Annotated in this window: 52 protein-coding genes and 1 tRNA gene (2 of these 53 cut by a window edge); 26 read left to right on the top strand and 27 right to left on the bottom strand. The window is 53.9% G+C overall.

The window, feature by feature from the left end; all coding sequences use genetic code 11:
• On the bottom strand, positions 1-508 hold the 5' portion of the coding sequence (gene yjgA / locus OGW17_RS02385; protein WP_012134373.1) for a ribosome biogenesis factor YjgA. The gene continues 44 nt to the left of window position 1, outside the view; 508 of the gene's 552 nt are visible here — the first part of the coding sequence; it begins with the start codon at positions 506-508; the stop codon falls past the left edge of the window.
• Positions 509-603: 95 nt separating this feature from the next.
• On the opposite strand from yjgA, the gene pmbA reads away from it, so the two are divergent.
• The 10 genes from pmbA (at position 604) to OGW17_RS02335 (ending at position 9767) form a co-directional block, all read left to right on the top strand.
• The gene (gene pmbA / locus OGW17_RS02380; protein ID WP_071257364.1) at positions 604-1956 is read left to right on the top strand and encodes a metalloprotease PmbA; all 1353 of its coding nucleotides are present in this window, start codon (positions 604-606) and stop codon (positions 1954-1956) included.
• 393 nt (positions 1957-2349) lie between these two features.
• Positions 2350-2670, top strand: a complete 321-nt coding sequence (locus tag OGW17_RS02375) for a glycine dehydrogenase (RefSeq protein ID WP_012134369.1) — start codon at positions 2350-2352, stop codon at positions 2668-2670.
• A gap of 10 nt (positions 2671-2680) precedes the next feature.
• A complete protein-coding gene (locus tag OGW17_RS02370) occupies positions 2681-3043 on the top strand; it encodes an SFCGS family glycine-rich protein (protein WP_012134368.1) in 363 nt (120 codons plus the stop codon).
• Between the two features lie 2 nt (positions 3044-3045).
• The gene (locus tag OGW17_RS02365; RefSeq protein WP_012134367.1) at positions 3046-3345 is read left to right on the top strand and encodes a DUF4312 family protein; all 300 of its coding nucleotides are present in this window, start codon (positions 3046-3048) and stop codon (positions 3343-3345) included.
• 22 nt (positions 3346-3367) lie between these two features.
• The gene (locus tag OGW17_RS02360; protein ID WP_012134366.1) at positions 3368-4144 is read left to right on the top strand and encodes a DUF4311 domain-containing protein; all 777 of its coding nucleotides are present in this window, start codon (positions 3368-3370) and stop codon (positions 4142-4144) included.
• A gap of 14 nt (positions 4145-4158) precedes the next feature.
• Positions 4159-4803 (top strand): DUF4310 family protein, encoded by a 645-nt coding sequence (locus OGW17_RS02355; protein WP_012134365.1) that lies wholly within the window; start codon positions 4159-4161, stop codon positions 4801-4803.
• 58 nt (positions 4804-4861) lie between these two features.
• The gene (locus tag OGW17_RS02350; protein ID WP_071257367.1) at positions 4862-5995 is read left to right on the top strand and encodes an amidohydrolase/deacetylase family metallohydrolase; all 1134 of its coding nucleotides are present in this window, start codon (positions 4862-4864) and stop codon (positions 5993-5995) included.
• Complete coding sequence (locus OGW17_RS02345; RefSeq protein WP_071257369.1) at positions 5979-7097, top strand: DgaE family pyridoxal phosphate-dependent ammonia lyase; 1119 nt, start codon at positions 5979-5981, stop codon at positions 7095-7097. Before OGW17_RS02350 ends, OGW17_RS02345 begins: the two co-directional genes overlap by 17 nt.
• A complete protein-coding gene (gene dagF, locus OGW17_RS02340; RefSeq protein WP_047459393.1) occupies positions 7094-7834 on the top strand; it encodes a 2-dehydro-3-deoxy-phosphogluconate aldolase in 741 nt (246 codons plus the stop codon). The genes OGW17_RS02345 and dagF overlap by 4 nt, the downstream gene beginning before the upstream one ends.
• Positions 7835-7856: 22 nt before the next feature.
• The gene (locus OGW17_RS02335) at positions 7857-9767 is read left to right on the top strand and encodes a BglG family transcription antiterminator (RefSeq protein WP_058668474.1); all 1911 of its coding nucleotides are present in this window, start codon (positions 7857-7859) and stop codon (positions 9765-9767) included.
• Positions 9768-9864: 97 nt separating this feature from the next.
• Here OGW17_RS02335 and nrdG read toward each other — a convergent pair whose 3' ends face one another.
• The 6 genes from nrdG to OGW17_RS02305 all read right to left on the bottom strand — a co-directional run bounded on the left by nrdG (position 9865) and on the right by OGW17_RS02305 (position 19301).
• Positions 9865-10329 (bottom strand): anaerobic ribonucleoside-triphosphate reductase-activating protein, encoded by a 465-nt coding sequence (gene nrdG / locus OGW17_RS02330; protein ID WP_071257371.1) that lies wholly within the window; start codon positions 10327-10329, stop codon positions 9865-9867.
• Positions 10330-10435: 106 nt separating this feature from the next.
• The gene (nrdD, locus tag OGW17_RS02325; protein ID WP_047459384.1) at positions 10436-12574 is read right to left on the bottom strand and encodes an anaerobic ribonucleoside-triphosphate reductase; all 2139 of its coding nucleotides are present in this window, start codon (positions 12572-12574) and stop codon (positions 10436-10438) included.
• Between the two features lie 404 nt (positions 12575-12978).
• Positions 12979-13563: a fructose PTS transporter subunit IIA gene (locus OGW17_RS02320; RefSeq protein WP_071257373.1), complete on the bottom strand. Its 585-nt coding sequence runs from the start codon at positions 13561-13563 to the stop codon at positions 12979-12981.
• Between the two features lies 1 nt (position 13564).
• Positions 13565-15274, bottom strand: a complete 1710-nt coding sequence (locus tag OGW17_RS02315) for a sugar phosphorylase (protein WP_071257376.1) — start codon at positions 15272-15274, stop codon at positions 13565-13567.
• Positions 15271-17889: a glycoside hydrolase family 38 N-terminal domain-containing protein gene (locus tag OGW17_RS02310; RefSeq protein ID WP_286452138.1), complete on the bottom strand. Its 2619-nt coding sequence runs from the start codon at positions 17887-17889 to the stop codon at positions 15271-15273. The genes OGW17_RS02315 and OGW17_RS02310 overlap by 4 nt, the downstream gene beginning before the upstream one ends.
• A 14-nt stretch (positions 17890-17903) precedes the next feature.
• Entirely contained in the window at positions 17904-19301 is a 1398-nt protein-coding gene (locus tag OGW17_RS02305) for a PTS fructose transporter subunit IIC (RefSeq protein ID WP_012134354.1), read from the bottom strand.
• Between the two features lie 180 nt (positions 19302-19481).
• On the opposite strand from OGW17_RS02305, the gene OGW17_RS02300 reads away from it, so the two are divergent.
• Positions 19482-20141, top strand: coding sequence for a MurR/RpiR family transcriptional regulator (locus OGW17_RS02300; RefSeq protein ID WP_012134352.1), 660 nt, complete (start codon positions 19482-19484; stop codon positions 20139-20141).
• Positions 20142-20145: 4 nt separating this feature from the next.
• Here the strand turns inward: OGW17_RS02300 and OGW17_RS02295 are convergent, their stop codons facing one another.
• The 4 genes from OGW17_RS02295 to treR form a co-directional block, all read right to left on the bottom strand.
• Positions 20146-20892, bottom strand: coding sequence for an oligogalacturonate-specific porin KdgM family protein (locus OGW17_RS02295; RefSeq protein ID WP_047459367.1), 747 nt, complete (start codon positions 20890-20892; stop codon positions 20146-20148).
• 197 nt (positions 20893-21089) lie between these two features.
• Positions 21090-22745, bottom strand: coding sequence for an alpha,alpha-phosphotrehalase (gene treC / locus OGW17_RS02290; protein ID WP_071257380.1), 1656 nt, complete (start codon positions 22743-22745; stop codon positions 21090-21092).
• A gap of 49 nt (positions 22746-22794) precedes the next feature.
• Positions 22795-24213, bottom strand: coding sequence for a PTS trehalose transporter subunit IIBC (gene treB / locus OGW17_RS02285; protein ID WP_024130770.1), 1419 nt, complete (start codon positions 24211-24213; stop codon positions 22795-22797).
• 176 nt (positions 24214-24389) lie between these two features.
• Complete coding sequence (gene treR / locus OGW17_RS02280) at positions 24390-25337, bottom strand: trehalose operon repressor TreR (RefSeq protein ID WP_012134348.1); 948 nt, start codon at positions 25335-25337, stop codon at positions 24390-24392.
• On the opposite strand from treR, the gene mgtL reads away from it, so the two are divergent.
• The 4 genes from mgtL to OGW17_RS02265 all read left to right on the top strand — a co-directional run bounded on the left by mgtL (position 25309) and on the right by OGW17_RS02265 (position 30770).
• Positions 25309-25617 (top strand): mgtA regulatory leader peptide MgtL, encoded by a 309-nt coding sequence (mgtL, locus tag OGW17_RS21575; protein ID WP_071818874.1) that lies wholly within the window; start codon positions 25309-25311, stop codon positions 25615-25617. The genes treR and mgtL overlap by 29 nt on opposite strands.
• Before the next feature lie 143 nt (positions 25618-25760).
• Entirely contained in the window at positions 25761-28469 is a 2709-nt protein-coding gene (gene mgtA, locus OGW17_RS02275) for a magnesium-translocating P-type ATPase (protein ID WP_071257637.1), read from the top strand.
• A 474-nt stretch (positions 28470-28943) separates the two neighbouring features.
• Positions 28944-29453: a TRAP transporter small permease gene (locus OGW17_RS02270; protein WP_012134344.1), complete on the top strand. Its 510-nt coding sequence runs from the start codon at positions 28944-28946 to the stop codon at positions 29451-29453.
• 30 nt (positions 29454-29483) lie between these two features.
• Entirely contained in the window at positions 29484-30770 is a 1287-nt protein-coding gene (locus OGW17_RS02265; protein ID WP_047459361.1) for a TRAP transporter large permease, read from the top strand.
• 267 nt (positions 30771-31037) lie between these two features.
• Here the strand turns inward: OGW17_RS02265 and ridA are convergent, their stop codons facing one another.
• The 4 genes from ridA to pyrL all read right to left on the bottom strand — a co-directional run bounded on the left by ridA (position 31038) and on the right by pyrL (position 33044).
• A complete protein-coding gene (ridA, locus tag OGW17_RS02260; protein ID WP_071257382.1) occupies positions 31038-31424 on the bottom strand; it encodes a 2-iminobutanoate/2-iminopropanoate deaminase in 387 nt (128 codons plus the stop codon).
• A 74-nt stretch (positions 31425-31498) separates the two neighbouring features.
• Positions 31499-31960, bottom strand: a complete 462-nt coding sequence (gene pyrI, locus OGW17_RS02255; protein ID WP_012134341.1) for an aspartate carbamoyltransferase regulatory subunit — start codon at positions 31958-31960, stop codon at positions 31499-31501.
• A gap of 11 nt (positions 31961-31971) precedes the next feature.
• Positions 31972-32907 carry an aspartate carbamoyltransferase gene (pyrB, locus tag OGW17_RS02250; protein WP_012134340.1) on the bottom strand — a complete coding sequence of 312 codons (936 nt, stop codon included), beginning with the start codon at positions 32905-32907 and terminating at the stop codon, positions 31972-31974.
• Positions 32908-32909: 2 nt separating this feature from the next.
• Positions 32910-33044, bottom strand: a complete 135-nt coding sequence (gene pyrL, locus OGW17_RS02245) for a pyr operon leader peptide (RefSeq protein WP_024130768.1) — start codon at positions 33042-33044, stop codon at positions 32910-32912.
• Between pyrL and OGW17_RS02240 the strand changes: the two genes are divergently transcribed.
• On the top strand, positions 33024-33143 hold the full coding sequence (locus tag OGW17_RS02240; protein ID WP_077956855.1) for a hypothetical protein: 120 nt from the start codon (positions 33024-33026) through the stop codon (positions 33141-33143). The two genes, pyrL and OGW17_RS02240, sit on opposite strands and share 21 nt — an antisense overlap.
• Here the strand turns inward: OGW17_RS02240 and OGW17_RS02235 are convergent.
• From OGW17_RS02235 to arcA, 5 genes are all read right to left on the bottom strand, one after another.
• Positions 33134-33622 (bottom strand): arginine repressor, encoded by a 489-nt coding sequence (locus OGW17_RS02235; protein ID WP_024130767.1) that lies wholly within the window; start codon positions 33620-33622, stop codon positions 33134-33136. The two genes, OGW17_RS02240 and OGW17_RS02235, sit on opposite strands and share 10 nt — an antisense overlap.
• Positions 33623-33910: 288 nt before the next feature.
• On the bottom strand, positions 33911-35314 hold the full coding sequence (locus tag OGW17_RS02230) for a YfcC family protein (protein ID WP_071257386.1): 1404 nt from the start codon (positions 35312-35314) through the stop codon (positions 33911-33913).
• A 57-nt stretch (positions 35315-35371) separates the two neighbouring features.
• Positions 35372-36376, bottom strand: a complete 1005-nt coding sequence (argF, locus tag OGW17_RS02225) for an ornithine carbamoyltransferase (protein WP_012134335.1) — start codon at positions 36374-36376, stop codon at positions 35372-35374.
• Positions 36377-36488: 112 nt separating this feature from the next.
• The gene (arcC, locus tag OGW17_RS02220) at positions 36489-37421 is read right to left on the bottom strand and encodes a carbamate kinase (RefSeq protein ID WP_012134334.1); all 933 of its coding nucleotides are present in this window, start codon (positions 37419-37421) and stop codon (positions 36489-36491) included.
• Between the two features lie 10 nt (positions 37422-37431).
• Positions 37432-38652: an arginine deiminase gene (gene arcA, locus OGW17_RS02215; RefSeq protein WP_071257389.1), complete on the bottom strand. Its 1221-nt coding sequence runs from the start codon at positions 38650-38652 to the stop codon at positions 37432-37434.
• A 676-nt stretch (positions 38653-39328) separates the two neighbouring features.
• On the opposite strand from arcA, the gene OGW17_RS02210 reads away from it, so the two are divergent.
• Positions 39329-39781, top strand: a complete 453-nt coding sequence (locus OGW17_RS02210; RefSeq protein ID WP_071257390.1) for a YhcH/YjgK/YiaL family protein — start codon at positions 39329-39331, stop codon at positions 39779-39781.
• 80 nt (positions 39782-39861) lie between these two features.
• On the opposite strand, the gene argF (OGW17_RS02205) is transcribed toward OGW17_RS02210, so the two are convergent.
• Positions 39862-40866 carry an ornithine carbamoyltransferase gene (gene argF, locus OGW17_RS02205; protein ID WP_071257392.1) on the bottom strand — a complete coding sequence of 335 codons (1005 nt, stop codon included), beginning with the start codon at positions 40864-40866 and terminating at the stop codon, positions 39862-39864.
• Positions 40867-41030: 164 nt separating this feature from the next.
• On the opposite strand from argF (OGW17_RS02205), the gene rraB reads away from it, so the two are divergent.
• Entirely contained in the window at positions 41031-41456 is a 426-nt protein-coding gene (gene rraB / locus OGW17_RS02200) for a ribonuclease E inhibitor RraB (RefSeq protein WP_047459344.1), read from the top strand.
• A 65-nt stretch (positions 41457-41521) separates the two neighbouring features.
• Here the strand turns inward: rraB and OGW17_RS02195 are convergent, their stop codons facing one another.
• The 4 genes from OGW17_RS02195 to pepA form a co-directional block, all read right to left on the bottom strand.
• The gene (locus tag OGW17_RS02195) at positions 41522-42025 is read right to left on the bottom strand and encodes a GNAT family N-acetyltransferase (RefSeq protein ID WP_071257395.1); all 504 of its coding nucleotides are present in this window, start codon (positions 42023-42025) and stop codon (positions 41522-41524) included.
• A gap of 198 nt (positions 42026-42223) precedes the next feature.
• On the bottom strand, positions 42224-45079 hold the full coding sequence (locus OGW17_RS02190; protein WP_071257397.1) for a valine--tRNA ligase: 2856 nt from the start codon (positions 45077-45079) through the stop codon (positions 42224-42226).
• A complete protein-coding gene (gene holC / locus OGW17_RS02185; RefSeq protein WP_071257400.1) occupies positions 45079-45522 on the bottom strand; it encodes a DNA polymerase III subunit chi in 444 nt (147 codons plus the stop codon). Before holC ends, OGW17_RS02190 begins: the two co-directional genes overlap by 1 nt.
• Before the next feature lie 128 nt (positions 45523-45650).
• Positions 45651-47162 (bottom strand): leucyl aminopeptidase, encoded by a 1512-nt coding sequence (gene pepA / locus OGW17_RS02180; protein ID WP_047459338.1) that lies wholly within the window; start codon positions 47160-47162, stop codon positions 45651-45653.
• Between the two features lie 153 nt (positions 47163-47315).
• Here pepA and ytgA point away from each other — a divergent pair, with 153 nt between their 5' ends.
• The 3 genes from ytgA to lptG all read left to right on the top strand — a co-directional run bounded on the left by ytgA (position 47316) and on the right by lptG (position 49611).
• A complete protein-coding gene (gene ytgA / locus OGW17_RS02175) occupies positions 47316-47366 on the top strand; it encodes a protein YtgA (RefSeq protein WP_211180521.1) in 51 nt (16 codons plus the stop codon).
• A gap of 62 nt (positions 47367-47428) precedes the next feature.
• On the top strand, positions 47429-48529 hold the full coding sequence (gene lptF, locus OGW17_RS02170; protein ID WP_012134315.1) for an LPS export ABC transporter permease LptF: 1101 nt from the start codon (positions 47429-47431) through the stop codon (positions 48527-48529).
• Entirely contained in the window at positions 48529-49611 is a 1083-nt protein-coding gene (lptG, locus tag OGW17_RS02165) for an LPS export ABC transporter permease LptG (RefSeq protein WP_012134314.1), read from the top strand. The genes lptF and lptG overlap by 1 nt, the downstream gene beginning before the upstream one ends.
• Before the next feature lie 107 nt (positions 49612-49718).
• On the opposite strand, the gene OGW17_RS02160 is transcribed toward lptG, so the two are convergent.
• Entirely contained in the window at positions 49719-51221 is a 1503-nt protein-coding gene (locus OGW17_RS02160) for a helicase HerA-like C-terminal domain-containing protein (protein WP_071257402.1), read from the bottom strand.
• Between the two features lie 135 nt (positions 51222-51356).
• Positions 51357-52376: an NADPH-dependent aldehyde reductase Ahr gene (ahr, locus tag OGW17_RS02155; protein ID WP_071257404.1), complete on the bottom strand. Its 1020-nt coding sequence runs from the start codon at positions 52374-52376 to the stop codon at positions 51357-51359.
• Positions 52377-52577: 201 nt separating this feature from the next.
• On the opposite strand from ahr, the gene OGW17_RS02150 reads away from it, so the two are divergent.
• From OGW17_RS02150 to dbpB, 5 genes are all read left to right on the top strand, one after another.
• A tRNA-Leu gene (locus OGW17_RS02150) sits at positions 52578-52662 on the top strand.
• Between the two features lie 186 nt (positions 52663-52848).
• The gene (locus OGW17_RS02145) at positions 52849-54093 is read left to right on the top strand and encodes a tyrosine-type recombinase/integrase (protein WP_049128085.1); all 1245 of its coding nucleotides are present in this window, start codon (positions 52849-52851) and stop codon (positions 54091-54093) included.
• Positions 54094-54632: 539 nt separating this feature from the next.
• Positions 54633-55484 (top strand): hypothetical protein, encoded by an 852-nt coding sequence (locus OGW17_RS02140; protein WP_165746557.1) that lies wholly within the window; start codon positions 54633-54635, stop codon positions 55482-55484.
• Between the two features lie 73 nt (positions 55485-55557).
• On the top strand, positions 55558-56808 hold the full coding sequence (dpdA, locus tag OGW17_RS02135) for a tRNA-guanine transglycosylase DpdA (RefSeq protein WP_071257406.1): 1251 nt from the start codon (positions 55558-55560) through the stop codon (positions 56806-56808).
• Positions 56805-57671 carry the 5' portion of a DGQHR domain-containing protein DpdB gene (gene dbpB, locus OGW17_RS02130; RefSeq protein ID WP_047063873.1) on the top strand. 261 nt of this gene lie beyond the right edge of the window, so 867 of the gene's 1128 nt are visible here — the first part of the coding sequence; it begins with the start codon at positions 56805-56807; its stop codon lies off the right edge, out of view. The genes dpdA and dbpB overlap by 4 nt, the downstream gene beginning before the upstream one ends.

The raw sequence follows: 57671 nt of genomic DNA, 5'->3' as shown, positions 1-57671 counted from the left end.
GCCGCGCCGACTTCGGCGGCTTATTGCCTTCTTTCTCTTTCTTCGCGTTGCGGATCAGCGAGCGAAGCTGTTGACGGTCGGCATTCGGCCACAGGCTCAGCACTTCTTCCACCGCATCATCACCTTCAACGATCAGGCGATCGCGCAGTTGCTCAAGCTTATGGAACAGCACCACCTGCTGGTTGTGGCGGTTTTTCAGCTTATCCAGCGCCTGACGAATAGGTTCAACGTCGCGTTGACGCAGCATCTTACCGATCAGCTGCAACTGACGGCGGCGGCCTTCCATCTTAATACGCTGGGCCAGCTCAATGGCGGCGCGCAGATCCGCATCAAGCGGGATCTTATCCAGCGCGTTTTTCCCCAGATCCACAATTTCCGCGCCCAGGCGTTTTAACTCCTCGGCATCGCGTTTAATTTCACTTTTGCTGACCCAGATAATTTCATCGTCTTCGTCTTCGATGTCATCACCGGGAACGTCGTCGAGCCAGTCTTCGGGCTGCTTTGTCATGTCAGGCTCCTTAAAAAAAGAGGCTAATGTTACCAGTTAAGATGCGCACTGAAAAACGGTTCTCTGTTAGACTTCAGAGAAACTCTCTCTACAGTATGGCATTTGCGATGAAAGTAATCTCACAAGTTGAAGCGCAGCGTAAGATTCTGGAAGAAGCGGTCTCGACAGCCCTGGAGCTCGCCTCAGGCAAATCAGACGGCGCGGAAGTCTCTGTCAGCAAGACCACCGGCATCAGCGTCAGCACCCGTTATGGTGAAGTGGAGAACGTAGAATTTAATAGTGACGGCGCGCTGGGGATCACCGTTTATCACCAGAACCGTAAAGGCAGCGCGTCATCCACCGATTTAAGCCCGCAGGCGATTGCCCGTACCGTACAGGCGGCGCTGGATATTGCTCGCTATACCTCGCCGGACCCGTGCGCGGGCGTGGCAGATAAAGATCTGCTGGCCTTTGAGGCGCCGGATCTCGATCTGTTCCACCCGGCGGAAGTAACCCCGGATGAAGCCATTGATCTGGCTGCTCGCGCGGAACAGGCGTCGTTACAGGCGGATAAACGTATCACCAACACCGAAGGCGGCAGCTTTAACAGCCATTACGGCATCAAAGTGTTCGGCAACAGCCACGGCATGTTGCAGGGGTATTGCTCCACGCGCCATTCGCTCTCAAGCTGTGTCATCGCCGAAGAAAAGGGCGACATGGAGCGTGATTACGCCTACACCATTGGCCGTGCGTTAGGCGATCTGCAAACGCCGGAATGGGTGGGCGCCGAGTGCGCGCGCCGTACGTTATCTCGCCTGGCACCGCGCAAACTCTCGACCATGAAAGCGCCGGTGATTTTCGCGAATGAAGTGGCGACCGGGTTGTTTGGTCATCTGGTCGGCGCGATTGCGGGCGGCTCGGTATACCGTAAATCGACCTTCCTGCTCGACTCGCTGGGCAAACAAATTCTGCCGGAATGGCTGACCATCGAAGAACACCCGCATCTGCTGAAAGGGCTGGCCTCTTCGCCATTCGACAGCGAAGGTGTGCGCACAGAGCGTCGCGACATTGTGAAAGACGGCGTGCTGACCCAGTGGCTGCTGACCAACTATTCCGCGCGCAAACTGGGGCTGAAAAGCACCGGGCACGCGGGCGGCATCCATAACTGGCGCATTGCCGGGCAGGGGCTGAGCTTTGAACAACTGCTCAAAGAGATGGGCACCGGTCTGGTCGTCACCGAACTCATGGGTCAGGGAGTGAGCGGCATTACTGGCGACTACTCCCGTGGCGCGGCCGGTTTCTGGGTTGAGAACGGCGAGATCCAGTATCCGGTCAGCGAAATTACCATCGCCGGTAACCTAAAAGAGATGTGGCGCGATATCGTGACCGTCGGTAACGATATTGAAACGCGTAGCAATATACAGTGTGGTTCCGTGCTGTTACCGGAGATGAAAATCGCCGGGCAGTAACACTCGTTTGTTTTCAGGTTGCAGGACGAGCGCGTCTTTGTCGTTCTTGCCCTGTAACTTGAATTAGCGATGTAGGCCGGATAAGACGCATCGCGTCGTCATCCGGCATTTCCCTTGGGCCATAAGTAATCCCTATTCCCGTCACACTTTTTCACATTCGGCGATCGCGCGAATGTGCTTTTTCTCATCGGTTTTTCCGCCTTTCCTTGCGACGTATGTCACAGTTTTTCAGCGATAAATCGCCAAATCCCCCTTTTCTGTGGAACAGATCACTGTCGCCACTCGCCTTTCCACTTCGAAGTGGAAAACAACTCGCTACAAACTTTTAACCCCTGCCGTTAGTTTTAACCCAGAGCCATTAACGGGGTAAGACGAGTGAATAACGGAGCAGTAATGAACGACATGGGGGAGCAGGTGACGGAGATCGGTGAACTGGCCGATCGCATGCTGGCGCAGGTGTATGCCTTACTCAGCGAACATCACATCATTCCCAACGCCGTACAGGAACAAATGCTGACGTCTCATGTTCGCGCCATGGCGCACCGGTCAGTGACCGGCGAGCCTTTGCCGGAAGTGGATGCCAGTTTATTTGATGAAATTTCAGCCGAATCAATGGCACTTGCCCGCGACATCGTGGCGGCGTTTGGCAACCTTCCAGAGGAAGAAGCCTGGCTGCTGTCAGTACATTTCGAAGTCGCGAAAGACAACCTTTAAGGAGCAAAAAATGGAACAGATTACAGTCGTAATTGGCGATCGTCTGGGTAAGGGCCAGAAAGTGGCGGCAGGTGTGGAAAAAGCCGGTGGTCGTGCGGTGGTGGTGCCGGGCGTGGCGGCGGATATGAAGCTGGGCGACGTGATGAAAGCGGAAAACGCTACCTTTGGCATCTCTTTTTGCGGTAGCGGCGGCGCGGGCGCCATCACGGCGCAAAACAAGTATGGCTACAAAGCCAAATACGGGATGCGCTCTGTGGATGAAGGCGTCACGGCTATCAACGAAGGCTGCAACGTGCTGGGGTTCGGCTTTATGGATAAAGAAGAACTTGGCGAGCGTCTGGTTCAGGCGTGGCAGAAGAAATACGGCGCTTAAGTATGAAAGAACAATTCACCACTACGGTGAGAGTCACTGGTAAAGGCGAAGCCAAAGCGCGCGCCTTTGCTGATGCCCTGAACCACGTTCAGGGCGCGGTGATGAAAGCATCGCCGCATATTTTATTGCGTATTGAGCCACAGGATGTGCAGGTTGTTCAAGCGCGTGAAACGGTGCGCAAAGAAGCGTTTTTATTTGTCTTTTTGCGCCGGGAAAGACGCACCTACAGCGTGGAGCTGGAAGTGACCGTCAACGTGACTGCCATCAATCTCGACAAGGTGGACTTCGTCGCGCAACGCTGATTCTTTATTAAAAGGCATAAATATGTTCCTGATAATATTAATAAAATCGCTCATCATTGGTGGCCTGGTCGGCGTCGGTGTGGGCGCCGGGGCTGCACGCATGTTTCATGCGCCGACTACACAGGGTATGGGCGCGTTTCGTACATTGGGGGAACTGAACTCCTGTGAAGGGGACCCGGCTTCTCACTTCTCCTTCGGTCTGGGCTTCTTCTTCAACGCCTGGGCTTCATCCGTTGCGGCGGGTTCGTTCACGCAGGATGTCGATCACCGCATCATCCCGAACTGGGGCGCGGCAGCGCTGATGATCAAAAACCGCAATGTCGGCGAGACGCTGCACGATCCGAAGAAAATGGCGATTGCCTGCGGCATCATCGGCATGATTGTCGTGACCTTCCTCAACCTTACCGCCTCTTCCGTACCGGAAGCGTTGCAGGTCACCGCCGTTAAGGTATTGGTGCCTGCGGCTAACCTGCTGGTGAATACCGTGATGCCGGTTATTTTCTGGCTGGCGGCGATCGACGCCGGGAAAAAATCAGGCTTCTGGGCCACCGTGTTTGGCGGCGCGGCGCAGCTGATCATGGGTAACGCCGTTCCGGGTCTGGTGCTGGGTATTCTGATCGGCAAAGGCGTTGAAGAGAGCGGCTGGAACCACGTCACCAAAGTGATGATGGTCGCCATTGTGGCGCTGTTTGTCCTGAGCGGCTTCTTCCGCGGCTTCGACATGAAGATGATCGAATCCTTCAATATGACCGTGCCGAACTGGCTCGAACTGATCCACGGCTCGCTCAGCGGCAAATAACGGAGGCCATCATAATGGAACAGAATAAAGGTTTTTGGTATGCCGACTGGTCGTTCCCGATCTTTGTAGGCTTGCTCTCATCCGGCGTTTTTGCCGGGACGCATATGTACTACCTGTACGGTATCGGCGCGTTTAACGAAGTGGCCTTTGTGGCAATGCTGAAAGCGGGGATGGACACCGGCGTTTACGGTGCGGTGGCCGCGTTTGGCGCAAGCTTCCTGTTTGCCCGCATTATCGAAGGGTCGCTGGTGGGGATTCTGGACATCGGCGGGGCGATCCAGACCGGCGTCGGTCTTGGGGTTCCGGCGCTGCTGCTGGGCGCAGGGATCGTTTTCCCGGTCGCTAACTTTGTCGCCTCGTTAATCACCGGTCTGGTGATTGGTCTGGCAATTGGCTACGTCATCATTCTGGCGCGTAAGTTCACCATCAATCAGAGCGACTCCACCTACGGGGCGGACGTGATGATGGGGGCGGGTAATGCGTCAGGCCGCTTCCTGGGGCCGCTGATCATCCTCAGCGCGATGACCGCCTCGATTCCAATCGGCGTGGGTTCTTTGCTGGGGGCGTTGCTGTTCTATCTCTGGCAGAAGCCGATCACCGGCGGCGCGATCCTCGGCGCCATGATTTTAGGTTCGATCTTCCCGATTGCCATTAGCTAACTGTTGATTTGTAGGCCGGATAAGGCGGTTACGCCGCCATCCGGCAAAGGAGAGAGCGATGTATGATTTACTCCTGCGCCGTGCGCGTCTGGTTGACGATACGGTGAGTGATATCGCCCTGAAGGACGGCAAAATTGCCGCGCTGGGCAATATCCAGCAACCGGCGGCGAAAACCGTCGATCTGCGCGGCGAGTATTACGTTAGCGCAGGGTGGATTGATTCCCACGTCCACTGCTATCCGAAATCCCCGATTTATCACGATGAGCCGGACAGCGTCGGTATTGCGACAGGCGTCACCACCGTTGTTGATGCGGGCAGTACCGGCGCAGACGACATTGATGATTTCTACACGCTGACCCGTGAAGCGGCCACTGAAGTTTATGCGTTGCTGAATATCTCCCGCGTAGGACTGATCGCACAAAACGAACTGGCGAATATGGCCAATGTCGATGCGGACGCCGTGAAACAGGCGGTGAAACGCCATCCGAATTTCATTGTGGGCCTGAAGGCGCGAATGAGCAGCAGCGTGGTGGGTGAAAACGGCATTACGCCGCTGGAATGCGCCAAAGCGATGCAGAAAGAGAACGGCGATCTGCCGTTGATGGTACACATCGGCAACAACCCGCCGGATCTGGATGAGATCGCTGAGCGTCTGACGGCGGGCGATATCATCACTCACTGCTATAACGGCAAACCTAATCGCATTCTGACGCCGGACGGTGAGCTGCGCGCGTCAATCACCCGGGCGCTACAGCGCGGCGTGCGCCTGGACGTTGGTCACGGCACTGCCAGCCTGAGCTTTGCGGTCGCGCAGCGCGCGATTAGCTTAGGCATTTTGCCGCACACCATCAGCTCGGATATCTACTGTCGTAACCGCATCAATGGCCCGGTTTATTCGCTTGCCAACGTGATGTCGAAATTCCTCGCCATCGGCATGACGCTGTCGCAGGTCATCGACTGTGTGACGGCAAATGCTGCTGATGGCCTGAACCTGAAAAGCAAAGGCCGCCTTGAGCCAGGTCTGGACGCCGACTTGACCCTCTTTACGCTCAGGCGCCAGCCAACCGTGCTGGTGGACGCTGAAAACGACAGCTTACAGGCTGAAAAATTGCTGGTGCCGCTTGCCGCCATCCGTGCGGGTAAGGGCTATGTAACCGAACAAGGGAGTGCTGAACGTGACTTCGATTTATGAAAAATACAATCTGAAACAAGTGATTAATACATCAGGGCGCATGACCGCGCTCGGTGTTTCCACCCCGCGCCCGGAAGTGGTGCAGGCGGCAATGGATGGCATGAACCAGTACTTTGAGATGAAAGATCTGGTCAATAAAACCGGGGAGTACATTGCAAAACTGCTGGATGTGGAAGGGGCGACGGTCGTCTCCTGCGCCTCGGCGGGGATTGCCCAGTCGGTAGCGGCGGTACTGGTTCAGGACAGCGACTGGCTGCTGGAAAACCTGCATGTTACTCCAATCGAGAATAACGAAATTGTATTGCCGAAAGGGCACAACGTTAACTTTGGCGCGCCGGTTGGCACGATGGTGGCGCTGGGCGGCGGTAAGCTGGTCGAAGCCGGTTATGCCAACGAATGTTCCGCAGCGCAGCTTGCGGCGGCGATCACTCCGCGCACGGCGGCGATCCTCTATATCAAATCTCACCACTGCGTGCAGAAAAGCATGCTCAGCGTAGAGCAGGCGGCGGTAGTCGCGCGTACGCACAATTTACCGTTGATTGTGGATGCGGCGGCAGAAGAGGATTTGCAGTGTTACTACCGCGTCGGCGCGGATCTGGTGATCTACAGCGGCGCGAAAGCGATTGAAGGGCCGACCAGCGGTCTGGTGATCGGTAAAACTCAGTACGTCGAGTGGGTGAAACGCCAGACGGCGGGCATTGGCCGCGCCATGAAAGTCGGCAAAGAGGGCATCCTCGGGCTGACCTGCGCCATCGAACTCTACCTGAACGCGCAGAAAGAGAGCGGCGCGGAGATGGTCGAAAAAATGACGCCGTTTATTGATGCGCTGAATGCGCTTAATGGCGTGAGCGCCCGCGTGGTGTGGGACAGCGCCGGACGCGATATCGCGCGAACGGAAATTAAATTCGATGAGGCCGTGACCGGCATTGCCACCGGCGATCTGGTGGAAGCCCTCAAACAGGGTGAGTACGCCATCTATTTCCGTGGCTACAAAGCTAACGAAGGCATTATTGAGGCGGATGTCCGCAGCGTAAATCAGGTGCAACTGGAGATTGTGGCACGCCGCATTCGCGACGTGATTAATCAGGAGAAAAAAGCATGAAACTGACCCCTAACTTTTACCGTGACCGCGTTTGTCTGAACGTTCTGGCGGGTTCCAAAGAGAACGCCCGTGAGATTTATGCGGCGGCGGAAGGCCATGTGCTGGTCGGCGTGCTCTCCAAAAATTACCCGGATGTCGACAGCGCGGTGGCGGATATGCGCGAATATGCGGCGCTTATCGACAATGCCCTCTCTGTTGGCCTGGGGGCTGGCGATCCGAACCAGTCGGCGATGGTGAGCGAAATCTCTCGTCAGGTGCAGCCGCAGCACGTTAATCAGGTCTTTACCGGCGTGGCGACCAGCCGCGCGCTGCTGGGGCAGAGTGAAACGGTCGTTAACGGTCTGGTCTCCCCGACGGGGACGCCGGGCAGAGTGAAAATTTCTACCGGCCCGCTGAGCAGCAAAACGCCGGACGGCATTGTTCCCGTTGAGACGGCGATTGCCCTGCTGAAAGACATGGGCGGCAGCTCGATTAAATACTTCCCGATGGGCGGCCTGAAATGCCGTGATGAGTACAAAGCGGTAGCGGAAGCCTGCGCCCGTCACGACTTCTGGCTGGAGCCGACTGGCGGTATCGATCTGGAAAACTTTGGCGAGATTTTGCAGATTGCGCTTGATGCCGGCGTCAGCAAAATCATTCCTCACATTTATAGTTCGATTATTGATAAGGTGAGTGGCAACACCCGTCCAGACGATGTACGCCAGCTGTTGGCCATTACCCGGACGTGCGTAGGTTAATAGCAAGAGTGAGGTAAGTGACGTGCGATTCCCCAACCAACGTTTGGCACAGCTGTTTGATATGTTGCAAAACGAGACGCTGCCGCAGGATGAGCTGGCGCAGCGGTTGTCGGTTTCCACGCGCACCGTGCGGGCGGACATTACTGCGTTGAATGCGTTGCTGACGCAGTATGGCGCGCAGTTTGTTCTGAGCCGGGGCAACGGTTATCAGCTCCGAATTGACGATCCGACCCGCTATCAAACCCTGCGGGAGCAGCAGCCGAGTACGCTGCGCATCCCGCGAACCAGCCAGGAACGGGTGCACTATCTGGTGGTTCGTTTCCTGACGTCCGCTTTCTCGCTCAAACTGGAAGATCTGGCGGATGAGTGGTTCGTCAGCCGTGCGACGCTGCAAAATGATATGGCGGAAGTTCGCGAGTGGCTGCGCCGCTATCATCTGACGCTGGAAACCCGCCCGCGCCACGGCATGAAATTGTTCGGCAGCGAAATGGCGATCCGCGCGTGTCTGACCGATCTCCTGTGGACGCTGGCGCAGCAGGACCCGGCGAACCCGTTGATTGTGGAAGAAGCGCTTAACGCGGGCGTACCGGAGCAATTGCAGCCGATTTTGCAGGAAATATTTACCCGTTTTCGTATCCGTCTGACAGATGAAGGCGAGCTGTTTTTACGCCTGTATTGCGCCGTCGCGGTACGGCGCATCAGCGAAGGGTATCCGCTGTCAGAATTTACCACGGAAGAGGTGGAGGACAACGTCTGCTTCGCGGCGCGGGATATTGCGGCGGTGCTGCAACACCTGGCGGATAAACCGCTGTCGGCGTCTGAAGAGAACTGGCTGAAGGTACACATTGCCGCACGGCAGGTGCAGGAGATTGCTCCCAGCGCCATCAATGCCGATGACGATGAAGCGCTGGTTAACTATATCCTCCGTTTTATCAACACGCAGTACAACTATAACCTGTTGAATGACAAACAGTTACACGCCGACCTGCTCACCCACATCAAAACGATGATCACGCGGGTGCGCTATCAGATAATGATCCCCAATCCGCTACTGGAAAACATTAAGCAGCACTACCCTATGGCGTGGGATATGACGCTGGCGGCCGTGTCGGGTTGGGGAAAATACACGCCATATACCATCAGCGAAAACGAGATTGGTTTTCTGGTATTGCATATCGGCGTTGGGCTGGAGCGTAGTTACAACATCGGTTACCAACGGCAGCCTAAAATCCTGCTGGTATGTGACGCGGGAAATGCGATGGTACGCATGATCGAAGCGGTGCTGGCGCGGAAATATCCGCAGATTGAGATCGTGAGAACCCTGACTCTGCGTGACTATGAGCAGCGGGACAGCATTGCCGAAGATTTTGTCATCTCTACCGCGCGCGTCAGCGAAAAAGATAAGCCGGTGGTCATGATTGCGCCATTCCCTACCGACTACCAGCTGGAGCAGATCGGCAAGCTGGTGCTGGTGGACAGAACCCGCCCGTGGATGCTGAACAAATACTTCGACGCCGCTCACTTTCGCATTATCGACGGTGCAATGGATCAGCAGACGCTGTTTAAGACATTGTGCGATCAGCTGCAAAGCGAGGGGTTTGTGGATGCGGAGTTTCTCGACTCGGTGGTTGAGCGTGAGGCCATTGTCAGCACGATGTTAGGCGACAGCATCGCCCTGCCGCACGCCCTGGGATTGCTGGCGAAGAAAACGGTGGTCTATACCGTGCTCGCGCCGCAGGGCATCGTCTGGGGAGATGAGACGGCGCACGTCATCTTTTTACTCGCCATCAGTAAAAGCGAGTATGAAGAAGCAATGGCGATCTACGATATTTTTGTCACTTTCCTGCGTGAGCGCGCCATGACGCGACTCTGCGCCAGCCAGAATTTTGCCGAGTTCAAAGCGGTAGCGATGGAGTGCGTGAGCCGTTTTTGAGAGGCGTTTTCCAGAAATGAATGTTAATGCAAATGTAATGCTATAACGCATTACATTTGTTTATCCTGAAGCAGAGAAACGGCGTTAAAGAGTGCGATCAACGTAAATGATGGACGACCTGGTTACTGCTGCCGCGCCAGATCAGCATCGGGTCTTTAAGATCCTGTACGAATTTACCGTCGACCAGCACGTTAATCAGATCCACAACCTGCATTTGCGCGGCGTTGAGTTCATCCAGCTTATAACCCGTCCATACCCAGATGTCTTTGCCGGGGCACTCTTCGCGAATGCGTTGCACCAGTTTCAGAATGTCCGGTACGTTTTGGGGATGCAGCGGATCGCCGCCAGACAGTGAGATCCCCTGGCGTTTAATCCGCGCGTCGTTCAGATCGTTAATGATCTGGTCTTCCATCTCTTTCGTAAACGGTTTACCCGAATTGAGCCGCCAGGTGCTTTTGTTGTAACACCCAGGGCATTCATGTACGCACCCGGAAACAAAAAGAGTACAGCGCGTGCCGGGGCCGTTGACGATGTCGACGGGGTAGTACTGGTGAAAGTTCATAGTCTGTAACCACGCCGGGTGGCGCTACGCTTACCCGGCCTACAGTAAGAGTGCAGTCCGTAGGCCCGGTAAGCGTAGCGCCACCGGGCATTAACGTGACAGCGGATTAACCGATCTGCCCATTGCCTAAATGCTTAACGCGGCGCTTCACTTCTTCCTGCTTACCGGCGTTAAACGGACGCGCATCCGGGCTGCCTAAATAACCGCATACGCGGCGGGTGACTGAAACACGCGCGGCGTCGTGGTTACCGCATTTCGGGCAGGTAAACCCTTTGCTGGTGCACTCGAACTCGCCGGTAAAGCCGCACTCGTAACACTCATCGATTGGCGTGTTGGTTCCGTAATACGGCACGTGCTGATAGCTGTAATCCCAGACGTCTTCCAGCGCTTTCAGGTTGTGCTGAATGTTCGGGTATTCGCCGTAGCAAATGAAGCCACCGCTCGCCAGCGGCGGATACGGCGCTTCGAAATCGATTTTATCGTACGGGTTCACCTTCTTCTCCACGTCGAGGTGGAAGCTGTTGGTGTAGTAGCCTTTATCGGTCACGCCCGGCACGACGCCAAACTCAGCGGTATCCAGACGGCAGAAACGGTCGCACAGGTTCTCGCTCGGCGTGCTGTACAGGCTGAAGCCATAGCCGGTTTCGTCTTTCCACTGATCCACTGCCTGACGCAGGCGTTCGACAATGGCGATACCTTTAGCGCGCAGCGCTTCGCTGTCGTACAGATGTTTGTCGCCAAACAGCGCGTTGATGGTTTCGTGAATACCGATATAGCCCAGAGAAATGGACGCGCGGCCGTTTTTGAAAATCTCGGAAACGTCATCGTCAGCTTTCAGGCGGACACCACAGGCGCCTTCCATATAAAGGATTGGCGCAACGCGGGCTTTCACGCCTTCCAGACGGGCGATACGGGTCATCAGCGCCTTACGCGCCAGCACCAGGCGATCGTCCAGTAGCTTCCAGAACGTTGCTTCATTGCCACCGGCTTCCAGCGCGATACGCGGCAGGTTGAGGCTGATGACGCCCAGGTTGTTGCGGCCATCGTGAACCTGTTCGCCGTTCTCATTTTCCCAGACGCCGAGGAAGCTGCGACAGCCCATTGGCGTTTTGAACGAACCGGTCACTTTCACCACCTGATCGTAGTTCAGGATGTCTGGATACATGCGTTTGCTTGCGCACTCCAGCGCCAGCTGTTTGATGTCGTAGTTTGGATCGCCAAACTTGTGGTTCAGACCGTCGCGAATCGCAAACACCAGTTTCGGGAACACAGCGGTTTTACGGTTCTTACCCAGACCTGCGATACGGTTACGCAGGATGGATTGCTGAATCAGGCGCGATTCCCAGCTGGTGCCGAGGCCAAAACCAAAGGTGACGAACGGCGTCTGTCCGTTGGCGGTGTGCAGCGTATTCACTTCGTATTCCAGAGACTGGAAAGCGTCATAGCACTCTTTCTCGGTACGGGCGTGCGCGTAGCCGTCAGCGTCCGGGATCTGCCACTCTTCGGCGGTCTTACGGTGTTTATTGAAGCTGGCGGTAACAAACGGCGCCAGCACTTCATCAATACGGTTGATGGTGGTGCCGCCATAAATATGGCTGGCGACCTGTGCGATGATTTGCGCGGTTACGGCCGTGGCGGTGGAGATGGATTTCGGCGGTTCGATTTCCGCATTCCCCATCTTAAAGCCCTGCGTCAGCATGCCTTTCAGATCGATCAGCATACAGTTGAACATCGGGAAGAACGGAGAATAGTCGAGATCGTGATAGTGAATGTCGCCGCGCTCGTGCGCCTGCACCACATCACGCGGCAGCAGATGCTGACGGGCGTAGTGTTTCGCCACGATACCGGCCAGCAGGTCGCGCTGGGTCGGGATCACTTTACTGTCTTTGTTGGCGTTTTCGTTCAGCAGCGCGGAGTTGGTTTGCTCAACCAGACCACGAATTTCCTGGTTCAGACGGCCACGTTTTTCACGTTGAATATCACGGTCATGGCGGTATTCAATGTAAGCGCGAGCGAGTTGTTTGTACGGCCCGGACATCAGCTGGTTCTCAACGGCTGTCTGGATCTCGTTGATATCAACCTGGCTGCGCTCATTCATCTGGTTACTAACGACTTCTGCGACGGTGGCGCAGTAATCTGCGTCATCGACTCCCGCTGCTTTAGCTGCACGCAGAATGGCTTCCTTGATGCGCTCTGATTTAAACGGCACTTTACAGCCATCTCGTTTCATCACATGCGGTGTCATGATCACTCCATATTTATAAGAACAGGTTATCCACAGAGGCTGAGGAAGTCTGCGTGGGTTTATTCATCTCTCTATCCAACGACTTCCCGCAATCCCGACCCACGTTATCCACAACATCACCGTTATGGCGTCGTGTTGTGTTTGTAGCAATTGTAGTCGATTAATACAACATATTGGGTCGGGTTGCATTTTAAGTTCTATATGTAGTGATTTGCATCAAAGATGTTTACGATTTTATTGATTCAGAACAAAGTAAAAATTTAAGAGTACGAATGGCGGGCGCTTGCGCTTAATGTAAATTTTTGGACTTAAAAATTGCGTAAAAATTCAACAAAATTCGGGCGTTAAGCCAGGCGTTCGTCAAACCGGCGCGAAAAGAAACGGCCGGTTTGACGCAGGAGGGGTTATTGCGCTGTTGCGTTCATCCAGTGAATACCCGCATTGATAAATGCAGCAACAGCGACGATCCCCAAAACCAGGGGGACAAGCCGGGTGTTTTTCACCGCAATGGCGGGTTCTGGCGAAACTGAAGGCGCATCTGGCGAGAGCAGCGCAAGCACCTCTTCGGCAGAGGCGGCGTTGATGAGTGATTCACGCACTTTATCGTCCACCAGAGACGAGGTTAGTCGGGTTAATAATTGCATATGCGTACTGCCTGCTTCTTCTGGGGGAATCGCCAGCAGAAATACCAACTGAACCTCCTCGTCCCCCTCAAGACCCGGCCACATGACGGGCTGGCGAAACAGGGCGACGCTAAATGCGGCCTGGACAACCGATCCGCATTTCCCATGTGGGACAGCCAGCGACTCTCCCAACGCCGTGGGCCCTTCGCTTTCACGGCGCAGGACGCTATCAATAAACATCGCCTTGTCGTTGATCAGGCCCTGCCTGAACAGGGCGGCGGACATCTCCCCGATCACCGCTTCAGGAGTGCGGTGCGGCGGATCGATAAAAATCAGTTCAGAATGCGTAAGCGCGGACAACTCCATGTTATGCCTCCAGTTGCGTATCAGCGAGAATCCATACCGTTTGCCAGCCGGAAAGCTCGCAAGCGCCGTTGAATGCTGCGCCCGTCAGCAGATCTGTTCCTGTGACAGGCAGTGAAAGTGATTGTGATATTCCTGTGACGTTCACGACGCAGTACAGCGTTTCGCCTTCTGTAGGATGCTGGCGAACGACGCCAAAGAGCGCGTCAGGCAATTCAGGAACGCGCTGCGAGGCGAACGGAGAAAATGCGGGATGCTGCTGGCGTATACGCGCTAACTTCGCCAGAGACGAGTAGATTCGGGATTGTCTCGTTTCCGGCGAGAGCAACTGCTCATGGAGCGTGGCAGCGTCCAGTTTTTCCCGGTTAATGCGGCGATTTATGCCCGATTCGAGCAGCCCGGCGTTGTCATTTTCACTGCCGAAGAGGCTGTGATAATAGATCGCAGGCACGCCCCGCAGCATAAAGAGGATGGCGTGCGCGGCGGTGAATCTGGCGAGCTGGTCGTCGGGACTTTCCCCTGGCTCGCTCAATGCGCTCAGAAAGTTGATGTTAAGTTCATACGGCGACTGGCTGCCGTCAGGGTTGGTTTTCCATGAAATACGCCCCTGCTTGCGTTCTACCTCGCTTATCAGAAACTGCCGCTCTTCTGCGCAAAGGAGATTTTCCACGGGACGCAGCCCGATGCCGTCGTGGCTGGCGAGGAAATTAAAAAAGGTCGTCTTGTCGGGAAGCGCATCCTGTTCCAGACGTTGCGCCCACTGGCGTAACCAGCGTGCGTTACCGCGTAAAAAGGCATGGAGCGTCAGCGGCGGCAAGGGGAACTGATACACCATGTGAGCTTCATCGCCGTTGCCGAAGTAGCTGATATTTTCCTGATGCGGGACGTTGGTTTCCGTAATCAACAGGCAGTCAGGCCAGGTCGCATCCAGAATGGCGCGCCAGAGTTTAACGATCAGATGCGTCTGCGGCAGGTGAATACAGGTGCTGTTTCGCTCTTTCCACAAAAAACCGATCGCATCGAGCCTGATTGCGCGCGCGCCGCGCGCTGCGTATTCCAGCAGGATGTCGATACTTTCCAGTAACACGTCAGGTTCACGGAAATTCAGATCGATCTGATCGGCGCTGAATGTCGTCCAGATATGTACGGTTTCCCCCGTTTTGCGCTTGAATGGCGTAAGCAGGGGAAGGGCGCGTGGACGCGTGACAAGATGATAGTCATCGTCAGGGTCGGCGCTAATAAAGTAGTGCTGATAACGCGGTTCGCCGTGTAAATAGCCCTGGAACCAGCGGCTTTGCTGAGAGATATGGTTAATCACGAAATCAAACATCAGATTAAAATCGCCTGCCAGCGCTGCAATGTCTGACCACTGGCCTAACTCTGGCGCAATGTGGCGATAATCTTTAACGCTGAAGCCATCATCAGATGTCCACGGGAACATGGGCAGCAGGTGAATGTCGCTGATGACGCCTTTAAGCCAGCGTGTCGAAAACTGATGCAGACAGGCAAGAGCGTTTGCGTCCCCGCTATGGATACTGTCGCCGTAAGCTATCATCCACACCCGGCTCTGATCCAAAGGCGCGGCGGTTTTCTCCCGTAGCTTCCAGCGTTGACAGAGTTGCTCGATTTTCGCCGCCAGCGCGTACCGATCCGCATGGGGATAAAGCTGAGCTAACGTGTTTTTGATGAAGGTATGATGGGCGTTCTGGCTCATACTTTTTCGTTACGCTCCTGATGAGTAAAAAGAAAATCACACGTACTGCAAGGCAAAATGGTGGCGCAATCTGCGACAGGTTCTTCCAGATAATTGATCTGCGGAATATTTCTTAGCGAAGGCGGGAGCGGCACCGGGTGCTCTCCGGCATTGAAAATGCGAATGATTGTTCCGTCTACCGTATGGGCATGGGGTATTGCGGAAAGCATCAGCGGTTCGGGAAGCGTCAGCAGGCTGAATGTTTCCGGCAGCGAGCGCGAAACAAAATTGAGCGTAAAACGCTCCAGGCGGTTGTCCAGCGTGTTCAACGTCTGATTTTGCCAGGTGAATGGCTGGCGCGTCACGCGGGTTTCAAGATGCCTTAACGTCATAGGGTCGGCCCGATCGGCAAGCGCCAGCGTCAGGCTGAAATGCAGCGGTTTAAGCAGTTGCGCGTCGGGCGTGTTGACGACGGTATTATTAATGCCGGAAGCGCGTCCGGGTCGCCAGTCAAGATCGTCACGTCCCAGGACTCCCGTTGATTTAAACAACGTTAACGCTATCTGCGCCGTCCCGTTCTGGCATATCTGAAACTCTTTCATGCCCAGGCTATTGATGATGAGCGAGCGGTTGTTTTCCTCGATGGCGATAATGCCCTCGCTGGTTTCAATATCGATCGGCTTTTCCCGATAGTGCTGACGCCAGTCGGCTGGCGCCTCGGCAACAGGACGCCGGATGACGGCAAAGGGCTGAGAGGCGATGGATTCCGTGGTGCGAATGTCGCTGTTGATGAGTAAGCGCAGGCGGTGATCGCAGACGGTGTTTTCCAGCGAAACGTCGATAAAAAGCTGAGCGTCATGCTGGCGAAGCTCGCAGACAAGGCGTACAGGGTAGGGCTGAACATCCTGCGCCGCTCGCTCCGCCAGCGAAGGGGGCAGCATCAGCGTGGCGCTTAGCGTCATCCGTTCAATGTGCGGGCCTTTCTCGCAGTCAATAAGCGTAAATGTGTGGCAGCGCTGCGGAACATCGCCCTCCAGCGGCGAAAAGTCATAGCTATCGCCCGCATCCGCACAGTCTTCAAAGGCCAGCAGGTCGGATATTACCCGGCCGTTGCGCTTATCATGAAGCGACAGCGAACCGGCATGCAGCACCAGCCGGTAATCGTTGTTTTCAATGGCGCTTTCAGCGCAGTTGCGCATTGCAGGCGCGATGCGTGACGATTCCTGCACCTGAATGTGGGTATAACCCAGCGGCGGTAACGCTGGCGCGTCAATAGCGACCTGCCAGCGGTAATAAGGCGGAAGTTCGACCTCTTTTTCGCCCTGCACAGTAACCTGAACCGTGCGCCCGCCGGAGACCTGCGTGCGTTCGAGAACGCTGAACGGAAGAGGACGCGCATGATGGCTGAGTTCAATACCGGCCGTACGGCTATATAATGTGGCTTTGATAATGCCCGACCAGGCGGTGGCGCTGGGGTTGATGACGAAAAGATCGCCCTCTTCACAACTGGCGGTCGCCAGTTCTTTTACGACCAGATTCCACAGGCTATGGCTAAGCTGTTCCGTTTGCTCAAGGCGATGGAGAATATCGCGATTGGTGGCATCGCTGTTACACCCGCCGATGGAATCATGCGCATGATTACGCAGAAGGTTTTTCCATATCTGGTCAACCCATTGCACGTTGACTTCAATGCCCTGATAACGCGCCAGCGCAATGGTGGGTTCGAGCTTGCCTAACAGGAACTGTTCAACGTCATAATTCTTCTTTTTGATGTCGTAACGTACTGAACCGATTGTTTTATGAATGCGGGTATAGCGGGGAGATTTTAATTCCCCTTGCCAGCGATCATATCCTGATGCCTGTTGTCGAAGGTGGTCAATGTACGCTTCCAGAGAGGAGATCTGAAAACGATCTCCCTCAGGGGAACATGCGCTGGCGATACGCAGTATCTCCGGCAGATGGGGATCAATATTGACCTGGTCGCCGCCGCAGGGCAGGAGCAGATCGTTCAGGCCGGAGCGTTGGCGGATGTGGTTAACGATTGGGAATATTTTGTCGTGCAGATGCGCGTCGTCTGCACGAATATTTTTTGCCGCGCCATAGCCGAAGGGCATGGCGCAAGCGATAACCTGCGCGCCGGATGGCGCTTGCCAGATGAACTGACTCTTTTCAACCTGCGTATCATGGTTGATGCCCAGCCAGAAAACGATGTTATCAAGGTTACACCCGCGAAGCAGGGTCGGGAGCTGGCTGTTATGGCCGAACGTATCGGGTAAATAGCCGACCATCATGGCATGGCCCAGTTTACGCGCGGAAAGTATCCCGTATTTCAGGTTGCGAATGATGGATTCGCCATGAACATTATACGTATCCGTCTGGGTGTACCACGGGCCGATAAAAAGCCGTCTGTCAGCGACCAGCTGTTTCAGCCGCTCGCAGTATTGAGGATTGACGGCCAGGAAATCTTCCACGACAGCCGTTTGGCCGTCGAAGTGGTAACAGGTATACGCAGGGTTCTGTTCCAGGGTTCGGATCACATCCGCAAAATTCCAGGACGCGAGAATATTGCTATCCTGCAAGGTGAAATACCATTCCTGATCCCAGTGCGTATGGGCGATGACGTGAATGTTGCTCATTTCTACTTCCTGAATTATTTGGCGATCTTAGGGCTGGCGAAGAGCACGCCCAGCGCGCATACAAGAGAACCGGCAAACACGCTGATCAGATACCCTGTGACATTTGTCGCCAGCGGCCATCCCCAGATGGCAGGCAACGGCAGCGATTGCTTCACGCCGAGTGCGATAGCAATAAGCGCGCCGGACATCGCGCCGACCATAAAGACCGGAATCAGGCGTGGATTTTTCAGGATGAAAGGAATGGCGCCTTCTGAAATGCCAATGAATCCCAGCAGTAAAGACGTACCGCCGACGGTTTTTTCTTCGCTGCTAAACACGTTGGGCAGGCCAAAACGGTTATTCAGCAACGCCGCCAGGCCGACGCCGATAGATGGAATGACGATCGCCAGCTCTCTGGCGGTTAAATCGAAGGTTTCGCTGACGCCGTTAAGCCCCAGTGCCACCGAACCAGCGGCTTTATTGATGGGGCCGCCGAGGTCGAAGGCCGTCCCTGCGGCGATCATCATGGCGTAAAAACCGCGCCCGGTGTCGCCAGCGGAGGTGAAAAACTCGACCATCGCCTGGTTGATTGCGCCAAAGAAGGGGTTGATCAGGTACTGCATAACGATGACGAGCGTAATGCCGGTACACAGCGGCACGATAAGCATCGTTTTAATGGTGGTAAGTTGGGCGCGAACGTTAATGGTATTGTTGAGCCACTGCACCAGATGACCGACAAAAAAGCCGATGGCGATGGCGCCGAAGAAGCCTGAGGGCATAAAACCGTCGAGATCAAAAAAGCGTTTATAGACCTCGTCGGACATAATGCCGCCGATAAGTCCGGGGATCAGCGCAGGTTTACCGGCAATAGAGAACGCGAGGTACATGGCAAAAACCGGGTACATGAACTTGATCACCATAAAGCCCAGTTTATCCAGCACCTCGAACGGCGTACCGGCAATTGGAATAAACTGCCCGGTTATTTTGGCGACCGCCATCAGTAATCCACCGAGGACGACGACCGGGAGCATATAGCTGATCGCCGCCATAATATGGCCGATGAAGGTCTGCCAGGCGGAGCGAGCCTCTTCCTGTTCTTCACACGCGGCCGTTACGGTTTTATCCATCGCCAGCGCCTGACGTAGGTAACGATCGGTGTTTTTGATCAGTTCCTGAGTGCGTATTTTGAGATGAGGAACGTTATCGAATCGTTCAGCGTCCTGGATGGGAACATCGATTGCCAGAATGACGGCATCTGCGCTGGCAATATCTTGTCGGGAAAGCTTGTTTTTGACGCCATCGCTTCCTTGTGTTTCCACTTTGACGATGACGTTATTTTCTTCTCCCCACGCTGCAATTTTGTTGGCAGCCATAAAGGTATGAGCGATGCCGGTCGGGCATGCCGTTATCGCGACGACTTTTTGCCTTGTCATTGTAAAACCCCTAACAATAGAATTGCAGAAATTATAAAGAGAAATAAAAAAGGCAATAAAAGGTTTGATGGTACTAATTGCGTATCGCCATACCTGTTGAATAGAGTGTGATTCGCATTCCAGTGTTATAAATACGATATTGATAGAATATATTATATTCGTAGGTTAAGGGTGGGTTTTATGAATTCCTTTCAGGGTAGTGAAAGATTAATATTTGAGTATATTCAGTGTCATGCTCATGAAATATCGGGTATTTCAGCTAAGGTGATTGCGAGCGAAACATTCACCACTACAACATCCGTTAATCGGGTGTGTAAAAAAATGGGATACCGGAGCTATACCGAGCTACGGTATCAGTTTTCTCGCGACAGGTTAATAGCCGAACCCGTAAGATATGTTGTTGGTGATGAAAAAGAAGAGACCATTACACAACTGTGCAACATACTGGTTAATTCCAGCCATATCTTCTTATATGCGCGCGGCGCGTCATTGACCAGCCTGAATTATTTGTCGCGTTTTTTGTCGCTGGCGAGCTTGCCGCACCTCATTCTCAATGATGTTCATCAGCTGACGCGAGTCTCTAAAGGTACGCTGGTGTTGATCAGCAAATCGGGTGAAACGGCGTCGTTAGTCGAAATGGCGCGAAACGCGTTACGTAAGGGATTAAAAATCATTGCGATTACAAAACGAGAATCCACGTTAGCGACGATTTCAACATTATGCTGGCCTCTGGATATTGATATTGACGCAATCTCGTTATATCAACGAGAAGGCCAGCTGGAACTGCTGACGGTAGTAGACCGCATCGGATGTTATCTGCTGCAATACGATGCGGCATAGCGCGTTAAAGCTGTTTTACGATACCAAGACGTACGGCGTAATCATTTTCATGATGACCGTCGTCATTGATATAGGTTTTATCAAGAGAGACCAGCTCGACGTACGGCGTCCAGCCATCGTCCAGTTTGTAGTTGAACGCGAGGGTATGTTCCCAGTAAGTATCGTCGCCCGTCCCCTGATCGACGCCATCCTGATAGCGGAAACGGGGGTTATAAGACATGCCAAAGTTACCAATATTGTAGGCAAACCATATATCGAACTGATGAGATTCACGACGTGTATAACCGCTGCCGTCTAACTCTCTGTCGCTGTGCGCATCGTTCACCGTGTTGTAACGATAACGGGCAGAAAGGTTAAGGCCATTATCGAAGGATTTCCAGCCCTGAATAAAAGGGCGATAATGGGTATTACTGGACGTAAATACGGTGACCATCCCCGGTGCGACCGAGTAACCGTCACCTAAATCAAAGCGCCAGCGAGTTTCTATTTCCTGGGCCGCTTCGGTCACGCCTTTATCATCGGAACTGTAGCGATCGGTATCGCCAAAAAACGTATCGTTATGGTTTTGCGCAGCTTCAACGGAGAAATAAAAACCATTGTCGGCCTGGTGCATGACTTTAATTCTGGAATCATTAGCTTCTGAATTGGTATTATGACCAAAACGCAAATCAACAGAGGTATTACCGCACCATCCCTGGCTGCTAATGAGTAAAGCTGAAAGTAAACTTAACTTAATAAGAGGTTTATTCATGATATCCTGCCGGTTATATGATAAGTGTCAGTGGCAGGTCTATTTTTGTTTTATTCTTTAGCGCGTGTAAATTTTATGATGGTACATTCTAAGTATCACTATACGCGGCATTTTTTTACGTTGTCAGAAAGACGGAGAAAATATCTGTGGGCTGAATAATCCGGGATACAGACAGGTCTGTCCGTATCCCGTTGTGATTACTTTTGCAACCACCAGACGGCCTCAAACGGGCGTAACGTCATGGCGGCAGGGCGGGTGGCAACCTCGTCGTAGTTGTGCATCAGCGTCTGCCAGTTTCCTTCGTGATGCTCTGGCAGCCAGTCCTGACAGGCGTTGCTCAGGTTGGCGACCACCAGTAACCGCTGCCCCTGCCATTCGCGGCGATAGCACCATACATGCGGGCTGTCCGGCAGCAGATCCTGATAATTCCCCCAGGTTAAGACCGGCTCTGTTTTGCGCAAGGCAATCAGTCTTTGATAGGTGTAGAACACCGAGTCTTCATCATTTAGCGCCGCCGCCACGTTGATGTCCGCATAGTTATCGCAGAGGTTGATCCACGGCTCGCCTTGCGTAAACCCTGCATTCGCGCTGCTATCCCACTGCATGGGCGTGCGGCTGTTATCGCGGGATTTGCTGGCAAGAATAGCCAGTAAATCATTGGCTTCCCGGCCCTGGGCGCGCAGCCAGGCAAACATGTTGTGGCTTTCCACGTCACGGTAATCGGTGATGTGGGAGAAATGCGGGTTTGTCATGCCAATTTCTTCGCCCTGGTAGATATAGGGCGTACCCTGCATACCGTGCAGCACCATCGCCAGCATCTTCGCCGCCGGAACCCGCAGTTCGCCTTCGTCGCCAAAGCGCGACACGATACGCGGCTGATCGTGGTTACACCAGAACAGGGCATTCCAGGCAACGTTATGCATCCCCTGCTGCCAGTGGCGAAACAACGCTTTTAGCGCCACGTAATCCGGCTTTGCCAGCGTCCATTTCTCGCCGCCGGGATAATCGACTTTCAGATGATGGAAGTTAAAGGTCATCGACAGCTCGCTGCCATCGAGAGCGGCATACCGCTGACAGTTTTCCAGGGTGGTGGATGACATTTCGCCCACCGTCATCAGGTTACGCGGAGTAAAAACGTCACGGTTCATCTCGTGCAAGAACTCATGCGCGCGCGGCCCGTCGGTGTAAAAGCGGCGACCATCGCCGTCCAGATCGTTCGGGAAACGCTGATCTTTGGAGATGAGGTTCACGACATCCAGGCGCAGCCCGTCCACGCCGCGATCGGCCCAGAATTCACACACTTTTTTCAGCTCAGCGCGTACCGCCGGATTTTCCCAGTTCAGGTCGGCCTGCTCCGGGGCGAAAAGGTGCAGGTAATACTGTTCGCTCTGGGCATGCCAGCGCCAGGCGCTGCCGCCAAATTTGGAGCGCCAGTTATTGGGCGGCACATCCGGCGTACCGTCGCGCCAGATATAAAACTCCCGGTGCGGACTCTCTTTATTCAGCGCGTTATGGAACCAGGCATGCTGTGTGGAGGTGTGGTTAAACACCATATCCAGAATAATGCGGATGCCGCGCGCTTTGGCCTGCGCCGCCAGTTCGTCAAAATCATCCAGCGTGCCGTAGGCCGGGTCGATGGCGGTGTAGTTCGCGACGTCGTAGCCGTTATCAATCTGCGGTGAAACATAGAATGGCGTCAGCCAGATAGCATCCACCCCCAGTTTTTGCAGGTAATCAAGACGCTGCGTAACGCCGCGTAAATCGCCGGTTCCGCTGCCGGTCGTGTCCTGAAAACTTTTGGGATAGATCTGGTAAATAACGCCGTTTTGCCACCAGTGGGGAAGGGTATTCATGCTTGTAACCTACATATGCGATGGGGCGCAACTGCGCCCCGAAGAAGAATCAGACAATCTGCAACGTGCCCTGACGGTACTTACGCTGATAGATAACGGAAGTCAGCACGATTGGGATGACGACCGCGATCGCCATTGCCATGCTAAACACCTGCCAGTAGCTCGGCTGAATGGAAAGGATGCCCGGCAAGCCGCCGACGCCGATCCCGTTCGCCATGACGCCGTTCAGGCCGCATAACAACCCGGCGAGGCCAGAGCCGATCATGGCGCACAGCATCGGGAAGCGGTATTTCAGGTTGATGCCGTACATCGCCGGTTCGGTCACGCCGAGGTAGGCGGAGATGGCGGCCGGAACGGAAATTTCGCGTTCGTTGTGCTTACGGCTGGAGATAATAATGCCCACCACAGCGGAAGCCTGGGCGATATTCGACAGCGCAATCAACGGCCATACCGGCGTACCGCCCATGCTCTGAATCATCTGCATATCGATAGCCAGCGTAGTCTGATGTACGCCGGTAATGACCAACGGGGCGTACAGGAAGCCGAACAGCGCCGCGCCGACAGGGGCGAAACTCCCGGTCATCAGATGGCGCACCGCAAAGGCCACGCCATCGCCAATCATGCGACCAAACGGGCCGATAAAGGCGTGTGCGAGAAAGACCGCGAGGATCAACGAGCATACCGGCACCACCACCAGATAGAGGTAATCCGGCACGATACGCTTCATGCGCGTTTCAATAAAGCCGAGCGCCAGACCCGCCAGCAATGCCGGGATGACCTGCGCCTGATAGCCGACTTTCGCAATGCTGAACATGCCGAAGTCCCACACTTCAGGAGCCTGCTGGCCCAGCAGATAGGCGTTCATCAACTGCGGCGACACCAGCGTTACGCCGAGTACGATACCGAGGATCGGCGTGCCGCCCATTTTCTTCACCGCAGACCAGCAGATCCCGACCGGCAGGTAGAAGAAGATCGCTTCGCCGATCAGCCACAGGAAGTCGTAGATCGTTTTCAGCGCGGGATGCATCTGCGCCAGCGTCTGGCCGTTGCTCATCGGCAGATCGCCGATCACGTTGCGAAAACCTAAGATCAGACCGCCGCTGATCAGCGCAGGCAGCAGCGGGAAGAAGATCTCAGCGAAGTGGGAGATCAACTGCTCGTGCCATTTCATATTCTGCCGCGCGGCTTTTTTAGCCTGCTCTTTGTCGGCGTGCGCCTGACCGGTGGTCGCCAGCAGCGCGTTGTAGTAGTCGCCAACGTCAGTGCCAATCACCACCTGGAACTGCCCGGCGTTGGTGAAGCAGCCTTTAACCATCGGTAATTGTTCAATTTCTTTCGGTCTGGCATTTGCTGGCTGGTTCAGCACAAAGCGCAGGCGAGTAATGCAGTGGCTCACCGTGGCGATATTGTCTCGCCCGCCGACCAGTTCAATCAGCTGGTCTATATCAGCTTGTTTTACTTTGCTCATCATAAAGCCCCGTGGCAGATGAAATGTGTCCCTGTAAGCCGGATGATAAGACGCTTTAGCGTCGCCATCCGGCAGCTCTTACGTTGTTGGCGCAAGAGTATATCTTCGGTGAATATTAAAAAATGGGAACGTTCCCGAAACGCAGCGAAGATCACAAATTACCGTTCAGAAAAGAATCAGGAGAGGGTAGACGGAATGACGATCTGGCGGGGATCGCTGCGGCCGTTGATTTGCTCGATCAGCTGTAAGGCCGCTTGTTTCCCGGCTTCAGCGTAACCGGGATCAACCGTGATAATCTCCGGGTGGAGAAATTTCATCAGCGGCGTGTTCCCGACGCTCGCCAGTTGCAGAGAATCGATACGCTGTTCCTGCAAATATTTACTGGCGCCCAGCGCCAGCGTATCGGTCGCGCAGACCAGCGCGCTGGTGTCTGGTGTAATGACATCCGCAGCGTGCTCATAGCCTTGTTTCATCGCCAGGCCAGGCAGAGCGGCGACAGGGTGCAGTTTATTTTTTTTGCAGAAACTCAGATAGGCTTCGTGACGGCGCTTACCGGTCGTGACGTCGCTGTGAGGCACGCCGAGAAAGCTGATCGCCCGATGTCCCTGGTCATACAGACGCTGCATTAAGGTATGGATAGCGCCTTCGTCGTCATAGCACACCGACGCAAAACCGCTGGCGTCCCTTGCCAGCAGCACCAGCGAGGCCTGCCAGGGCGCAAGCATCTCCTCGCAAATACCGGTAAAACCGAACAGCACCACGCCGTCAATATTACGCCGTCTGAGCATCCCCAGGTGTTCTTCTACCAGTTCTGGCGAGAACTGACTCTCCATCATGATGGGATCGTAACCCTGCTCGTAAAACGCGGGCAGCATGGTCTGGACGGCGAGGTTTTCTGACAGGGAATCCAGACGGGTAACAATAATGGCGACCACTTTATCACTTTGCCCGCGCATGGCGCGTGCGGAACGGGAAGGGGAAAAACCATGTTGATTCATTACGGCTTCCACACGTTCACGAGTCCGTTCACTTACCCCGCTTTCGTTGTTGAGCACGCGGGAAACGGTGGATTTCCCTACGCCGCTTAAGCGGGCAATGTCTTTAATGGTCAGCCGATTCTGCATCCTGTTTTCCCGTGGTGCGCATCAAGTTGTGTCAAAAAGAGTAACTTTACTCAAGCCAGGGGCAATGGGTAAAGTCTGGTTTATACGCTTCATCCTTCAAGCTAAATGTTTTTGTGTATACGTTTGGTTTAATTACACGGCGGTATCATACCGCCATAATTGCCACAAACCTTATGGTTTTCTGCGTATAATGCGCGGCGCCAATCATTCACTTACCGGAGGCTGCATGGATCCCGAACCCACCCCTCTCCCGCGATGGAGAAATAGCCCTTTCCGGTAAGCCTGTTTTTCACTGTCTTACCGGATACGTAAGGCAGTGACGTTCCCGACGTCCCTGTTATCGCTTTAAATTATCGTCAGGTAAGGCTTTGCCGCGCCTGAGAGATGTTTCTGCGCCGCTTTTTCGGCGCGGAGGGACTGCTTATGCTGAAAAATATCACCCGCGAGCTGTTTGCCCGCCTTAACCGTCATTTACCTCATCGTCTGGTGCATCGTGACCCTCTGCCCAGTGCGCAGAGCGTTGCGAATACTCCGATTCCCCCGTCATTGAGCGATCGCTGCCTGAAAATGGCGGTGATGGAAGAAGCGGCGCTCTGGCGCGCATTCGATGCGCATCCTGAGGGGCTGAATGTCGCAGAGGTGGAGGATGCGCGCGAGAAATACGGTGAAAATCAGCTGCCCACACAGAAGCCGACTCCGTGGTGGAGACACCTGTGGGTCTGCTATCGCAACCCTTTCAATATCTTGCTGACCATTCTCGGCGTCATCTCCTATGCCACGGAAGATCTGTTTGCCGCAGGCGTTATTGCGCTGATGGTCGGGATTTCGACGCTGCTGAATTTTGTGCAGGAAGCGCGTTCGACCAAAGCGGCAGATGCGTTGAAGGCGATGGTCAGCAATACCGCTACGGTGCTGCGCGTTATCAATGAAAAAGGCGAGAACAGCTGGGTTGAGCTGCCCATCGACCAACTGGTGCCGGGCGATATTATCAAGCTGGCGGCGGGCGATATGATCCCGGCGGATTTACGCGTTATTCAGGCGCGCGATCTGTTTGTTGCGCAGGCTTCGCTCACGGGCGAATCTCTGCCGGTAGAAAAAGTGGCGACGACCCGCGACCCTAAGCAAAGCAATCCGCTGGAATGCGACACGCTGTGCTTTATGGGCACCAACGTGGTGAGCGGGACGGCGCAGGCGATCGTCATCGCGACGGGCGGCGAGACCTGGTTTGGTCAACTGGCGGGCCGCGTGAGCGAGCAGGAAAGCGAGCAAAACGCGTTTCAGAAAGGCATCAGCCGCGTCAGTATGCTGTTGATCCGCTTTATGCTGGTCATGGCGCCTATCGTGTTGATCATTAACGGCTATACCAAAGGCGACTGGTGGGAAGCGGCGCTGTTTGCGCTCTCGGTCGCGGTAGGCCTGACGCCGGAAATGCTGCCGATGATTGTCACCTCCACGCTGGCGCGCGGGGCGGTGAAACTGTCGAAGCAAAAAGTCATTGTTAAGCACCTGGACGCCATTCAGAACTTCGGCGCGATGGATATTCTCTGCACCGACAAAACCGGCACGCTGACTCAGGATAAAATTGTGCTGGAGAACCATACGGATGTCTCCGGCAAGCCCAGCGAACGCGTGCTGCATTCCGCCTGGCTGAATAGCCACTACCAGACCGGGTTGAAAAATCTGCTGGATACCGCAGTGCTGGAAGGCGTGGATGAAGAGTCTGCGCGTCAGCTCTCCGGGCGCTGGCAGAAAATTGATGAGATCCCGTTTGATTTTGAGCGTCGCCGGATGTCCGTAGTGGTGGCGGAAGAAGCCGATGTGCATCAACTGGTGTGCAAAGGCGCGTTGCAGGAGATCCTCAGCGTCTGCACCCAGGTGCGCCACAATGGCGACATTGTGCCGATGGATGACAACATGCTGCGCCGGGTGAAGCGCGTAACGGATACGCTGAACCGCCAGGGGCTGCGCGTGGTGGCCGTTGCCACGAAGTATCTGCCTGCGCGGGAAGGGGATTATAAACGCATTGATGAGTCTGACCTGATCCTCGAAGGCTACATTGCGTTTCTCGATCCGCCGAAAGAGACGACCGCTCCGGCGCTGAAGGCGCTGAAAGAGAGCGGCATCACCGTGAAGATCCTCACTGGCGACAGCGAACTGGTGGCGGCGAAAGTATGCCATGAAGTCGGGCTTGATGCGGGCGATGTGGTGACTGGCAGTGATATCGAAGGGCTGAGCGATGATGAACTGGCGGAACTTGCCGCGCGCACCACGCTGTTTGCCCGCCTGACGCCGATGCACAAAGAGCGCATCGTCACGCTGCTGAAACGCGAAGGGCATGTGGTTGGCTTTATGGGCGATGGCATCAATGATGCTCCGGCATTGCGTGCGGCAGATATCGGCATTTCCGTTGATGGCGCCGTGGATATTGCCCGCGAAGCTGCGGATATCATCCTGTTGGAAAAGAGCCTGATGGTGCTGGAAGAGGGCGTTATCGAAGGGCGTCGCACGTTCTCCAACATGCTGAAATACATCAAAATGACCGCGAGTTCTAACTTTGGTAACGTCTTTAGCGTGCTGGTGGCGAGCGCATTCTTGCCCTTCCTGCCAATGCTGCCGCTGCACTTACTGATTCAGAACCTGCTGTACGATGTATCCCAGGTGGCGATCCCGTTTGATAACGTGGATGACGAGCAGATCCAGAAGCCGCAACGCTGGAATCCCGCCGATCTGGGGCGTTTTATGATCTTCTTCGGGCCAATCAGTTCGATTTTCGACATCCTGACCTTCTGCCTGATGTGGTGGGTATTCCACGCGAATGTGCCGGAAGCGCAAACCCTGTTCCAGTCGGGTTGGTTTGTCGTCGGGCTGTTATCGCAAACATTGATTGTGCATATGATTCGCACGCGCCGCGTACCGTTTATTCAGAGCCGCGCCGCATGGCCGCTGATGCTGATGACGCTGGTGGTGATGGTGGTGGGTATCGCGCTGCCGTTCTCGCCGTTGGCGGGCTATCTGCAATTACAGGCGCTGCCGCTGAGCTACTTCCCGTGGCTGATCGCTATTCTCGCGGGTTATATGACATTGACACAATTAGTGAAAGGTTTTTATAGCCGTCGTTACGGCTGGCAATAATCCAGAATAATGGCTGCTGCGGCAGCCATTACGCTTTTCTATAACTCCGAAAATATATCCTCACGAAAGTTCCTGTTTTATTTTTTTTGAAATACTAAAGAGTGTGACGGATCACAATTTTACTCCTCTTTCAGACATCTTTTTATCAGGAAAAAGACCTTCATTGCAAAAATGAAACAGCGTGCTAAAAATATTTCCATTCAGTCATATTTTATGAACATAATTATCGTAATACTTTCTTACATGCGTTGGCCTGCGCAGGCTACGCTGTAAAAGGTCATATATAACTGTAAGTTAAGCCCGGCACTCTTTTATCCTGTCAGTTAGCGCTATTCATGGCATTTTTTAAACTGCCAGCGAACCCTATAAAGATCGCCAGGATTTGATTAAACGGATTCAGGATATGAAGTAATACCTCTGGCGGGGTAAGGACTTTATCCGCCTGAACCTAAAGATTAATTCAAGGGGACGACCATGGGTGAATTTTATTCGTCGGTAATGGATTTGTTTTACCGAATCTCAATGTGGGTTGCCGGATTGGCGCTGTTGATTATGGTGGCCGTTATTCCCGTCGGGATATTTGCGCGCTATGTGATGAACAGCGCGCTGTCATGGCCGGAACCGGTCGCCATTCTTTGCATGGTGACATTCACCTTTGTTGGCGCAGCGGTGAGCTATCGCGCGGGTTCCCATATTGCCGTCAGCATGGTGACCGACCGTCTGAGCGAGGGCGCGCAGCGAATCTGTTTCATTGTGGCGGATCTGATGCTGATGGCCGTCAGCCTGTTTATCCTCTGGTACGGCTCCCTGCTGTGCTACGACCTGTGGGAACAGCCGGTGGCGGAATTTCCTCTGTTATCAGCAGGTGAGAACTACCTGCCGTTGCCTGTCGGCTCTGCCATCACGCTGCTTTTCATTATCGAGAAAATTTTCCGTGGTTCGCAGTATCAACGTCCTGTCGTCATGCTGGGCTCAACCCATTAATGCGCGACCCCACTTCATAAAGGAAAGCAGATGGATGCATTTATTCTCGTCTTTACGCTCGGCATTATGCTGGCGATTGGGGTGCCGGTAGCATACGCGGTGGGCATTAGCGCGATCATTGGCGCCTGGTATATCGACATTCCCCTGGAAGCGGTCATGATCCAGCTCACCAGCGGCGTGAACAAATTTTCGCTGCTGGCGATCCCATTTTTTATTCTGGCGGGGGCGATTATGGCGGAGGGCGGTATCGCGCGTCGCCTGGTGAACTTCGCCTACATCTTTGTCGGCTTTATACGCGGCGGGCTGTCGCTGGTGAACATTGTGGCGTCTACCTTTTTTGGCGCGATTTCCGGCTCGTCCGTCGCGGATACGGCGTCTATCGGCTCGGTGATGATCCCGGAGATGGATAAAAAAGGCTATCCGCGTGACTTCGCGGCGGCGGTCACCGCCAGCGGCTCCGTACAGGCGATCCTGACGCCGCCCAGCCACAACTCGGTGATTTATTCGCTGGCGACGGGCGGTACGGTGTCGATTGCCGCGCTGTTTATCGCCGGCATTCTGCCGGGGCTGCTGTTAAGTTTTACCCTGATGGTGATGTGCGTCGGTTTTGCCCATAAGCGCGGTTATCCGAAAGGCGAACGGGTGCCGTTTCGCCAGGCGTTGAAGATTTTTGTCGATACGCTGTGGGGGCTGATGACGGTTGTCATCATCATGGGCGGGATTCTCTCTGGCATCTTCACCGCGACGGAATCGGCGGCGATCGCCTGTCTGTGGGCCTTCTTCGTCACCATGTTTATCTACCGCGACTACAAATGGTCTGAACTGCCGAAGCTGATGTACCGCACGGTAAAAACGGTCACCATTGTGATGATCCTGATCGGGTTCGCCGCCGCATTTGGCGCCATCATGACCTACATGCAGTTGCCGATGCGCATTACCGAGGCGTTCACCAGTATTTCAGATAACAAATACGTCATCCTGATGTGCATTAACATTATGCTGCTGCTGATCGGGACACTGATGGACATGGCGCCGCTGATCCTGATCCTGACGCCTGTTCTGCTGCCGGTCACTACGGCATTGGGTATTGATCCGGTGCATTTCGGCATGATCATGCTGGTGAATCTTGGGATCGGCCTGATTACGCCGCCGGTGGGATCGGTGCTGTTTGTTGCCAGTGCGGTGAGTAAGCAGAAAATAGAGCAGGTGGTGAAGGCGATGCTGCCGTTCTACGCGGTACTCTTCCTGGTGTTGATGTTAGTGACCTATATTCCGGCGATCTCGCTGTTCCTGCCGAAACTATTTGGGGTGATGTGATAAATGCCCGGTGGCGCTGGCGCTTACCGGGCCTACAAATGGCACTGCCGTAGGCCGGATAAGGCGGAGCCGCCATCCGGCGCAATGCCCGGTGGCGCTGGCGCTTACCGGGCCTACAAATGACACTTTCCGTAGGCCGGATAAGGCGAAGCCGCCATCCGGCGCAATGCCCGGTGGCGCTGGCGCTTACCGGGCCTACAAACGGCACTTCTCGTAGGCCGGATAAGGCGAAGCCGCCATCCGGCGCAGACATATTTTTAAGGAGACTTAGCGGCGAACAGCGATCGCTTCGATCTCGATTTTTACGTCTTTCGGCAGACGCGCAACTTCAACGCATGAACGTGCCGGGAAGGTCGCATTATGCTCGGTGAAGAACGCTTCATAGGTCGCATTCACGGTCGCGAAGTCGTTCAGGTCTTTAACGAACACGGTTGTTTTCACGATGTCGCTCACTTTCAGGCCTGCGGCTTCGACGATAGCTTTTACGTTTTCCAGCGACTGGCGCGCCTGAGCGGACACGTCATCCGGTACGCTGCCGGTTTTTGGATCAACCGGGATCTGACCGGAAGTGATGATCATGCTGCCCAGGTCAACGCCCTGAACGTATGGGCCGATAGCTGCGGGTGCATTTTCCGTCGCGATAGTTTTGCTCATGATTTCTCCTGAATTACAGCGGTAAATTAGGTACAGGCCATTATAGGGAGCCGGATACCCATTACCAACCTCAATTAGTTGGCCAGCACCACATAATGCGAAAACTCTTTTTCGCAGTATTTACATTTGAGCGCAATGTCATCTGTGCGTTTTTTCACTGCAAAACTGGATGAAACCGGCTCAGCATGACTGATGCAGTTACTGTTCGGGCAGACCAGCACGTTGTCGATGCGATCCGGCAGGCTCGGGCGCGATTTGCCCACCACATCATAGTTGTCGATGCGGTTTACCGTTGCCTGCGGCGCGTACAGGGAGAGCTGGTTAACCTGTTCTTCGGTCAGGAAAGTGTTCTCGATTTTAATCAGGTCTTTACGCCCCATCTCGCCGGACGGCAGGTTAAGGCCGATGGTGATGCGCTGATCGGTCTCGGTCAGTTTGAATAGCGTCAGTAACTTAAAGCCAACCTGCGCGGGAATGTGGTCGATTACGGTGCCACGTTTGATCGCTTCAACCTGTAGTTTATTGTCGTGTGTCATCTCTTTTCCCCTTACAGTGCCAGATCGCTATTCAGAACCAGTGCCAGTAACGCCTGGCGAGCGAAAATACCGTTTCCTGCCTGCTGGAAGTACCAGGCGTGCGGCGTTTTATCTACGTCGGTGGTGATCTCATCAATACGCGGCAGCGGATGCAGAACCTTCATGTTTTCACGCGCGCCGTTCAGGTCGCTGGCGCGCAGGACAAACTGCGCTTTGACGTTGGCGTATTCGGACGGGTCCAGACGCTCTTTCTGCACGCGGGTCATATACAGAATATCCACTTCCGCCATCACCTCTTCGATGGCGCTGTGCAGACTCCAGGCAATGCCTTTCTCATCCAGCATATCCAGAATGTATTGCGGCATCGCCAGCGCGTCCGGCGCGATAAAGTAGAAGCGGTTGCCGTCAAACTTCGCCAGCGCCTGCGTCAGTGAGTGTACGGTTCGGCCATATTTCAGGTCGCCGACCATAGCGATGTTCAGATTGTCCAGGCGGCCCTGGGTCTCCTGAATGGTAAACAGATCCAGCAGCGTCTGGGTCGGATGCTGGTTTGCGCCGTCGCCGGCGTTCAGTACCGGCACGTTGCCGGAGAACTCGGTCGCCAGACGCGCTGCGCCTTCCTGTGGGTGACGCATCACAATCGCGTCCACATAAGTGCTGATAACGGAGATGGTATCCGCCAGCGTCTCGCCTTTTTTGCCCAGCGACGTGTTAGCGCTGTCGGAGAAGCCCACCACGCTGGCGCCGAGGCGGTGCATCGAGGTTTCAAACGACAGGCGGGTGCGTGTGGATGCCTCGAAGAAGCAGCTGGCGATCACTTTATGCTTCAGCAGCTCCGGCTGTGGATTGGCTTTTAATTTCGCCGCCGTCGCCAGAACCAGATTGAGGTCATCGCGGCTGAGGTCGTTTATGGAAATGATGTGTTTTTGGTATAGCGGGTTAGCCATGTTTATCTCCTGACGCCTGGGCAAAAAAAAAGCCCCTCAATGAGGGGCCTGGAATAGGTGAGCAACGGGAAGAAAAACGGCAGTCCAGCGTCTGTTTTCAGACGCGGTAAGACAGAATGTCGTACACACTGAACCATACTTCCTCCCGGCAAATTGTCCGCGATTATACTCAGCTATGTTATGGGATCAAGCGATTAATGCACATTTTATTCATCGCAAACGGTTCTCATGAATAAGAATTCATTTTTAATAAATAATTAATTTGCTTGTGAACAAGCCCGGTGCGCTGTACGACCCGTGGCGCGACCCAGACGATACTGCTGCCAGCGATCACACCTAAAATTTCCGGCAGGGCGTGATAATCCAGGATTCTGGCAACGGCGCGGCCATAACCGGCCACCGTGTGGATAAGGATAAATTCGCTATTGTGTTCCACGCTGACCACCATCTCGGATATCGATCGCGCAGCGTCAGGAGCGGGGCGCAATTGCGGATTTACGGAATAAATTTTTTGTCCCTTTGTATTTCTTATTTTTATGACGCCGAGCAGTTTCAACAGACGTGAAACGGTCGACTGGCTGATGCCTTCGAAGCCGTGGTTTTGCAGATCGCGACGTATTTCCTCCTGGGATAAGTAACTTTTTTCTGTAATCAGGCGCTGACATACCGCCAGTTGCTGCTGTTCTTTGGCGGAGCAATCATTGTATTCCTTCATATATGCACCTTGCTTTGTCATTGATATCAATGGACTAGCGAAATTCATCCTGTTTGTCACATTGATAACGAATCAACCGGTCGGTTTTGCAGGAAAGTGAGAAGCCAGTCAAAAAAGAAAGCGTATTGGCTGCGTTCGTTTGCCGGATGGCGGCGCTAAAGCGCCTTATCCGGCCTACGAAATACGCAACCTGTTGGCCTGTGCCGGATGGCGGCGCTACAGCGCCTTATCCGGCCTACGAAATGCGTAACCTGTAGGCCGGATAAGCGAAGCGCCATCCGGCGGGAGTTACAGTATTGCGCCAACGCTCAAAACAGCCATATTCAGTAGCGTCAGGATCAGCAGCAGCGGCGCGACCCACTTCAGATACCGCACATACGGTACGCGCGCAATCGCCAGCCCTCCCATTACGACCGCCGACGTCGGCGTAATCAGGTTCACAATCCCGGACGCCGATTGATACGCCGTCACCACCAGATCCCGTTGCACATGGGCGAAGTCCGCTAACGGCGCCATGATCGGCATGGTCAACACCGCCAGACCAGAGGAAGAGGGCACCAGGAATGAGAGCAATACTTCCAGCCAGTAAGTGACATTGATAAAAATGGTGGTGGACAAGCCAGATACCAGATTTTCCGCGCTGTGCAAAATGGTATGCGTAATCATGCCATTATCCATCACCACCACAATGCCGCGTGCAATACCGATAATCAGCGCTACGCCAAGCAGATCCCGCGCGCCGTCGATAAACGTACTGGTGAACGCCTCTTCGCTCATCCGGGCGATAACGCCGACGATAATCGCGGACGCCAGGAAAACGCCGGAAATTTCCGCCATCCACCAGCCGAGAACCGCGACGCCGTAAATCATCACGGCAAAGGCGGCGGCGAAAATCAGCAAGATCCATTTGCGGGTTGCAGTGAACTCCAGCAGCGTGCTGGAACGGTTGCCAAGAAAGTGAGCGCGGTTCTCCTCCATCTTATCTGCCACGATAGATAACTCCGGGTTGCTGCGCACTTTGCGGGCATAGCGCATCACCCAGACCACGCAAATGACATAGCCAACGACCAGCAGAATGATGCGTAACAGCATACCCTGAGTGAACGGGATTCCGGCAGCGTTGGCGGCAATCACCGTGGCAAAAGGGTTGATGGTCGAACCGAGTGTGCCAATACCTGCGCCGAGCAGCACGGTGGCGGCCGCGACCAGCGGATCGAAGCGGGCGGCCATCATCACCGGAACCAGCAGCGTGTAGAAGGGGAGTGACTCTTCCGCCATCCCGTAAATCGTCCCGCCTGCGGCAAAGAGTCCCATTAGTATGGGGATCATCCACTCCTCTTTGCCGTTGAGCCGTACCGTGACGCGTTCAATACCCGCATCAATTGCACCGGTTTTGTTCACTACGCCGAGAAAGCCGCCGATGATTAGTACAAACAGCGCCACATCGATTGCGCCTGCGGTATAGGTTTCGTGGTTGTAGAGGCCGTCAATGGGAGCCAACAGTACGGCGGTAATCCCTTGCGGATGCGACTCGGCAGGAGCATAGGTGCCCGCGACCGGAACCTCTTTACCCAACGTGGGGTTCATCGCCATCTGGTATTTGCCCGCCGGGACAATCCAGGTCATCACAGCGACCAGTGCGATAAGAATAAACAGGATGGTATACGCGCTGGGAAATTTAAATTTGCCCATGGTGTTCTCTCCAGATAACACGGGCATGCGTCGTCAGGCGGCACATGCCCGGAGGGGTTAGTCGCCGAGCGTCGCCACCATGACCGCTTTAATGGTGTGCATACGGTTTTCCGCTTCGTCAAACACGATGGAGTGGGCTGACTCGAACACCTCTTCCGTCACCTCCAGTCCTTTCAGGCCATAGGCGGCCTCGATTTCGCGGCCCACTTTGGTGTGCTCGTTGTGGAAGGCGGGCAGGCAGTGCATAAACTTCACGTTGGGGTTGCCGGTGGCGTTGATGACCTGCTGGTTGATCTGGTATGGCTTCATCAGGCTGACGCGCTCCGCCCATGCTTCTTTTGGTTCGCCCATCGACACCCAGACATCGGTATAGAGGAAATCCACGTCATAAACGCCTTCTTCCACATCCTCGGTTAGCGTAATGCGCGCGCCAGTGACGCTGGCGATGTCGCGGCACTGCGCCACCAGTGCGTCGTCCGGCCAGAAGGATTTCGGCGCGACCAGGCGGATGTCCATCCCCATTTTTGCCGCGCCGACCATAAGCGAATTGCCCATGTTATTGCGGGCGTCGCCGAGGTAAGCGAAGCTGAGTTCAGGCAGCGTTTTGCCCGGCGCATGTTCCAGCATGGTCATCAGGTCGGCGAGGATCTGCGTAGGGTGAAATTCATCGGTCAGGCCGTTCCACACCGGTACGCCCGCGTACTGCCCCAGTTCTTCAACGATCTGCTGACCAAAACCGCGATACTCAATGCCGTCATACATCCGGCCCAGCACGCGGGCGGTATCTTTCATGGATTCTTTATGCCCAATCTGCGAGCCGCTTGGCCCGAGATAGGTCACCTGTGCGCCCTGATCGAATGCGCCGACCTCAAACGCGCAGCGGGTGCGGGTGGAGGTTTTTTCGAAAATTAGCGCGATGTTTTTACCGACCAGCGTTTGCTTCTCGCGCCCGGCTTTTTTTGCCGCTTTCAGCTCGATGGCCAGATCGATCAGGTACTGGATCTCCGTCGGAGTGAAGTCGAGTAGTTTAAGAAAGTTGCGATTTTTCAGTGAAGTAGCCATTACAGTGTCCTTGTTAAAATGAATTACCTGATGGCGCTGCGCTTATCAGGCCTACGGTTATGCGCGTGCTGTAGGCCGGATAAGGCACCGCCGCCATCCGGCAGAAATCGCCTTATGCGTCGTAATCGACGGTTTCGGGTCGAATCAGGGTGCCTTTGTCACCGCTGAGAATGGCCGGGCCGTCGGCCAGTGAACCGATACCGGCAATCCCCTGGCAGTGGCTGACAAACTCGGCGCAGGCGGTGACTTTCGGCCCCATCGAACCGGCATCGAACTGCATTTCGCTGAGCAGTTCCGGCGTTACCTGAGCCAGCGGGCGTTGGGTCGGCTTGCCCCAGTCGAGGTACACCGCGTCGGCATCGGTCAGGATCAGCAGCGCGTCCGCGTGGATTTGACTGGCGAGCAGAGCGGCAGAGAGGTCTTTGTCGATCACCGCTTCAATGCCATGAAAACCATCGGCTTTTTCAACTACCGGCACGCCGCCGCCACCGTTGCAGATCACGAGATGGTCGCGGGCGATCAGGGCGCGGATCGCGTCGCTCTCAACGATGCGTTTGGGCTGTGGCGAAGGCACTACGCGGCGAAACGCTTTTCCGTCGGCTTTGAAAATCCAGCCTTTTTCCGCCTGTAGCGCGTTGGCCTGGTCGCCGTCATAAACCGGGCCGATATATTTGGTTGGGTTGCGGAATGCCGGATCGTCGGCGTCCACCTCCACCTGAGTGAGCAGGACGCTGATTTCACGCTGCGGAAGCTGGTTTTTCAGCGACTGTTGCAGCATGTAGCCGATCATCCCCTGGCTTTCCGCGCCGAGAATATCGAGCGGGTAGGGGGTGACGCGGTCATAGGCGCTGTTCTGTAACGCCAGCAGGCCAACCTGCGGGCCGTTGCCGTGTACCAGCACCACGCGCCACTGTTGCGTCAGTTGGGCGATGGTTTTTGCCGCCAGATCGATGTTTTTGCGCTGGATATCCGCTTCCAGCGGTTCGCCGCGTTTGAGCAGCGCATTGCCGCCCAGTGCGACAACCAGAGTGGGTTTGTTGTCCATAATCGCTTCCTTAAATGCCGTCGCGTTCCAGCGGGCAGCTCATGCAGCGCGCGCCGCCGCGTCCGCGTCCCAGTTCATCGCCAGGAATGGGCAGAACGGTGATGCCCGCTTTGTCGTATTTTTCGTTGGTCCAGATGTTGCGTTCGTAGCCGACCACCACACCGGGGCGCAGGGTGAGAACGTTGTTGGCGTCATTCCACTGCTCACGTTCGGCTTCGAAGGCATCGCCGCCAGTGGTGATCAAACGCACCTGATCAATGCCGAGGGCTTTTTCGATGGCGTGTACCAGCGTGCTTTCCTGGGTACGCTTCAGCCCGCCGCGCCCGTCCGGTGTTAAGGTCCAGCACTGGACGTCCGGGCGAACCACTTCCGGGTAGACGGAGAAGGTGTCGATGTCGATATGGGTCATGACGGTATCGAGGTGCATGCAGGAACGGTGTTTTGGCAACTCAACGGCGATGACGCGCTCGGCCTGGCGATGTTTAAACAGCGACTGGGCGAGGAACTCGATCCCCTGCGGGGTGGTACGTTCAGACATGCCAATCAGCACGGCGCCGCGACCAATAACCAGCACGTCCCCGCCTTCTAACGTGGCATGGTCGTAATTAATGTTTTCGTCGCCGAAATATTTAATAAATTCGCCATCTGCAAATTGTGGATGCCAGCGATAAATCGCCCGCAGATTATTGGTTTCACGCTGGCGCGCTGTTTTTGCCATTGGGTTGATCGACACGCCGTTATATATCCAGCATGAGGTGTCGCGGGTAAATAAGTGATTGGGTAATGGCTTCATAATAAAGTCATTAATATCGTGTGTATCAACCACCATATTTTTAATCGAGGCGGGGATTTCGCCATATGTCAGCCCACCGCTTAAATGGCGCGCTAATTCCCGATGCGGCATATCCGCCAGCCAGGTACGAATATCCGCCGCGAACGTCGGGCCCAGGCGATAGTCGGAGATTTGTGTTTCCAGCAGCCAGGTTTTGGCTTCGATAACATCCAGTGTTTGCGTCAGCAGGTCGGTTAGCAGCAACACCTCTATGCCTTGTTGGCGTAACGTATTAGCGAAAATATCGTGCTCTTCGCCTGCGCGTTCCACCGACAGAACGTCATCAAAAAGCAGCTCCTGGCAATTTGACGGCGTCAGTCTTTTCAGACTGAGATTAGGGCGGTGCAACATCACACTACGTAATTGACCGATTTCAGAACCGACATAATGTTTTTCCATCACGATACCTTTTACTCAATTTTCAGGAATAAAGAAGTGGTGGCTGCAAATAATTAAATTGTTTGCAGTCATTACTGTTCAGCTAATTTTCGGAAATCATCATTGATTCTAATTCGGTCTGATAATGTGATGTGTTTCACATCGGAAGGGATATTTAATTTTTCTTATTTAATATATGAGCGAGGTCAGAGAAATTGAAAAATAAAGAGAGTAATAACTGAATTACTACGCAATAAAATGTCTTGTTATTCTTTCTTGTTAATTATTTGTAGATAATCTGAATTTATTATTTAATTCTATCTTGTTGATTTTATGGTGTTTTGTTTTTGTCTGTGCATAGGTATGCGGGAGGGTTATTTTATTATTTTTACCTTAACGTAAATCATAAAATAACTATGGTGATAAATGCAGGTTATGCAGGGAAAAGGAAGTGTGATCAACAAGGTGTTTTTCTGATAAACCCTTTTATAACAGCATATTACGATTTTTACCGTAAAGTGGAGGGGGAAAGTTATGCAAAGGATATGCATAATCTTCGATGACGATTAACAGTCGGACAACATCTTCAGCGATAAACATGCGCTGACGCAAAACATCGTGAAATAGAAGTGGTATGGCAGCGGTTTTTTTCGTATAACCATAAAAATGAAACGTTGTTTTATTTAAGGAGTCTGTGATGATCGTTGGCAATATCCACAATCTGCAACCCTGGCTGCCGGACGCGCTGCGTCAGGCCATTGAACATATTAAAGCGCATGTGACGGATGAAACGGCAAAGGGTAAGCATGATATCGACGGCAATCGCCTGTTTTATCTGGTTTCGGAAGACATGACCGAGCCGTTTGAAAAGCGTCGTGCGGAGTATCACGCGTGCTATCTCGATATTCAGATCGTATTAAAGGGGCAGGAAGGAATGACCTTCAGCACCCAGCCTGCGGGCGCGCCAGAAACTGACTGGCTGGCGGATAAAGACATCGCGTTTTTGCCTGAAGGGGCAGAGGAGAAAACGGTGATCCTTAATGAAGGCGATTTTGTGGTCTTTTACCCGGGGGAAGTCCATAAGCCGCTGTGCGCCGTAGGGGCGCCAGCTCAGGTACGCAAAGCGGTCGTTAAGCTGCTGGTCGAGTAAGTTGCATTGCCGGGTGGCGACGCAAAACGTCTTACCCGGCCTACGGGAACACGATCTGTAGGCCGGATAAGACGTAATCGTTATTTCGCCAGCGTTGCCACCATCACCGCTTTGATGGTGTGCATCCGGTTTTCCGCCTGGTCAAACACGATGCTGGCCGGAGATTCAAACACCGCATCGGTCACTTCCATCCCGCCGTGCAAACCGAACTCTTCGGCCATTTTCTTGCCAAGCGTGGTCTGATCATCGTGGAATGCGGGCAGGCAGTGCAGAAACTTCACCTGAGGATTACCGGTCTGCGCCATCATTGCGCTGTTTACCTGATACTGACGCAGCAGTGCGATACGCTCCGCCCATTTCTCTTTTGCTTCACCCATCGACACCCATACGTCGGTATAGATAAAGTCCGCGCCTTTCACGCCCGCTGCGATATCTTCAGTCAGCGTAATATCGCCGCCGTTCTTTTGCGCCAGCGCTTTGCACTCTGCGACCAGGCTTGCTTCCGGCCAGCTGGCCTGCGGAGCCACCAGACGTAAATCCAGCCCTGTCAGCGCGGCGGCTTCCAGCATGGAATTTCCCATGTTGTTACGCGCATCGCCAGCGTAAACCAGGGTCATCTCATTGAAGGCTTTGCCCGGCAGATGTTCCTGCATAGTCAGCAAATCCGCCAGCAGCTGCGTGGGGTGAAACTCGTTGGTCAACCCGTTCCACACGGGAACGCCTGCATATTCCGCCAGCGTTTCGACCACTTCCTGGCCGTGGCCGCGGTACTGAATACCGTCATACATGCGTCCCAGCACGCGGGCGGTGTCTTTAATTGACTCTTTATGCCCAATCTGGCTGCCGCTTGGCCCAAGGTACGTTACGCGAGCGCCCTGATCGTATGCGGCAACTTCGAAAGAGCATCGGGTGCGGGTCGAGTCTTTTTCGAAGATGAGCGCGATGTTTTTGCCGGTCAGTCTGGCGACTTCTACGCCGTTTTTCTTGTCGGCTTTCAGTTTGGCGGCGAGTTGCAGCAGAGCGGTGAGTTCAGCGGAGGTGAAATCGAGTAATTTCAAAAAATGTTTCTGATAAAACGTAGACATGGTTCCCTCACATGGCAAAGGCCATTTGTTGAATTAAAATTCAATTTATATGGATGGTTATGCATTTGCAACCCCATTTAACAAATCTTTCCTGGAAAGGTGGAGGCAATGACAGCGGTGTGTGACAATAAGAGTATCGGCAGGACATTTATGAGGAACGAGCCATGGCAAACCCGGAACTACTGGAAGAGCAGCGTGAAGAGACGCGTCTGATTATTGAAGAATTACTTGAAGATGGCAGCGATCCAGATGCGCTGTACACTATCGAGCACCACTTTTCCGCTGACGACTTCGAAACGCTGGAAAAAGCAGCCGTAGAAGCGTTCAAACTCGGTTATGAAGTGACCGAGCCGGAAGAGCTGGAAGTGGAAGAAGGCGATACGGTGATTTGCTGCGATATCCTCAGCGAATGTGCGCTGAATGCCGATCTGATTGATGCTCAGGTTGAACAACTGATGAACCTGGCTGAGAAATTTGACGTGGAATATGACGGCTGGGGTACGTACTTCGAAGATCCGAACGGCGAAGAGGGTGAAGACGGCGACGATGAAGATTACGTCGACGAAGACGATGACGGCGTACGCCACTAACTCAGAAGCAGAATGTTTGCATAAATTGCCGGATATGGCGTCGCCTTATCCGGCCAGTGGGTGACTTACAGCGTTTTCAGCATGCGGACTTCGCAGTCAACATGCCCGGTGCAGCCCAGCGGTTCGCTGATATGCTCAAATCCCAGATGTTCATACAGGCCAATCGCTTCGCGTAAGGATGCGGTGGTTTCCAGGTAGCAGCGTTTAAACCCCTGCTCACACGCATGCTCCAGCGCCATCAGCGCCAGTTTCTTCGCCAGCCCCTGGCCGCGTACCGTCGGCAAAAAGTACATTTTTTGCAGTTCGCAGATATCCGGTTCGCTACAGCCTAACGGCGCCACGCCGCCGCCGCCCACCACCTGACCGTTCTGCTCGACGACCCAATAGGCCGCGCCTGGCTGACTGTAAACCTGGAACAGTTCATCCAGATTAGGATCGGCAACCGTATAACCTTTATCAGCGGTCAGGCCGTATTCAGCGGAAACCTGGCGGATGACGTGGGCGATAGCGGCGTTATCGTCAGCGGTAAGACGACGCAACGTTGCCGGGACAGAGGTAATGACACTCATAGCGAACTCATGACAGAAACGTGGAACATATGCAGTTAATAACACTGCGGGGAGGGGGAGTGCAAGCGAGGATAATTCAATAAAAAGCCTCTTAGCGAGTGCGTCAGAGGCTTTTATCGTCTGTGGTGTCGGATGCACTGAAGATGCCTGTAGGCCGGATAAGCGTAGCGCCATCCGGCAAACAGTCAGGCACTCTCTTTACAGCGCCGCGATAACCGCCTGCTGTTCAATCAGCTTCGCTTTCGCTTCCGCGTAGTTTTCCAGTTTCTCACGCTCTTTGGCGATCACCGCTTCCGGTGCGCGGGCGACAAAACCTTCGTTCGCCAGCTTGCCTTCAATGCGGCCAATTTCAGCTTCGACCTTCGCCACTTCTTTCGCCAGACGCGCCAGCTCGGCTTCTTTGTCAATCAGCCCCGCCATCGGGATCAGCAGTTCGGCGCCATCGATAATCTTCGTCACGGAAACCGGACCTTTGTCATCGGCTGGCAGCACGGTGATGCTTTCCAGACGCGCCAGGTTCAGCAGGAAGCTGCGGTTGTCGTTCACGCGGCGAATCGCCTCTTCGCTGCAACCACGCAGCAGCAGTTCCAGCGGTTTGCCCGGCGCGATATTCATTTCCGCACGGATGTTACGTACGGCAACGATCGCCTGCTTCAGCCATTCGGTATCGGCCAGCGCGGCTTCATCCACCTGGGAGGCATCGTACTGCGGGAACGGTTGCAGCATGATGGTGTCGGCGGTAATGCCGGAAATCACTTTCACACGCTGCCAGATGGTCTCGGTGATGAACGGGATGATCGGATGCGCCAGGCGCAGCAGACCTTCCAGCACGGTGACCAGTGTGTTGCGGGTGCCGCGCAGTTCTGCTTCAGAGCCGCCGTTCATGACCGGCTTGGTCAGCTCCAGATACCAGTCGCAGAACTGGTTCCAGGTGAACTCGTACAGAATGCCCGCTGCGATATCGAAGCGGAAGCTGTCCAGCGCTTCGCGGTACGCTTTGATGGTCTGATTGAATTCCGCCAGGATCCAGCGGTCTGCCAGTGACAGGGTCATCTCGCCGCCGTTGAAGCCGCAATCCTGATCTTCGGTATTCATCAGCACAAAGCGGCTGGCGTTCCACAGCTTGTTACAGAAGTTACGGTAGCCTTCCAGACGCTTCATATCCCAGTTGATGTCGCGGCCGGTAGAGGCCAGCGCCGCCAGGGTGAAACGCAGGGCGTCAGTACCGTGCGGCTCAATGCCGTCCGGGAATTGTTTCTCGGTACGTTTGGCGATCTTCTCAGCCAACTGCGGCTGCATCATGTTGCCGGTACGTTTTTCCAGCAGATCCGGCAGGGAAATGCCGTCAACCATATCCAGCGGGTCGATAACGTTACCCTTGGATTTGGACATCTTCTGGCCTTCGTCATCGCGAATCAGACCGGTCATGTAGACGGTCTTGAACGGTACCTGCGGCTTGCCGTTTTCATCTTTGATGAAGTGCATGGTCATCATGATCATGCGGGCAATCCAGAAGAAGATGATGTCGAAACCGGAGACCATCACGCTGGTCGGGTGGAGCTGACGCAGCGCGTCGGTGTTTTCCGGCCAGCCGAGAGTCGAGAAGGTCCATAGCGCGGAAGAGAACCAGGTGTCCAGTACGTCGTCGTCCTGACGCAGCGCAACGTCGGCGCTCAGGTTGTTTTCCTGACGCACTTCGTCTTCGCTACGGCCAACGTAGACGTTGCCCGCGTCGTCGTACCATGCCGGGATGCGGTGGCCCCACCACAGCTGACGGGAGATACACCAGTCCTGAATGTCACGCATCCAGGAGAAGTACATGTTTTCGTACTGTTTTGGCACGAACTGGATATCGCCGTTCTCTACCGCTTCCACCGCCGGTTTTGCCAGCACGTCGGCACGTACGTACCACTGGTCGGTCAGCATTGGTTCGATAACCACGCCGCCACGGTCGCCGTAAGGAACGGTCAGGTCGTGCGGTTTAATCTCTTCCAGCAGGCCGAGGGCATCGATAGCGGCAACCACTGCTTTACGTGCGGCAAAGCGCTCCAGTTTCTGGAACTCAGCCGGGATTTCGTTGGAGTAAACGTCGGACTCTTCGCCTTTGGTGTCATACACTTCCGCGCTTTCACGGATATCGCCGTCAAAGGTCAGAATATTGATCATCGGAAGCTGATGACGACGGCCCACCTCATAGTCGTTAAAGTCGTGCGCCGGGGTGATCTTCACGCAGCCGGTGCCTTTTTCCATGTCGGCATGCTCGTCGCCCACGATCGGAATACGACGGTTCACCAGCGGCAGCACCACGAATTTGCCAATCAGATCTTTATAACGCGGATCTTCCGGGTTGACGGCCACGCCAGTATCGCCCAGCAGGGTTTCCGGGCGGGTGGTGGCGACCACCAGGTAATCTTTACCGTCTGCGGTTTTCGCACCGTCAGCCAGCGGATAGCGGATGTGCCACATAGAGCCTTTGGACTCGCGGTTTTCCACTTCCAGGTCAGAGATCGCGGTGCGCAGTTTCGGGTCCCAGTTGACCAGGCGCTTGCCACGGTAAATCAGATCTTCTTTGTACAGGCGGACAAACACTTCTTTCACGGCATTGGAAAGACCTTCGTCCATGGTGAAGCGTTCGCGCTCCCAGTCCACGGAGTTGCCCAGACGGCGCATCTGACGGGTAATGGTGCCGCCGGATTCCGCTTTCCACTGCCAGATTTTGTCGATGAAGGCATCGCGGCCATAGTCGTGGCGGGTTTTACCCTCTTCTGCGGCAATCTTGCGCTCAACCACCATCTGGGTAGCGATCCCGGCGTGGTCAGTACCGACCTGCCACAGGGTGTTTTTACCCTGCATGCGCTGATAGCGGATCAGGGTATCCATGATGGTTTGCTGGAAGGCGTGACCCATATGCAAACTGCCGGTGACGTTTGGCGGCGGGATCATGATGCAGAAGCTTTCCTGGCTTTCATCGCCATTCGGCTTAAAGTAGCCCTGCTGCTCCCAGTGCTCGTAAAGCGGCTGTTCGATATCTTGTGGGTTATATGTCTTTTCCATTATTTCCAGGTTGCCGTATTCAGGTTAAAACCAGCCACGCGGTAGGCTTTGTAGCGTTCGCGCGCCAGTTGTTTCAAAGTTTCTTCGTAAGGGACAAAGTCTATCACTTCTGTGAAAGCGGTGGCAAAATCTGCAAAGCCAGTACGCAGGCTGATCAGAATATCACGCGGGCTGCTGTTGCGTTTTTGCGGCCAGGCGATTTCCACCGGCGCGCCGCCGCGCGGACCTTCTCCCGCCAGATTATGCGGGACAAAACTCTCCGGCGGTCTTGCCCACAGCGCTTCATCCAGACGGATGGCCTGTTTTTCGTCTTCACAGGCAATCAGCACGCGTTTACCACTGCGCCAACGTTCTGCGGCAATGTCGCACACCAGTTGTTCAACGGCGCTCAGGCCATCAACGGTGGTGTCATTGTCCAGAATATAGAACGTTGCATTCTTCATATATGGGGCTTCTTGTGGTGAATTTAAATGCGAAGCCGGATGGCGCTACGCTTATCCGGCCTACGGTTAAATACTCCATGTAGGCCGGATAAGGCGCATATGCGTCGCCATCCGGCAATCATGCAAACTTACTCTTCGCCGTTAAAACCCGCGCGATTGAGCAGGAACTGCGACAGCAACGCCACCGGACGACCGGTTGCGCCTTTCGCTTTACCGGAACGCCATGCGGTGCCGGCGATGTCCAGGTGCGCCCAGTTGTACTTACGGGTAAAGCGCGACAGGAAGCAACCGGCGGTGATAGCACCACCAGGACGGCCGCCGATGTTCGCCATATCCGCAAAGTTAGACTCCAGTTGTTCCTGGAACTCATCGCCCAACGGCAAGCGCCATGCGCGGTCGCCCGCCTGTTCAGACGCGCTAATCAGCTCATGCGCCAGCGGATTGTGGTTCGACATCAGACCGGTGATGTGATGGCCCAGCGCAATCACGCAGGCGCCCGTCAGGGTCGCGACGTCAATCACCGCTTCCGGCTCAAAACGCTCAACGTAGGTTAACACGTCGCACAGTACCAGGCGGCCTTCGGCATCGGTGTTCAGCACTTCGACCGTCTGGCCGGACATGGTGGTCAGCACGTCACCCGGACGATACGCTCGCCCGCCAGGCATGTTTTCGCAGCCTGCCAGCACGCCGATGACGTTAATCGGCAACTGAAGTTCCGCGACCATGCGCATCACGCCGTACACTGCCGCCGCACCGCACATATCGTACTTCATCTCGTCCATGCCTTCGGCAGGCTTGATGGAGATGCCGCCGGAGTCAAAGGTTAGCCCTTTGCCGACCAGCACAACCGGACGCGCGTCTTCGGACGGGTTGCCTTTGTATTCGATAACCGACATCAGCGATTCGTTCTGCGAACCGTGACCGACCGCCAGATAAGAGTGCATACCCAGCTCTTTCATCTGCTGTTCGCCGATGACGCGGGTGATGACGTTCTTGCTGTAGCTGTCGGCCAACTGGCGCGCCTGAGAGGCCAGGTAGGCGGCATTACAGATATTCGGCGGCATATTGCCGAGATCTTTCGCTGCTTTAATCCCGGCGGCAATCGCCAGACCGTGTTGGATCGCACGCTCGCCGCTGGTCAGCTCACGGCGGGTCGGCACGTTGAAGACCATTTTACGCAGCGGGCGACGCGGCTCGCTCTTGTTGGTCTTCAGTTGATCAAAGCTGTACAGCGTCTCTTTGGCCGTTTCGACAGCCTGACGTACTTTCCAGTAGTTGTTGCGGCCTTTGACGTGCAGTTCGGTCAGGAAGCAGACCGCTTCCATTGAGCCGGTGTCATTCAGCGTATTGATGGTTTTCTGAATGACCTGCTTGTACTGGCGCTCATCGAGCTCGCGCTCTTTACCACAACCAATGAGGAGGATTCGCTCGGAAAGAACGTTAGGAACATGGTGCAGCAACAGGGTCTGCCCCGGTTTTCCTTCCAGTTCACCACGACGCAGCAGGGCGCTGATGTACCCGTCGCTGATTTTATCGAGCTGTTCTGCAATCGGAGAAAGGCGGCGTGGTTCAAAGACGCCCACGACGATGCAGGCACTCCGCTGTTTCTCCGGGCTACCGCTTTTTACACTGAACTCCATGCACTACGCTCCTGAATCTTAAAGACAACGGCGGCGGCTACAGTTAGAATTGCAAGCTTTCGTAACTCATGTCCGCAGTTGCGGTGACTTCGTGTTAATCTTAACGTTATTACGGCATTGGCACGTCAGAACGCGTTCTGAGTGGCGAATCCGCTGAGTATAATAATTTTAGCGACGATTTCGACGACTCAAGAGAATAAATGACGTTTAAGCCATGAAACAAGCTAAATTCCTGCAAAAGACGAGTTTTTACGGGCGTATTTAAAGTGATAATCATAAGATATCTGGTGCGGGAGACGCTCAAAAGCCAACTGGCGATTCTTTTCATCCTGCTTTTGATCTTCTTTTGTCAAAAGCTAGTGAGGATCCTCGGGGCGGCGGTTGACGGTGACATTCCGGCAAATCTGGTGCTCTCGCTACTGGGGCTGGGCGTGCCGGAAATGGCGCAGCTCATCCTGCCGTTAAGCCTGTTCCTCGGGCTGTTGATGACGCTGGGCAAACTGTATACCGAAAGCGAAATAACGGTCATGCATGCCTGTGGTCTGAGCCGGGCTGTGCTGGTGAAAGCCGCGATGGTGCTGGCGCTGTTTACCGGCGTCGTCGCCGCTGTCAACGTCATGTGGGCGGGGCCCTGGTCATCCAGACACCAGGATGAGGTACTGGCGGAAGCAAAAGCCAATCCTGGCATGGCCGCGCTGGCACAAGGGCAGTTCCAGCAGGCGACCAATGGCAGCGCCGTGCTGTTTATTGAAAGCGTTGACGGCAGCGATTTTAAAGATGTGTTCCTTGCGCAAATCCGCCCGAAAGGCAACGCCCGTCCTTCTGTGGTGGTGGCCGATTCTGGACATCTGACGCAATTGCGCGACGGCTCCCAGGTTGTGACGTTGAACAAAGGGACGCGCTTTGAAGGCACTGCCCTGCTGCGTGACTTCCGCATCACCGATTTCCAGAACTATCAGGCGATTATTGGTCATCAGGCCGTTGCGCTGGACCCGAACGATACCGATCAGATGGATATGCGCACGCTGTGGCAGACCGATACCAATCGCGCCCGTGCGGAACTGCACTGGCGTATTACGCTGGTATTCACCGTATTTATGATGGCGCTGATGGTTGTACCGCTGAGCGTGGTTAACCCGCGACAGGGGCGCGTGCTGTCGATGCTGCCGGCTATGCTGCTGTATCTGCTGTTCTTCCTCCTGCAAACCTCCCTGAAATCGAACGGCGGTAAGGGCAAACTGGATCCGGTTATCTGGATGTGGGCGGTCAACCTGATCTATCTGGCGTTGGCGGTTGGTCTGAACCTTTGGGATACGGTGCCGGTACGCCGCCTGCGCGCCCGTCTTCTGCGTAAAGGAGCGGTATAATGCAGCCGTTTGGTGTACTTGACCGCTATATCGGTAAAACCATTTTCACCACCATCATGATGACGTTGTTCATGCTGGTGTCGCTCTCCGGCATCATCAAGTTTGTTGACCAGCTTAAAAAAGCCGGGCAGGGGAGCTACGATGCGCTGGGCGCGGGGATGTATACCCTGCTCAGCGTGCCGAAAGATGTGCAGATTTTCTTCCCGATGGCGGCGCTGCTTGGTGCGCTGCTGGGGCTGGGGATGCTGGCGCAGCGCAGTGAACTGGTGGTGATGCAGGCTTCGGGTTTCACCCGGATGCAGGTGGCGCTGTCGGTGATGAAAACCGCTATTCCACTGGTGCTGTTGACAATGGCCATCGGTGAATGGGTCGCTCCGCAGGGCGAACAGATGGCGCGTAACTACCGTGCGCAGGCGATGTACGGCGGTTCGCTGCTCTCTACTCAGCAAGGCCTGTGGGCGAAAGATGGCAACAATTTCGTCTATATCGAGCGGGTGAAGGGCGACGAAGAGCTGGCGGGCATTAGCATCTACGCCTTTAACGATCAGCGTCGCTTACAGTCAGTGCGTTATGCCGCGTCTGCGAAGTTCGACGCAGACAACAAGGTCTGGCGTCTGTCGCAGGTGGACGAGTCTGACCTGAAAGACCCGAAACAGATCACCGGTTCGCAGACCGTGAGCGGCACCTGGAAAACCAACCTCACGCCGGACAAACTGGGCGTGGTGGCGCTGGACCCGGATGCGCTCTCCATCAGCGGTTTGCATAACTATGTGAAGTATCTGAAGTCGAGCGGCCAGGACGCCGGACGTTATCAGCTCAATATGTGGAGTAAAATCTTCCAGCCGCTTTCCGTGGCGGTAATGATGTTGATGGCGCTGTCGTTCATTTTTGGCCCGCTGCGTAGCGTGCCGATGGGCGTGCGTGTGGTGACCGGGATCAGCTTTGGTTTCGTCTTCTACGTTCTGGACCAGATTTTCGGCCCGCTGACGCTGGTTTATGGCATTCCGCCGATTATCGGCGCGCTGCTGCCAAGCGCCTCGTTCTTCCTGATTAGCCTCTGGCTGATGATGCGTAAGTCGTAAAATTGATCTCTCTCGTTGTTGGCCGGATAAGGCGTTTACGCCGCTATCCGGCCAGATACGGCGCAGCGCCATCAGGCGCTGCGCTTAGCAAACCAGGATTCCTTCTGCTAGCGTTTTCTACCGCCCATCAGGCTACCTAACATCCCCCGGATAATTTGGTTCGTTACCTGACGCGCTGCGCTTTTGGCGACGCTCTGCACCACACCATCCCGTTTGCCGCCGCGTGGCCCGGTACTGCCAAACAATATCTCTTTCAGCCCGCCAAGAATTCCGTCATCAACGGCGACTTCTTTGCCTTTTGCTGGCGGATTGTTTTGCTGCTCGGTGGTAGCCTGAACGCCTTTTTGCAGCATTTCATACGCCGATTCGCGATCGACTTCGTCTTCATATTTGCCGTACAGCGAGGAGTGATTGATAAGCCCGTTACGCTCATCGTCCGTCACCGGCCCCATGCGTGAGCACGGCGCGATGACCATTGCTCGTTCAACCACTGACGGGCTGCCTTTGGCATCCAGGAAGGAGATCAGCGCCTCGCCGGTGCCCAGTTCCTGAATCGCTTTCTCGGTATCAAACGCCGGATTCGCCCGCATGGTTTGCGCGGCGGCTTTCACCGCTTTCTGATCTTTAGGGGTGAAGGCGCGCAGGGCGTGCTGTACGCGGTTGCCTAACTGACCGAGCACGTTGTCCGGGATATCGGAAGGATTCTGTGAGACGAACCAGACGCCCACGCCTTTGGAGCGAATCAGGCGGATAACCTGTTCGATTTTATCCAGCAGCACCTGCGGAGCGTCGTTGAACAGCAGGTGAGCTTCGTCGAAGAAGAACACCAGCTTCGGTTTCTCCAGATCGCCCGCTTCCGGCAGTTGCTCATACAGTTCGGAGAGCATCCACAGCAGGCTGGCAGCATACAGTTTGGGCATCTGGTAGAGTTTTTCGGCGCTAAGGATGTTGATAATGCCTTTGCTGTTGGCATCGGTACGCATCCAGTCTTTGATGTCCAGCATCGGTTCGCCGAAGAAGTGCGCCGCGCCTTGCTGTTCCAGCGACAGCAACCCGCGCTGGATCGCCCCGACCGATGCGCTGCTGATATTGCCATACTGGTTCTGGAAGGATTTGGTATTATCACCGATATACTGCGTGATCGCCCGCAGGTCTTTAAAGTCCAGCAGCAACAGCCCCTGGTCATCGGCGATGCGGAAGATAATATTCAGCACGCCGGACTGCACCTCGTTCAGGTTCAGCAGGCGAGCCAGCAATAGCGGCCCAAGATCGGAGACGGTCGCCCGTAGTGGATGACCTTTTTCGCCAAAAATATCCCACAGCACCACCGGATTCGCGTGCGGTTGCCAGTCGGTGATGCCGATATTTTTCAGCCGTGCGAGCAGTTTTTCAGAAGGTTCGCCTTCCTGCGCGACGCCGGTTAAGTCACCTTTCACATCCGCCATAAATACCGGAACGCCGATGTCTGATAGGGACTCAGCCAGTTTTTGCAGGGTAACCGTTTTGCCGGTTCCGGTTGCGCCGGTAATCAGCCCGTGACGGTTGGTCATGCCCGGCAACAGGAACAGTTCGCTTTCCAGCGTGCGGGCAATTAACAGGGGTGCACTCATGAGATTTTCTCCATTTATCCTGCCTGGAGTATAGGCAACTGCGGCGTACTCTTCACCGCTAAATTGCGGAGATTGCGAGAAGAATTCCAAAAGGGGGAGCAAAACCGGGCAGCGAATGCCGCCCGGTGAAGGCAATCAAAAGTCGGCTTGCAGTACCACACGGTAGCGAGCTTTACCGTCACGAACGTGCTGGATGGCCTCGTTGATTTGCGACATCGGGAACAGCTCAGTCGTCGGCGAGACCTTGCTGCGCCCGGCAAATTTCATCAACTTGCGCAGTTCATACGGCGTACCGGTTGCCGAACCGGAGATGCTGCGATCGCCTGCAATCAGGGTAAACGCCGGAACCGGTAGCGGCTTCAGCACCGCGCCAACGGTGTGGAAGTTGCCGCCATAGGCCAGCGCTTCGAAGTAAGGCTGCCAGTCGAGATCGACATTGACGGTGTTGAGGATGAGATCAAATTGACCTGCCAGCGCTTTCAACGCCTCTGGATCGCGGCTGTTGACCACTTTATCGGCGCCCATCGCCAGCACTTCCTGTTCTTTGGCCGGGCTGGAGCTGAATGCGGTAACCTCGCAGCCCATCGCGTGTAGCAGCTTAATGGCGATATGGCCGAGGCCGCCGATACCGATCACCCCAACGCGACTGGTGGCGGTAACGTGGTGCATCAGCAGCGGTTTGAAGACGGTGATGCCGCCGCACAGCAGAGGGCCTGCGGATTCAATATCGATGCTTTCTGGAAGCGGGATCACCCATTGCCAGTCTGCTCGCAGCTTCTCGGCAAAGCCGCCGCGATTGAGGATGGTTGGCACCGATCCTTCCAGACAGTTAATCTGATTGCCGCTGATACAGGCATCGCAGTGCCCGCAACTGCGCGCCGTCCAGCCAATCCCGACGCGTTGACCTACCTTCAGACCTTTATCCTGCGCGGCGCTGCCGAGTGCCACGACTCGGCCAATCACCTCATGCCCGGCAACCAGCGGATACTGAGAAAAGCCCCATTCGTTGTCGATCATCGACAGATCGGAGTGGCAGATACCGCAGTAATCTACCTGTACCTCAACATCTTCCGGCTTGAGTTCACCCGCATCATATTCATAGAGTTCAAGTTCGCTGCCCGCCTTTTTTGCGGCATAGCTTTTTATAATAGACATCGTGTTTCCCTCAGTGTGGTGTTGAACTGGAAGTGTAGAGCATGGGAAACGGAGTCGCTTCGCAGAAGGAGGGGTTAAGGAGGTGCCAGCCGTAGGGTTGTGCTGATTTTTTCAACACTTAGCGAGCCGGGCATATGCTACCGCTTGCATGGTGGCGTGTGACAGGTATAATCCACAACGTTTTCCGCATACCTCTTCAGTGCCGAAGTGGCGAAATCGGTAGACGCAGTTGATTCAAAATCAACCGTAGAAATACGTGCCGGTTCGAGTCCGGCCTTCGGCACCATCGGAACATCAATAGACGTCAACGGACGTCTTTTTTTGTGCCTGAAATCCAGTATTTACCCATCATTCCCGCTATATTAACTCTCTTAAGGTCAATCGGTTTCAACGTACATCTACCAACAGATGTTGGTACAGATGATGGTATTTCCGGTTCGATAACGCTTGTACCAACAGGGAGGGCATAAGCATGGCGTTAACAGATATCAAGGTCAGAACTGCCAAGCCAACGGATAAGCAATACAAACTGACCGATGGCAATGGTATGCATCTTCTCGTCCACCCAAATGGTTCAAGATACTGGCGTCTGCAGTACCGCTATGGCGGAAAGCAAAAGATGCTGGCTTTAGGTGTTTACCCTGACGTATCTCTTGCAGATGCCAGAGCTCGTCGCGATGACGCTCGTAAGCTTTTAGCAAACGGCATCGATCCGGGAGATAAAAAGAAAAATGATAAGATTGAGCAGGAGGAAGCACGTACTTTTGAGCAGCTTGCTATTGAGTGGCATGCCACAAATAAAAAGTGGTCGGAAGAACATAGTCGACGAGTGCTTAAAAGCCTGGAGGATAATCTCTTCCCTGCCATAGGTAAGCGGAAAATCGCTGATCTTAAAACTAGAGACCTGCTGGCCCCAATCAAAGCGGTAGAACTGTCAGGACGGCTTGAGGTTGCTTCACGATTACAACAGCGAACTACGGCAATTATGCGCTATGCCGTACAGAGTGGTTTACTGGACTATAACCCCGCGCAGGAGATAGTTGGCGCTGTTGCTTCAAGTAACAGGCAGCATCGACCTGCTCTTCAGTTGAAGCGAATCCCAGAACTATTACGGCGCATAGATAGTTATACCGGTAGACCTCTTACTAGACTTGCCGTCGAACTCACGCTCTTGGTATTCATTCGTTCAAGTGAACTACGCTTTGCCCGTTGGTCTGAGATCGATTTCGAAACATCAATGTGGACAATACCTGCAGAGCGCGAAGCTATTGAAGGAGTAAAGCATTCACAGCGTGGTTCAAAAATGCGTACGCCTCATCTGGTGCCGCTTTCTCATCAAGCTTTAGCAATTCTTAAAGATGTTTACAAACTTAGTGGTGATCGCGATTTTGTTTTCATCGGCGATCATGACCATCGCAAACCGATGAGTGAAAACACGGTGAACAAGGCGCTGCGCGTTATGGGTTATGACACGAAGGTAGAGGTTTGTGGGCACGGTTTCAGGACAATGGCCTGTAGTTCATTGATCGAGTCTGGATTGTGGTCGAGGGATGCAGTGGAAAGGCAGATGAGCCATATGGAACGTAACTCAGTACGCGCAGCTTACATTCATAAGGCCGAACATCTTGATGAACGGCGACTGATGCTGCAGTGGTGGGCTGATTTTTTGGATGCGAATAGGGAAAGCGAAGTTAGCCCTTATGACTTTGGCAAGTAGTCTAATTCCTGATGCTTGCTATGTTCGAATTTGAAAAGCCGGCTTGAACTATAACCCATACTTTTTTATAACTGTATTATTCTGGCGACTCAGAGGTGCACTATGAAAACTTTCGATACTCAACTTGCGATGAGCATTGTATCGCACTCAACGGGAGGTTTTAGTTATGACACACTCGCTAGGGCATTGATTTCTAAAGATAAAAACGAAAATTCTGACGTCCTTCTTGAGTCATGTCTAAATTTTTGTCTCTCTCTTGAGGAAAAAGGTATTCTGAGGCGATGCCAAAGATGTTCTCATTCTCAAGATGAGTATTTCGAGTATATTCCTCACTAACATCAGTCCCTGAAAATTTTTTCAGGGACTGATTACTCCCTTCTTGTCATCCCCTTTTTTCTCCTGTAGCTTGTGTAACACGATTCTGGGGGGCGATTGTGAGCAACATCAACTTAATAACCACATGTACAAACGGCAAACACTACGGTAGTAGGGATATATTGAGTCTGAGTCAATTTTCATCAGGCCGAACCCCTTCAAATGTGCTCGTGAATTCTTGGTGCAATGCTCTGAATGAAGCTATTTCTACATATGCAACTGTATGTGCAGAGGATCTTTATAAAGGTGGGCACTGGGCGACGGCTAAAGCCATCTTAGATGATTATCCTATTGATTTATGGATTCTTTCTGCTGGTTTAGGACTCCTTCACCACAAAGACAATGTTGTACCTTATAAAGCGACCTTTGCTGTTGGATATGACGAATCAATACCATTGTATTCTCAAGAATATGTAGGGAAAAGTTTTCATAGAACATGGTGGAAAGAAATAACCAATAGATCTATTTTTAAATCTAAGCATCCTACATCTATTGTAGAATTAATGAAAAAAAGAAAAAGAGACTATTATATTATCTGTGGCTCTCCAGATTATATTAATGCAATTGAACTAGATATCATTAATGGTCTTGAGTATCTAGTTGATGCGAAAAAACAACTGCTTATTATAACTTCCAAAAAAATCAATGGTAGGTTAACTACATACCTTTTCAAAACCAACCAAAATATGGCTCAGTGGCTGAGATGCAATATGCTCATGCTTAATATCAGTGTGGCAAAATACATTGTGAAGGAATTTACGTCAAAACAACTCAATGATTTAAATGAGTTATCTCAAAAGTTAATAGAAGAACTCAAGGAGTTACCTGAGCGTGAAGTGAAAAAAGGAATTCGTCGTAGTCCGGAGGAAGTTAAGTCTTTCATTTTAAAGATTATGGAAAAAAATCCTGGTATCAGTGCAACACACGCGTTGCGTGAATTTCGTGACTCGGGAAATTCATTTGAGGAAAAACGTTTTCGGGCTGAGTTTATGGCCCTGAGAGAGGCTAAACCTTAATGCTACTTGCCTGGGTTTCATGGTAGAATCCCCCGTTTTTTGAGGCTTTGCAGTGGCGTCACAGGAGAGTAAGTTGTCGAAGCTAAAGTATTTTTTCCCTGATAGTCAGGATTTTATCGATCCCAGTTTCGACTTCTTCCGCGAAACGCGTAACGAACATCGCGTGCGTCAACGTGACGATCAGTATCCGCATGAGGTTTTTCCTCATCCTTACGATGGTATGCTGGTTTCTAAAGCTGTAGTTGATGGTCTTGGCGGCGGCGAGAGCAAATATACTCGTGCCCAGCGTTTGCGTTACTTTCGTAATGGAATGAAGCACTTTTTCCGTCTGCCGGAAAATATGGAAACTATGGGTGATTGCGGAGCCTTCACCTATGTTAATCAGGACGTCCCGCCATACCGTGTGGAAGAGGTGATTGAGTTTTACGAAACTTCCCGCTTTAACCATGGCGTTTCTCTCGATCATATCGTTTTTGGCTATGAAAAACCTGGTGAGGTATTCAGTGGCGAAGTATTGACTGAGTGTCGCCGACGCCAGGATATCACGCTGACCTTGGCTCAAGAGTTTTTAAATAAGTCTCAAAAGTCCTGTTTCACCCCCTTTGGCGTTGCACATGGATGGAGCAAAACTTCCTATCGTCAGTCTGTAGAGGCCCTGCTGGCCATGGGATACAGAAATATCACCATGGGGGGGATGGTGCCGTTGAAAACGGCGCAGATCCTTGAGACTCTCGAAGAGATTAAACCGCTGCTGAAAAGTGATACACGTGTTCACTTGCTTGGCATTGCCCGTCCAGAGAGTTTCGCCGACTTTATCAAGTTTGGTGTGACCAGTATTGACTCAACAACACCGCTGCAGCAAGCCTTCAAAGATCGGAAAAACAACTATCATACGCCTGATGGCCCGGCCTATACCGCTGTGCGTGTCCCTCAGTTTGATGCGAATCCAAGCTTGAGTCGCAAAATAAAATCTGGCGTGATTGATCAGGATATTGCACGACATCTGGAAAAGGATGCCATGACTGCCCTGTTTGAATATGATAAAGGGGCTTTGTCCCTTGAGAAAACTCTTGATGCAGTCCTGGCATATGAACGCCTCCATTCGGGTGAAAAAGAGGCCGATAAAATCCGTGCGGATTATGAGCGTACGCTGGGAGAACGTCCTTGGAAACAATGCCAGTGCAATATTTGCCAGGCCATCGGTATCAACGTCATCATTTTCCGCGGAGCAGAACGTAACCGTCGCCGCGGTTTCCATAATATTCAGGTGTTGTACAACCGTTTACAGCACACATTGTCATTACGCTCAGAGGAACTGTCATGAGTGAATATCGTGTTCCCGCCCTGCGAATCCGACAGGGTGAGGAGAGGCAACTCTATAGCCTTGCGATAGAAGGTAAACAGATCAGCAAAATTGCAGCGATTTCGCGAATTCGTCGCGGTGAAGAGAATTTGGTTGGTTATCAGCGTCCAGAAGTACGTAACCATATTCGCGAAATTCAGCGCTATATTGAGAGTAAAAACCCGATGATACCAAACCCGGTGATTATCGCTTTTGATAAGCGTGTGCGTTTTGAACCGCTTACAGATAATGGCGACATGGGGCATCTGGTGATACCTTTCTCCGAAGATAAGGATTTTGAGAAGCCAGGGTTTATTGTGGATGGTCAACAACGTACTGCTGCTTTGCGGGATGCGGAAATCGACTCGTTTATGATGCCGGTCTCTGCATTTATCGCTAATGATGCAGAAGAACAACGCGAGCAGTTTATGCTGGTTAACTCCACAAAACCGCTGCCCAAAACGTTGTTATACGAACTGGCACCGCATACCCACGGTCGTTTGCCATCCGATCTGCAAATGCGTAAGTTTCCTTCGCTGCTGACTCAACGACTGAACTTCGGGGAAGGTCCACTTGCGGGGCGCATCAAAACGGCAACCAATCCTGATGGGGTTATTGCTGACAACTCGATGATCAAAATGATCGATGCTAGTCTTCGTGAGGGAGCATTGTATCGCTTCCGTGACCCTGCGACAGGGTTGGGGGATGAAGGGAAGATGGTGAAACTGCTGAATAACTTCTGGTCGGCGGTGGAAACCGTGTTTACCGATGACTGGGACAAAAAGCCGCGCTATTCCCGCCTATTACACGGCGTCGGTATTCTTGCACTGGGTAGCCTGATGGAT

Origin of the sequence: Citrobacter sp. CK181 (genome assembly GCF_030333595.1) — a bacterium.
GTDB classification, from domain to species: Bacteria; Pseudomonadota; Gammaproteobacteria; order Enterobacterales; family Enterobacteriaceae; genus Citrobacter_B; species Citrobacter_B koseri.
This window is presented reverse-complemented; position numbering and strand designations above follow the sequence as displayed.

What these genes read in the sequence shown, in the direction of transcription:
- pmbA (WP_071257364.1), top strand. Translation starts at nt 604, where the DNA reads ATGGCATTTGCGATGAAAGTAATCTCACAAGTTGAAGCGCAGCGTAAG.
- OGW17_RS02375 (WP_012134369.1), top strand. Translation starts at nt 2,350, where the DNA reads ATGAACGACATGGGGGAGCAGGTGACGGAGATCGGTGAACTGGCCGAT.
- OGW17_RS02370 (WP_012134368.1), top strand. Translation starts at nt 2,681, where the DNA reads ATGGAACAGATTACAGTCGTAATTGGCGATCGTCTGGGTAAGGGCCAG.
- OGW17_RS02365 (WP_012134367.1), top strand. Translation starts at nt 3,046, where the DNA reads ATGAAAGAACAATTCACCACTACGGTGAGAGTCACTGGTAAAGGCGAA.
- OGW17_RS02360 (WP_012134366.1), top strand. Translation starts at nt 3,368, where the DNA reads ATGTTCCTGATAATATTAATAAAATCGCTCATCATTGGTGGCCTGGTC.
- OGW17_RS02355 (WP_012134365.1), top strand. Translation starts at nt 4,159, where the DNA reads ATGGAACAGAATAAAGGTTTTTGGTATGCCGACTGGTCGTTCCCGATC.
- OGW17_RS02350 (WP_071257367.1), top strand. Translation starts at nt 4,862, where the DNA reads ATGTATGATTTACTCCTGCGCCGTGCGCGTCTGGTTGACGATACGGTG.
- dagF (WP_047459393.1), top strand. Translation starts at nt 7,094, where the DNA reads ATGAAACTGACCCCTAACTTTTACCGTGACCGCGTTTGTCTGAACGTT.
- nrdG (WP_071257371.1), bottom strand. Translation starts at nt 10,329, where the DNA reads ATGAACTTTCACCAGTACTACCCCGTCGACATCGTCAACGGCCCCGGC.
- nrdD (WP_047459384.1), bottom strand. Translation starts at nt 12,574, where the DNA reads ATGACACCGCATGTGATGAAACGAGATGGCTGTAAAGTGCCGTTTAAA.
- OGW17_RS02320 (WP_071257373.1), bottom strand. Translation starts at nt 13,563, where the DNA reads ATGGAGTTGTCCGCGCTTACGCATTCTGAACTGATTTTTATCGATCCG.
- OGW17_RS02315 (WP_071257376.1), bottom strand. Translation starts at nt 15,274, where the DNA reads ATGAGCCAGAACGCCCATCATACCTTCATCAAAAACACGTTAGCTCAG.
- OGW17_RS02310 (WP_286452138.1), bottom strand. Translation starts at nt 17,889, where the DNA reads ATGAGCAACATTCACGTCATCGCCCATACGCACTGGGATCAGGAATGG.
- OGW17_RS02305 (WP_012134354.1), bottom strand. Translation starts at nt 19,301, where the DNA reads ATGACAAGGCAAAAAGTCGTCGCGATAACGGCATGCCCGACCGGCATC.
- OGW17_RS02300 (WP_012134352.1), top strand. Translation starts at nt 19,482, where the DNA reads ATGAATTCCTTTCAGGGTAGTGAAAGATTAATATTTGAGTATATTCAG.
- OGW17_RS02295 (WP_047459367.1), bottom strand. Translation starts at nt 20,892, where the DNA reads ATGAATAAACCTCTTATTAAGTTAAGTTTACTTTCAGCTTTACTCATT.
- treC (WP_071257380.1), bottom strand. Translation starts at nt 22,745, where the DNA reads ATGAATACCCTTCCCCACTGGTGGCAAAACGGCGTTATTTACCAGATC.
- treB (WP_024130770.1), bottom strand. Translation starts at nt 24,213, where the DNA reads ATGAGCAAAGTAAAACAAGCTGATATAGACCAGCTGATTGAACTGGTC.
- mgtL (WP_071818874.1), top strand. Translation starts at nt 25,309, where the DNA reads ATGTCTTTAATGGTCAGCCGATTCTGCATCCTGTTTTCCCGTGGTGCG.
- treR (WP_012134348.1), bottom strand. Translation starts at nt 25,337, where the DNA reads ATGCAGAATCGGCTGACCATTAAAGACATTGCCCGCTTAAGCGGCGTA.
- mgtA (WP_071257637.1), top strand. Translation starts at nt 25,761, where the DNA reads ATGCTGAAAAATATCACCCGCGAGCTGTTTGCCCGCCTTAACCGTCAT.
- OGW17_RS02270 (WP_012134344.1), top strand. Translation starts at nt 28,944, where the DNA reads ATGGGTGAATTTTATTCGTCGGTAATGGATTTGTTTTACCGAATCTCA.
- OGW17_RS02265 (WP_047459361.1), top strand. Translation starts at nt 29,484, where the DNA reads ATGGATGCATTTATTCTCGTCTTTACGCTCGGCATTATGCTGGCGATT.
- ridA (WP_071257382.1), bottom strand. Translation starts at nt 31,424, where the DNA reads ATGAGCAAAACTATCGCGACGGAAAATGCACCCGCAGCTATCGGCCCA.
- pyrI (WP_012134341.1), bottom strand. Translation starts at nt 31,960, where the DNA reads ATGACACACGACAATAAACTACAGGTTGAAGCGATCAAACGTGGCACC.
- pyrB (WP_012134340.1), bottom strand. Translation starts at nt 32,907, where the DNA reads ATGGCTAACCCGCTATACCAAAAACACATCATTTCCATAAACGACCTC.
- OGW17_RS02240 (WP_077956855.1), top strand. Translation starts at nt 33,024, where the DNA reads ATGTCGTACACACTGAACCATACTTCCTCCCGGCAAATTGTCCGCGAT.
- pyrL (WP_024130768.1), bottom strand. Translation starts at nt 33,044, where the DNA reads ATGGTTCAGTGTGTACGACATTCTGTCTTACCGCGTCTGAAAACAGAC.
- OGW17_RS02235 (WP_024130767.1), bottom strand. Translation starts at nt 33,622, where the DNA reads ATGAAGGAATACAATGATTGCTCCGCCAAAGAACAGCAGCAACTGGCG.
- OGW17_RS02230 (WP_071257386.1), bottom strand. Translation starts at nt 35,314, where the DNA reads ATGGGCAAATTTAAATTTCCCAGCGCGTATACCATCCTGTTTATTCTT.
- argF (WP_012134335.1), bottom strand. Translation starts at nt 36,376, where the DNA reads ATGGCTACTTCACTGAAAAATCGCAACTTTCTTAAACTACTCGACTTC.
- arcC (WP_012134334.1), bottom strand. Translation starts at nt 37,421, where the DNA reads ATGGACAACAAACCCACTCTGGTTGTCGCACTGGGCGGCAATGCGCTG.
- arcA (WP_071257389.1), bottom strand. Translation starts at nt 38,652, where the DNA reads ATGGAAAAACATTATGTCGGTTCTGAAATCGGTCAATTACGTAGTGTG.
- OGW17_RS02210 (WP_071257390.1), top strand. Translation starts at nt 39,329, where the DNA reads ATGATCGTTGGCAATATCCACAATCTGCAACCCTGGCTGCCGGACGCG.
- argF (WP_071257392.1), bottom strand. Translation starts at nt 40,866, where the DNA reads ATGTCTACGTTTTATCAGAAACATTTTTTGAAATTACTCGATTTCACC.
- rraB (WP_047459344.1), top strand. Translation starts at nt 41,031, where the DNA reads ATGGCAAACCCGGAACTACTGGAAGAGCAGCGTGAAGAGACGCGTCTG.
- OGW17_RS02195 (WP_071257395.1), bottom strand. Translation starts at nt 42,025, where the DNA reads ATGAGTGTCATTACCTCTGTCCCGGCAACGTTGCGTCGTCTTACCGCT.
- OGW17_RS02190 (WP_071257397.1), bottom strand. Translation starts at nt 45,079, where the DNA reads ATGGAAAAGACATATAACCCACAAGATATCGAACAGCCGCTTTACGAG.
- holC (WP_071257400.1), bottom strand. Translation starts at nt 45,522, where the DNA reads ATGAAGAATGCAACGTTCTATATTCTGGACAATGACACCACCGTTGAT.
- pepA (WP_047459338.1), bottom strand. Translation starts at nt 47,162, where the DNA reads ATGGAGTTCAGTGTAAAAAGCGGTAGCCCGGAGAAACAGCGGAGTGCC.
- lptG (WP_012134314.1), top strand. Translation starts at nt 48,529, where the DNA reads ATGCAGCCGTTTGGTGTACTTGACCGCTATATCGGTAAAACCATTTTC.
- OGW17_RS02160 (WP_071257402.1), bottom strand. Translation starts at nt 51,221, where the DNA reads ATGAGTGCACCCCTGTTAATTGCCCGCACGCTGGAAAGCGAACTGTTC.
- ahr (WP_071257404.1), bottom strand. Translation starts at nt 52,376, where the DNA reads ATGTCTATTATAAAAAGCTATGCCGCAAAAAAGGCGGGCAGCGAACTT.
- OGW17_RS02145 (WP_049128085.1), top strand. Translation starts at nt 52,849, where the DNA reads ATGGCGTTAACAGATATCAAGGTCAGAACTGCCAAGCCAACGGATAAG.